Genomic DNA, 57,671 nt, shown 5'->3' on the forward strand with positions numbered 1-57,671 from the left:
TTTAACCCGAATCTGGACATTGAAGGGCTTCTTTTAACGATGTATGATGCTCGTTTACGTCTTTCAAATCAAGTAGTTGAAGAAGTTCAGAAACATTTCAGCGATATGGTTTTCAAAACAATTATCCAACGAAATGTACGCTTGAGCGAAGCTCCGAGCTTTGGTGAAACAATCATCAATTATGATGCAACCAGCAAGGGTGCTACCAACCATATTAATCTGGCACAGGAAATTATTGACAAAAATAAAGTTTAAATCATATAAATGGCTAAAGCATTCAAAAAACAAGCATTAGGAAGAGGTGTTTCGGTTATATTCGGAAATAATCCGGACAATGACATTAACTCAGTAAAGGACAAAGACGCTGAAAAAATAGTAGGTAACATCATTGAACTAGAGCTTGATTTTATAGAAGTTAATCCTTTTCAACCTCGTACTTCTTTTAATGAAGAAGAACTTAAAGGCTTGGCTTCTTCTATTGAAGAATTAGGTGTAATTCAACCTATTACGGTTCGTAAAATCGGGTTTAATAAGTTTCAATTGGTTTCTGGTGAGCGTCGTTTCAGAGCTTCGAAGTTGGCCGGATTGAAAACCATTCCTGCTTACGTTCGTATCGCTGATGATAACGAATCTCTGACAATGGCTTTGGTTGAAAATATCCAACGTCAAGATTTAGACCCAATTGAGATAGCTCTTTCTTATCAACGTTTGATTGAAGAAATTAATCTCACGCAAGACCAAATGAGTAAACGTGTGGGCAAAAAACGTTCTACGATTACTAACTATTTGAGACTTTTAAAGTTAGCTCCTGTAATTCAAACAGGAATTCGTGACGGATTCATTTCTATGGGACACGGACGTGCCATCATTACCATCGAAAATCCTGAACAACAAGTAGATATTTACCAACAAATCGTTTCTCAAAATTTGTCTGTTCGTGAGACGGAAGATTTAGTTCGAAGAATTCAAAACCCTGATTTGGAAACTACTGAAAGTGAAATATCAGAAAACGAAACCTCTAAAAATCAGAGCTTAAAAGCAGGAATTCCTTCGTACATTCAGGAGAATTTGGATAATTTCAGTCACTTTTTTGGTACGAAAGTTTCTGTAAAAGTTGCTAAAAACGGTAAAGGAACATTAACAATTCCTTTTTCTTCAGAAGAAGATTTTAAACGTATTCAAAGTTTGTTGAATAAAAATGTCTAAATCAATTGTTTTCATATTTATAATGTGGCTTAGCTTGTATGTATCGTATGCACAACAGGGAGCTGGTGTACAAGATACATTACAAGCGAAAGCTGTAAAAAGTGAATTTCAAATAATACAACAACCCACTTGGAATACAGACCCTCTTTCCCCTGCAAAGGCAGCATTTTACTCTGCCGTTCTTCCCGGTTTAGGACAAATCTATAACAAAAGTTATTGGAAAGTACCTCTCGTTTACGGAGCTATCGGGACAGGGATTTACTTTTATATCCGAAATACAAAAGAATTCAACCGATACCAAACAGCATATAAAAGACGAATGGCAGGACATACCGATGATGAATTTTACGGGAATAGGAGTGATGGTCAGCCACGTTTAAGCACCGATGGTTTGCGTAGAGCTCAACAATTTTACAGAAGAAATCAGGAACTTTCCTTGTTAATTACAGCGGGCTTGTACGCACTTAACATCATTGAAGCCAATGTAGATGCACATTTAAAGCAATTCAATGTAGATGAGCGTCTTTCTGTTGAACCTTTTTTTCAATCAAACGAGGTAAACGCAAAGCCTATGTTTGGAATAACAATGCAATATCGTTTTTAATACTTTCTTCCTCAAGGATATAAACTTTAAGAGTATTGTATTAAATCCCCATCTAAATGAAATATATTTTACTTATCATCAGCTTTTTTACAATTTCTTTCATTTCTTTGGCTCAAAATAAAGAACCAAAAGTTAAACGCATTGAAATCGTTTATGGAGGTGAATTCACTATTGACAATGCAAAATATCCTGGGGCAACCATTTTTAAGTCGGACGGAAATAAAGTTCAATTTAGGCATCAAGGATTAGATGTATGGTGTAATTTGGCTGTACTTTATGAGGAAAAAAATATTGTAATCGCTCACGGAGATGTACTTGTACAACAAGGAGATACATTACAGATGAATAGCCAATACATCTCCTATGACGGAAATCTGAAAACAGCCGTAGCTAAGGAAAATGTAGTTCTGAAAAACGAAACAATGACCCTTGAAACAGAAGAACTTTTTCTGGACAGAAATACACAAGAAGCTTACTATAATAACTTCGGGAAAATCACTGATGTAGAAAATGAATTGACAAGCCAAACAGGAAAGTACTTCATTACCAAAAAGAAAAATCAATTTACCAATTCCGTAAAGATTGTCAATAAAGATTTTACAGTAGATTCACAAGTGTTGGATTATTATCATCCTACGGGAAATGCTTATTTCTACGGAGCTACAACCATTATCGGGCAGGATTATAAAGTTTACTGTGAACGAGGTTTTTACGATACACGAAAAGAAGAAGGTTACTTTATGAAAAACGCAACTATCGATTATGATTTAAAAACCTTAAAAGGAGATAGTTTGTATTTTGACAAAAAGAAAAACTTTGCTTCCGGAACAAATAATATCGTTGTGATTGACACCATCAACAAAACCATAGTTAAGGGACATTATGGCGAAATTCACAAGGCTAAAGATTCAATGTTTATAACCAAAAAGCCCGTAATTATCTCATTAATTGAAAAAGATTCAATGTATATGCACGGAAAGAAAATACTGGTTACGGGGAAAGAGAAGAACAGAATAATTCGGGTGTTCCCTGATGCTCGTATTTTTAAATCGGATATGCAGGCAAAATGTGATTCCATTCACTCTGACGAATTTAACGGGCTTACGCAACTTATCGGCAAACCTGTGGTTTGGACAGGGGAAAGCCAAATGACAGGAGACAGTATCCACTTGATAGCCAACACAAAAACAGAGCAACTGGATTCACTTAAAGTTTTCAACAATGCGTTAGTGGTTGAAAAAGACACACTGAGTGACGGATACAATCAAGTAAAAGGAAAAGTTTTGTATGGCAAGTTCAAGAAAAATCAGCTCAAGCAAATTGATTTTCTTCAAAATACCGAATCTATCTATTATGTTTACAACGATAAAAAGGAAATGGTAGGCATCAATAAACTGACTTGCAGCCATATTAAACTTCATTTGGACGGGCAGCAACAAGTTGAACAAGTTGTTTTTATCACGCAACCCGTAGGAGATTTGTATCCTGAGGACAAGCTCCACAAAAATGACCGAAAGTTTCGGGAATTTATATGGCGTGGCGATGAACGAATTGCCCGCAAAGAAGAAATTTTTAGCGAGGAAGAAAGAAAATCTCAGCCTGTAAAAATACAAGGACCTAAAGAACCCGAAGAAGTTGATTTGGAAGAAGCCAAACTAAACGCCGAGCAAGACGAAAAAGAAGCTGCCGAACCCCAAAAATAGTTCGGCTGACAGTTATAAAAAAACATACGGCAAACTGAAAAAAGTTTGCCTATAAACTGAAAACACTTTGACGCCAAAGTTAAAATACTTTACGGTCAAAGTGTTTTTGTTTTTACCAAAAAGATCAAACTTAGAAAATTATCATTATAAATTTCTTCCCGTTAGAAAATAAAAAAATATACGTATAAAAAATAATTTATCGATTAGCTTCATCATTAAAAAATACTCTTACACTTTCGGAAATATCAAATAACATAGCAAATAAAACACTAAGGAAATTAATAAATTCAAGGTTAAAAAATTTCACTTTTCGAGTGTAGTAAGTTTGAAAGTTCGCAGTAAAATAAATTATTTTTTAGTGTTAATTTCATATTCTTAAACTTTCAGTGCTTTTGATTTAAGGTAAAAAAGCAAATATCAGAAAGTCATAATCTGTAATTATTAAAGTCTATTTTTATCTTATTTTACTGGTATAAAAATGGCTGAAAAATAGCATTTATAATTAATTGAAAGTCAATAAGCAAAAAAACGTACGTCAGAAAATAAATTTCTTGACGCTAAGAAAAAAATTTCCTGACGTCAAGAAGTTTCTAATCATACGTCAGTAATTTCATAATAGTACGTATCGACATAAAAAATCTCCGTTAAAAACATTCGGATTTTAACGGAGATTTTGTCTTTTTGGTATGTGTATTTCTATTTTTATTGCTCTATGGCTGCTTATCTTTTCTCTAAAAGTACCACATTTTCCACGTGATGCGTCTGCGGAAACATATCTACGGGTTGCACTTTGGTAACCTTATACATTGCGTCCATTAACGCCAAGTCGCGTGCTTGCGTAGCAGAATTACAACTCACATACACCACTTTAGGTGGGGCAATGTTGAGGATTTGCTGTACTACGTCCTTGTGCATTCCGTCGCGGGGCGGGTCGGTGATAATCAGGTCAGGGGTTCCGTTTTCAGCAATAAACGTCTCGTTGAAAACGTTTTTCATATCGCCCACAAAAAAATCAACGTTAGCAATATTATTGTTTCGGGCATTGGCTTTGGCATCTTCAATAGCTTCCGGAACTGCCTCTACGCCAACCACTTTCTTAGCTTTCTTAGCCACGAATTGAGCGATGGTACCCGTTCCGGTATAAAGGTCGTACACCAATTCATTTCCGGTTAGTCCAGCAAAATTGCGGGTTACTTTGTAGAGTTCGTAAGCCTGTTCGGAATTGGTTTGATAGAAGGATTTAGCGTTGATTTTGAACCGCAAACCTTCCATTTCCTCAAAGATGTAATCGCGTCCTTTGTAGCAAATAATTTCTTGGTCGTATATCGAATCGTTTGCTTTTCCGTTGATAATATATTGAAGCGATGTGATTTGCGGAATTTTTTCCGACAGGAAGTCGAGCAACAGTTCCCGTTTGGTTTTATTTTCCGAGAAGAATTGAATGACCACCATAAGCTCACCGGTGGAAGCGGTTCGTATCATCATCGAACGCAACAAACCTGACTGATTACGAGGGCTGTAGAACGGCATTTCGTGTTCCAAGGCGAACTGCTTTACCGCCAAGCGTATGGCATTGGACGGGTCGGCTTGCAAATGGCATTTTTTAACGTCAAGAATTTTATCCCAAGCCCCCGAAATGTGAAAGCCCAGCCCGTTGCGATTGTCAAGATTTTCTGAATCCTTTATTTCTTCGGGCGTGAGCCAACGCGTATCGGAAAAGGAAAATTCCATTTTATTGCGGTAAAAATAGATTTTTTCCGAGCCTAAAATGGGCTGTATTTCAGGGAGTTCTATTTTCCCTAAGCGTTTGAGATTATTTTCCACCTCTTGCTGTTTGTAAAAAAGCTGATGTTCGTAGCTCATATTTTGCCACTTACATCCGCCACAATACCCGAAGTGTTCGCAAACGGGAGCGGTTCGCTTTTCTGATTCCTTATGGATTTTCGTTACAAATCCTTCGTAATAAGCAGTTCTTTTTTTGGTAGTTTGAACATCCACCACGTCACCCGGTACGGCATCTGAAAGGAAAATAACCCTTCCGTCAGGGGCTTTGGCTACGCTTTTGCCTTTCGCACCGGCATCGATGACTTCTATATTTTCAAAAATTAAATTTTTATTTTTTCTTCCCATAATTGCGGGCAAAGATAATTCTTTATTGATAAAGAACAAAATATGCCAATCCAAGCATTAATCATAACCCATATTTTATAATTTGAAACACGGAATTAAGAATTTTTTCAGATATAAAAAAGAACAAAACATCATTCGTGCTGGTTTACAATATCTTAATTATTTTGAATTTTTAAAATCTCTTTTTAAAGAGCAACTTTTTAATTTTTTTCGGTTGATTATTCATTTTTTTTATATTTTTACGAATTCAATATGGTAAACCCACAAAATTAATTTTAGATGAATATAGCAATTGTTTGTTATCCTACCTTTGGCGGAAGTGGGGTAGTGGCAACCGAATTAGGATTGGCTTTAGCTCGGAAAGGGCATCAAGTACATTTTATAACATACAGTTACCCAGTACGTTTGGATTATTTAGAGGTGAATATTCATTTTCACGAGGTACACGTTGAGGAATATCCGTTATTCCATTATCAGCCGTATGAATTGGCACTTTCCAGCAAGATGGTTTCTGTGATAAAAACTTACCAGATAGATGTTTTGCACGTACATTATGCCATTCCGCACGCTTATGCAGGTTATATGGCAAAACAAATGCTAAAAAAAGAAGGGATTGAAATTCCGATGATTACAACCTTGCACGGAACGGATATTACCTTAGTGGGAAATCATCCGAATTACAAACAAGCCGTAACATTTAGCATCAATGAATCGGATGTGGTAACCTCTGTTTCAGAAAGTTTAAAGCAAGATACGTTGCGATTGTTCAATATTGAGAAAGAAATTTTTGTAATCCCGAATTTTATTGATATTGAGAAAGATATACACACAGCTCCGTGCAAACGTTCGATAATGGCACAAAAAAACGAACGAATTATCACCCATATTAGCAATTTCCGTAAGGTAAAACGAATCCCTGATGTGATTGATGTTTTTTACCGAGTGCAACAAAAAATTCCTTCCAAATTGATACTGGCCGGAGATGGCCCTGAAAGAGAATTTGCCGAGAATAAATGCAAACAGTTAGGCATCAAAAATAAAGTACTCTTTTTAGGAAACACGTTAGATGTAGATAGATTATTGTGTGCTTCCGATTTATTTTTATTACCTTCTGAATCAGAGAGTTTCGGGCTTTCTGCTTTGGAGGCAATGGCATCGGGCGTACCTGTAATTTCCTCAAATGCAGGAGGTTTATGTGAAGTAAATGAAAATGGTTTTTCAGGATTTTTAAGTCCTATCGGTGATATTAAAGATATGAGCAAAAATGCTATCTACATTTTGGAAGATGAAAATCGTTTGGCTCAATTCAAAAAACAAGCAAAAATTTCTGCTAAAAGATTTGATGAACGAAAAATTATTCCGATGTACGAGGAACTTTATGAAAAAACTATAAAAAATACATTAAATAAAAATTAACCATTCTAAATTATAAAATTTATGAAAGTATCAGTAGAACTGACATTCAGTCCGTTACAAGATGATTTTGAGCAACCTATCATTCATTTTATTAAAAAGCTACGAGCTTCAGGATTAAAAGTGCTTGAAAATCCGTTAAGTACACAAGTTTATGGTGATTATGATAAAGTAATACATACACTTACCGTTGAAATAAAGGAAGTGATGGAACTCGTTGAACGTGGATTGATGTATGTAAAAATTGTAAAATCAGATAGATACGACTATGAGCCACATTTTTGATTGGTTTTTTGCTCAATACAAAGGTGTTGAAGCACATTTTGTTGTGTTAGAAATCATTGGTGTGTGTTTTGGTCTTTTAAGTGTTTATTTCAGTAAAAAGCGAAACATTTGGGTATATCCCACAGGAATTATCAGTACGGTAATTTTTGTGTATTTACTTTGGGTTAGTCGGCTTTTCGGAGATATGCTTATCAATGCTTATTATACTATTATGAGCATTTATGGTTGGATTCTTTGGGCAAAAAGCAGTAAAGACAACATACATATTGAAGTTTCAAAAACCACTAAACGTGATTGGCTGATTAGCTTAGGATTAGCTGTTTTTAGCTGGTTGTTTGTAACGGGAGTTTACCTCTTAAAACCTTACATAAATAGTGGATTTTCATCTGACGAGATTTCCTTTGATTTTCAACACTTTACTTGGGTAGATTGGACAGATATTTTCACAACCTCCATTTTCTTGGTTGGGATGTGGTTAATGGCTAAACGAAAAATTGAAAATTGGATTTGCTGGATTATCGGAGATGTTATTTCAGTTCCGCTATATTATCATAAAGGGCTTGTATTCAGCTCTTTTCAATATTTTATTTTCACCATAATTGCAATTGCTGCTTATTTTGAATGGAAAAGAAACTTGAACAAATCAAAAGTAAAATAGTTCGTGTGGCTTTTGTAGGACCTGAGTGTACAGGAAAAACAACAATTAGTCAGACCCTTGCTAAAGATTTCCAAACAGAATGGGTGCCTGAATTTATGCGAACGTACCTTCAAAAAAAATGGGACGAAAAACAGGAAACTTGTACTTGGGATGACCTCGAAATCATTGCTTTAGGACAAATTCTATCGGAAAATGAAAGTATTCAAAAAGCAAATAAAATTATTTTTTGTGATACAAATTTGCTTGAATTAATGATTTATTCGTATATTTACTACGGAAAATGTCCTACACAAATTGAGAAATATGCTCTTGAAAATCATTATGATATCGTTTTTTTAACGGATATTGATGTTCCTTGGCAGGCAGATGATTTACGTGATAAACCTAATGAACGCGAATTTATGTTTTCCAAGTTTAAGCAAATACTTGATGAACACAACATCAAATACATAGTAATAACAGGCAACCTTGAAAAACGTTTAAAAACAGTAAAAGAGGTTGTTCATAAAATATTAAAAAACAATGAGTAAACTTACAGCAAAAGACCGGCAATTGTTGGCTAAAAAAGGAATTTCAGAAGAAATGCTCGAAAGCCAATTAGAACTTTTCAAACAAGGTGTTCCTCCGATTGAACTGCAAGCTGCTGCTACTATCGGAAATGGAATTTTATCCTTCTCAAAGGAAGAAACAGCCAAATATGCAGCTATCTATCAAAAGAAAAAGAAAGGTATTTCTATTTTAAAATTTGTTCCTGCCTCGGGAGCTGCAACCCGAATGTTCAAATCTCTTTTCGCTTTCAAGGATAATTTTAATCCAGAAAAAGAATCATTCAAGGCTTACATCAACCGAAAAAGTGACAAAGAAATTGAAACCTTTTTTGAAGGATTGGAAAAATTTGCTTTTTATCCTATTTTAATGGATTACATAGCAAAAAATATTCCCGATTTTCATACTCAAAATGAAGATAATCAAAAACATACAATTGTTTCCATTTTACTTGGTGAAAACGGATTAAACTACGGAAATTTACCAAAAGGATTACTTCCTTTCCATAAACATTCTGAAAAAATAGTTACTCCTTTTGAGGAACATTTCAGAGAATCAGTAATGTATGCTTCAGGTGAAGATATCGCACACTTGCATTTCACTATTACTGAGCAACATACAGGTGCTTTCAACAAGGAATTGAATGAAATTAAAGATAAACTTGAAAAAAGGTATAACATCAAATTTGATGTGAACTTTTCGTATCAAAAACCAAGCACAGACACTGTTTCCGCTACTGAGGACAATGAATATTTCCGCGATGAGAACGAAAACTTGCTTTTCCGTCCGTCAGGTCACGGAGCTTTACTTGATAACCTTAACGAAGTGAATGCTGATATAATCTTTATAAAAAATATTGATAATGTGGTAGTTAAAAAATACACAGATGAAACCGTTTTTTATAAAGAGGCATTGGCAGGAAAATTACTTGAAATTCAGTCAGAAGTTTTTCATATACTGAAACGTATTGAAAATGATAAAGTTAAAAAGAAAGAAGTAAAGAAATTATTGAACTTTTTGAGAGAAATCAATATCTATGTGCCTGATTATCTGTATAAATTCAGAAGACGTTATGCTCTTGAGTTCATTAAAGAACAACTGAACCGCCCAATTCGCGTATGCGGAATGGTTAAAAATGAGGGAGAACCTGGCGGAGGTCCTTTTTGGGTGAAAGATGCCAACGGGAACTTAAGTTTACAGATTATCGAATCTGCACAAGTTGATTTAAATAATCCTCAACAAAAAGAAATTTTCCAGCAATCGACACACTTTAACCCGGTGGATTTAGTTTGTGGGACAAAAAATTTCAAAGGAGAAAAATTTGATTTACAACAGTTTACTGATCCAAAACAAGCTTTCATTACAGGAAAAACATATATGGGAAAACCGCTTAAAGCTTTGGAACGACCAGGGTTATGGAATGGTTCAATGGCAAATTGGATAACTGTTTTTGTTGAAGTCCCATTAATTACTTTCAATCCGGTAAAAACCGTAAACGATTTGCTGAAAAAAACACATCAGTAATTATTTGATTATAAAATGATTTGGGAATTTAAAAGCTGACAAATCTTTCTGAATATGTTCTTTTTTTGAATTTCCAAATCATTTATTTTTTTTTAAAATTTTCCAATTTAATATATGTATCTGAAAAAAATTATACTTACTATTTCTATTATCGGACTAATTATTTTAGGAATTTTTTCTTATTTTGTGTACAACGCTGTTTTAAGCCCAAACACAAGTTTTCAAGAAAATGAGATGGTTATTTATATTCCTACTGGCTCCGATTTTAATGATGTTACGCATAAAATAAGTCCATATCTTTCTGATATAGAAACTTTTAAAAAAGTAGCTGTTCAAAAAAAATATGCTAATAATGTAAAAGCAGGGAAATATGTTATAAAAAAAGGAAGTAATAACAATGACATTATCAACGCTTTAAGAAGTAAAAACATTCCTATTAAAGTAACTTTTAATAACCAAGACAGATTAGAGGATTTGGCGGGACGTATTAGCCAGCAAATTGAAGCGGATAGTGTTTCTCTGCTAAAATCTTTTTTAGATGCATCATTTTTATCTGAAAATCAATTTAATGAGAAAAATGCCATTGGAATGTATTTACCTAATACGTATGAATTTTTTTGGAATACATCAGCAGAACAATTCAGAAATAGAATTTTAAAGGAATACAATCGTTTTTGGACAGAAGAAAGAAAACAAAAGGCTAAAAATCAGAATCTTACTCCAAAACAAGTAGCTGTTTTAGCATCAATAGTACAAAAGGAAACTGCTCAGGTATCAGAGCGGAGTAGGGTAGCGGGTGTTTATCTTAATCGATTGAAATCAAATATGTTACTTCAAGCTGATCCAACTGTAATTTTTGCAATTAAAGAACATACAGGTAATTATGATACAATTATTAAGAGAGTTTTGAATCGAGATTTAGAAATTAATTCTCCATATAATACTTACAAGTATGCGGGATTGCCTCCTGCTCCCATTGCAATGCCTGATGTTTCTTCTATTGAAGCTGTTTTAAATCCTGAAAGGCACGATTTTTTCTACTTTGTTGCAGATATAGAAAAACCTGGTTTTCACAAATTTGCACGAACCTACAATCAACATCTTATTAATAGTAAAGCATATCATCAATGGATAAATTCACAAGGAATCAGAAGGTAAATTTAATATGACATATCCATAACCTTAATTTTTCATAAAATTTTGGTTATTTCATAAAAAATTTAATATCTTTGAGGACTTATTATAACTTTAATTTATGACAAAAAAGAATACAACCTCCAAGCTTTTGCTTAATAACAAGTTAAAAAGCAATGCTTTAGAAGATTACAAAATTGCCCTTATCAGTAGAGAATGCAGTACTTTGGGAAGGGTAGAGGTTCACACAGGAAAAGCTAAATTTGGTATTTTTGGTGATGGAAAGGAACTTCCACAATTGGCTATGGCACGAGCTTTTAAAAATGGAGATTTCCGAAGCGGATACTATCGTGACCAAACTTTTATGATGGCGATAGGTGCCTTTACCGTTGAGAATTTTTTTGCCGGGCTTTATGCACACGCTGACATTCAAGCCGATCCAACGAGTGCTGGAAGGCAAATGGGAGGACATTTTTCAACACACAGTTTAGATGAAAATGGAAATTGGAACAATTTATTGAACCAGAAAAATAGCAGTAGTGACATTTCGTGTACTGCAGGACAAATGCCTCGTTTACTCGGATTGGCACAGGCTTCTAAAATATACAGAGAAGTTCCGGGTGTACAAAATCATAATTTCTCTGATAACGGAAATGAAGTAGCTTGGGGAACTATTGGAAATGCAAGTACCAGTGAAGGACATTTTTTTGAGACAATTAATGCTGCAGGTGTTATGCAAGTGCCAATGGTAATGTGTGTATGGGATGATGATTACGGAATTTCTGTCCCTGCCAAATACCAAACTACAAAAGAAAACATTTCTGAGATTTTAAAAGGATTTCAGCGAGACAAAAATTCCAATAATGGACTTGAAATTTTTGTTGTTAATGGTTGGGATTATCCTGCGTTGATTGATACGTTTGAAAAAGCCGGAACTATTGCACGTACAGAACACGTCCCTGTCCTTATTCACGTACGAGAACTGACACAACCACTTGGTCATTCAACTTCAGGTTCACACGAGCGTTATAAAACTAAAGAACGTCTTGAATGGGAAAAAGAGTTTGACTGTAATCGCAAAATGCGAGAATGGATTTTAAAAAATGAACTGGCAACAGAAGAGGAACTTATTCAATTAGAGCAAGATGTAAAAAAAATAGTTACCAACGGAAGAAAACGAGCTTGGGAAGCTTACATAACTCCTATAAAGAATGAAAAAAATGCATTTATTAGCGTAATTGATGAAATTATCAATCAAGTAAGCAGTAACAAACACGAACTTGAAGCAATTAAAAATCAGTTAGTTAATAATACAACTCCAATTCGTAAAGATATTATAAGTGCCGGACGAAAAATACTTCGACATTTGCGTTATGAAACTCCGCAAGTTACTGCAAAATTACAACAATGGATAAGAAATTATTCATCTGAAAATCAACCTAAATACAGCAAATATCTATACATCGAAAATGAAAGTAATCCTACTTTAGTAAAAGAAGTTCTTCCCGTTTATGATGAAAATTCAAAATTAGTAGATGGTCGTATTGTTTTGCGTGAAAACTTTGATGCTTTGTTTGCCAAACACTCTAATTTACTTATTTTTGGAGAAGATACCGGAAACATTGGTGATGTAAATCAAAGTTTAGAAGGTTTACAGAAAAAGTACGGAGAGTTGCGTATAGCCGATGTAGGAATTCGTGAAGCGACCATCGTAGGACAGGGTATAGGTATGGCAATGAGAGGGTTACGACCTATTGCCGAAATTCAGTATTTGGATTATATACTTTATGGATTGCAAACACTAAGTGATGATTTAGCTTCGTTGCACTATCGTACATTTGGACGACAAATGGCTCCAATGATTGTCAGAACTCGTGGTCATCGTTTGGAAGGAATTTGGCATTCAGGTTCTCCTATGGGTACACTTCTGCATACTCTTAGAGGAGTTTATATTTTAACGCCACGTAATATGACTAAAGCTGCAGGATTTTATAACACTTTGCTGGAAGGAAATCAGCCTGCAGTTGTGATTGAATGTTTAAATGGATATCGCCTTAAAGAAGAGTTGCCAGCAAATCTCGGAGAATTTAAAACACCTATTGGTGTTGTTGAAACTGTAAAAGAAGGAAAAGATATTACTTTGGTTTCCTACGGTTCAACATTACGAATTGTACAACAAGCAGCAGAGGAATTAGAACTATTCGGAATAAGTGCAGAAGTAATTGATGTTCAATCACTTTTACCTCTTGATCTAAATCACGATATTGTAAAAAGTGTTGCTAAAACTAATCGACTGTTAATTATTGATGAAGATGTTTCAGGAGGAGCTTCAGCTTATATTTTACAAAAAGTTTTGGAAGAACAAAATGCCTATCAATATTTAGACAGTGCTCCGCAAACACTTACTGCAAAAGACCATAGAACGGCATATGGTACCGATGGTGATTATTTCTCAAAGCCGAATATTGATGATATTTTTGAAAAAGTCTATGCCATAATGCGAGAAGCAAATCCCTCAAAATTTCCAAACTTTTTGAAATAGAATAGATTAATTTATCAATTCATATTTACAAAACCTCTGTGTAAAAAACTTAACAGAGGTTTTGTTTCTTATTTTTTTAAGTCTTTGAGAAATTTATTTTAAAATTCAACATTTTATTTTACATAATATAAATTATGATACAATTTTAAAATAGTAAAATAAAAAAGATTTAATTTGATGAGATTAAATCTTTTTTATTGTTTTATTTATTTCTATGCTGAATTTCGGCTTGCATTAATATTTCCAAACATTGAACGCATTACCATTTTCTCATAAATACTAATTAATTCTGCATCAGTAATTTCATTTTTAATTTTTTGTAAAGCATACTGTTGAATTGTTAACAATGGTAAAACCATTTTTTCACGTATCTCTATAGATGCTTTTCCACTTTGATGATTTTCCATTAATTCTGAATAACCTGTTAATTTCAATAACATTTTTTTAGTTAATTCAAATTCTTCGTAAATTAATGTCCAAAATGCTCCAAATTCTGCATCATCACGCATATATTCAGTTAATTTGAAATTCGATTTTGTCAAACTCATCATACTATTTTCAAGTAATGTTCTGAAAAACAACGAGTTTTTATACAAATAAATTGCTTTATCGAAATTTCCTTTTTCTTCAAGATGTTTCAACGCAGTTCCCAATCCGTAAAATCCTGGTACATTTTGTTTTAACTGGCTCCAACTTCCCACGAATGGAATAGCTCTTAAATCACTGAAATTCAGTCCTTCTGATTGTGAACGCTTACTCGGACGACTTCCAATATTGGTTTTGGCATAGTATTTCAATGTGCTAACTCGCTCTAAATAAGGAATAAACATCGGGTGATTTTTAAAATCAGTATAACTTTCATAACTAATTTGAGCGAGTTCAGAAATTACTTTTTTATCTTCCTCAGTAAGAACCGTACTTTTATTATCATTGAAAACTTTATTGTTAATTCCTGCACTGAGTAATTGTTCAAGATTGTATTGGGAAGATTCTAAAGTTCCAAAATTAGAACTAATTGTCTGACCCTGAATAGTTAACTGAATTTGTTCTGCCTCAATGGTATTACCTAAAGATGCATAAAATTGGTGAGCTTTTCCTCCACCACGTGCAGGAGGTCCTCCCCTGCCATCAAAAAATATAACTTTAATTCCGTTATTTCGAGCAACTTGGGTCAAATGTTCCTTAGCCCGATAAATACTCCAATTTGCCATCAAATATCCACCATCTTTTGTTCCATCAGAAAAGCCTAACATAATGATTTGAAGATTATTACGTTTTTTTAGATGTTCCTTGTACATTGGATTTGCGTACAATTCTTGCATAACACGCTCAGCAACAGACAAATCATTAATAGTCTCGAAAAGAGGAATAACATCTACACTGGGATTTTCCCAATCACATAAACGAGTCATTGTCAGCACTTCAAGCACATTCAAAGAACTTTGATTATTGCTAATTATGTAACGATTTGCCCCACGTTCACCATTAAGTTTTTGAATTTCTTTCACAGCATAGATGCTCTCAATAGTTTGCTTGGTGAGTTCATCAGAAAAATCCTCAGCATTCAAAATTCCTTTTGCATTTTTCAAACATTTATACTTCTCTGCATCAGATAATTCGCCATAATTTTCAGGAAGAATTTTTCCGTTTAAAGTTTTGGCAATATCTTTTACAACAGAATGATGCACTCGCGAGTCCTGACGAATATCAAGTGTTGCGAAATGAAACCCAAAAATTCGTATCTTATGCAATAAATCTTCAACTTTTTCAACAAACAATGATTGATATTTCTTTACTAAAATCTGTTTAATATTTTTAAGTTTTTCAACAAATTCTTCTAAAGAAATAGAATCATCTTTCTGTAAAAAGCTTAAATTATACAACTTGATTTCCAATTCATTAACTAAAGGTTCTACTTCCGGAAAAGTAAGTCTTCTTTTAATATTGCGTAAATCTTTATAATAATTTCGGATAACAGACCTCCTAAGACGCTCTGCTACCTTGCGTGTGATTTCTGCAGTTACAAAAGGATTTCCGTCACGGTCACCACCCGGCCAAAATCCAAGTTCAATAATTTCGTTATCTATGTTACTGTCTTTAAATATATTATGGTATATATATTTATAAATTGCTCCTACGGAATGGTAAAAAACATTTTCCAAATACCATATCAAATTTACAGCCTCATCATACGGAGTTGGTTTTTCTTTCTTGAAGAAAGGAGTTTTGCCTAATTGAGCTAAAAGATTCTTAATAAGCAATATATCATCTTTTTTGATAGCCTCAGACAAATCGTTTATAATTCCCAAAACGGCTCCGGGATAAAACTGAGTTGGATGAGCTGTAAGCACAGGACGCACTTTAGCATAACGTAAATATGCCTTCAATTGCTCTGTTTTTTCCTGAGATTCAGCCTTTTCTCTAACGTTACGAAGCGTACCAAGTCCGTCCATATTATTCACAATGGCAAAGCTGGCATCTTCAATCGCATCGAATAAAACTACCTGACGTTCAATATATTGAATGAAGCGAAATAGCAAATCATTTTTTTCTTTTTCGGTAGGATTTTCTAAGTATTTACGGAAAAAATTATTAACTATCTCAATTGGAGATAGATTTTCTTCATATCCTTTACTACACATCTCGCTAAAAAGAGGCAATAAAGTTCCTGTTTCCAGCACTTCCCTATAAGGAAGTGTCATCAAAATGCCGTTGTAAATCTGATATTTACTCAGTACATTTTCATTAAATCGTTCTAATTTGGTTTTTCTTGGCATACAAATTTGATTATTTCTTAAACATAAAAAAATCCTCTCCAAAAAACTTTGGGAGGATTCTACTATTTTTTCTTAAAAAATTATAATTCTTTAAAAACAGTACGCATCAATCGTTTTTTATCATTGATGGTTTCCTCTAAAGAAATCATACTTTCTGTGCGTGAGACTCCCTGAATATCATCAATCATATAGATAATTTCTTTTGCGTGTTTTGTATCTTTTGCACGAATTTTACAGAAAATATTATACTTACCTGTTGTTATGTGAGCAACAGTTACATAAGGAATATTAGCTAAACGCTCTAATACAAATTGAGTCTGATGATTTTTTTCAAGGAAAATCCCCACATAAGCTACAAATGTGTATCCAAGCTTCTCATAATCAATGGTTAAAGTTGAGCCCTTAATAATTCCTGATTCCTCCATCTTGCGAACACGAACGTGAACCGTACCAGCAGATATATCCAATTTTTTAGCAATATCAGTAAACGGAGTACGCGTATTCTCTATTAACATGTCCAAAATTTGATGATCAATCTCATCCAATCTAAATCTTCCCATCGTATTTTCTATTAATTACGAATGCAAAGTAAATCATTTTTTCAATATATTCAAAATAAATTCATTTTTTTTTTGTAAAAAATTATATTTATACATATTTTGGTTCGAATTTTTTTAAATCTAATCGTTTTTCTATATCTTTTTTATCTATTTTATTTGTAAAAATTTCTGACAGTTTATACTCCTTATGACCATAATAATTCGTTAAATTTCCTACTTCAGAAATATAAGGTTCAAAATAAATTGTATTATTTTTTAAAATTTCTTTAAATAAAATACCAATATCATTTGTATTTTCATAAAAATCATCTCTTAGCAAAACATCAAAAAACAGTTTTTCATTTTCTGGAATTTCAAAATAAGATTTATATTTAGTTCCAGAAACATCATTATCAGCAATGTACATAAGCCCCTCAATCATAGCCAAGCAAATATATTTTCTGGTTTCCTCACGAAGATAATCTGATTGATAATGCCCCGCTTCAAAGAGAATTGTTGATGTGTTTACATTTGTAAAATAATCACCTGTGCAGTCTATATTAAAACTGTCATCAAAACGTCCTACTTGATTAGGAATATACCTTTGTAATATTTTATTCATTACTGAAATTATCTCCATACTTTTTTTGCGTACATCATTTATGTTCCTACTTTCATTATACGAAGGAGCTAAAAATGACACTGTTGCCGGATTTTTTGTTTTTCCTGCTGAAAAAATGGTTCGTTGGTCGTGCAAATTAAAGCAAAAATCGGGTTTTACTAACTGATATGCTTTTCTGAGACATTTACTTTCAGGTTGAGATAATCTAAATGCATCACGATTCAAATCTACTTCATTAGCATTTACACGTGTGTACATTTCTGCTCCATCAGGATTCAAAATTGGAATAAAAAATAATGAAACTTTATCCAAATAACCACTATTTACTTTTGTAAAATAATTCAACATATCGAATAATGCTTTGGTTGTGGTAGATTCATTTCCGTGCATTTGCGACCACATTAATATTTTCTTATTCCCATTACCTATCTGATATAAATGAATTGGCGTATTATTTACTGACTCGCCTAAAAATATCTTATTTTGAATGCAATAACTTTCTAAAATAGGTAAAATCATAGCAGAAGTTATATATCTCCCTAATAGTTTTTTTTCTTTATATAAATTATATTCCATAAAAATTTAATTTTGTAAATTAGAAGGTTTTTCACAAAAGTCAATCTTTCTATTTAACTCAATTTACTTTTGTTTGATTTGTCAATTTTATTTTTTACATTTGTACTTTCTTGAATTTAAAAATTTAATTACAATGATAAACATTTCTGATTTCACAAAGCGACTCCAAATAGTAATGAATTATTACGGACTGAGTGCCTCTGCTTTTGCTGATTCACTTGATATTCAGCGTTCAAGTATTTCTCACTTACTTTCCGAACGAAATAAACCCAGTCTGGATTTTATTCTAAAGTTAGTATCTAAGTTTCCTGAAGTTGATATATTTTGGATTACACAAGGAAAAGGTAAATTTCCAACAACCTCTTCTGATACAGATAAATCTATAAAGCAATCAGTTCAAACAGATTTATTTAAAGAAAAAAGCTCTCAAAATATAACAAACAACCCTGTAATGACAGAAAAAAAAGAGCCTAAAACTGTAACGCCACAAAATAAAACTGATAAAAAAGTTAAAAAAATTATCTTTTTTTATAATGATAATAGCTTTGAAATATTTGAAAATGAATAAAATTTCATCAAAACATCAGATTAAAACATAGTTTACAAATGTAAATCAAAGCCATTTCTTACGTTTAAAATATAATACCATTAAAATAGATATTAAAATCATTATTCCCCAAACAATAGGATATGCCCATTTATATTGAAGCTCGGGCATAAAATCAAAGTTCATACCATAAACTCCTACGATAAATGTTAAAGGAATAAAAATTGTTGATATTAAAGTGAGTAGCCGCATTATGTTATTCATTTTGTTGCTCATAGCTCCCATATAAGTGTCAGTCAATCCCCAAAGAATATCCCTATAAGTTCCTAAAGTTTCTACGATTTGAATAATATGGTCATGAAGGTCACGAAAATAATGTTTTGTATCATTTGTAATCAAAAAATGATTAACTTTCTCCAATTTACTGGTTATTTCACGTACAGGAACAATTGATTTTTGAAGAAAAATAGCACTTTTCTTCAAGTTTTGTATTTCCATAATCATTCCTTCATCAGGATTATTAATAATTTCGTCTTCTATATCTTCAATTTTACCTCCAATCTTATCCAAAATCACAAAATAATTATCAATCACGGCATCTAAAAGACCAAAAAGAAGATAATCAATCCCCTTTTTATGAATATTATTTATATTCATTGATAATCGTCTGCGTAATGGTTCGAATACATCCTCTCCTTCAGCTTCTTGAAAACTAATAACATAATTCCTCCCTAAAATCAAAGCCAAATGTTCTGAAATAAACTGCTCTTGCTTCCCAAAATATATCATCTTAATGATAATTAACAGATTATTTTCAAGAACTTCACTTTTTGGAAGATGCTCCGTATCAAGGATATCTTCCAAAAGTAAATTGTGTAACTTTGTAAACTCTCCTACTTGCTTTATTTCCTCAATATTATTTAACCCATTGATATTTATCCAAGTACGATTTTCAGCAGAAATTAAACGTAGAGCTTCCTTTACTGAATTTACTTTCTCTGAATGGAAAAACGAATCTCCGTAGGAAATTACATCAATATCAACTGATTTTTCTTTTTCGCCGAAATACAGCAAAGTGCCAGGAGGCAATTCCATCTTATTAATCCGATTTAATTTTCTCCTTTTACGTTTTTGGGAAATATTTTTAGCCATCTTTTAATAACTTAAAAAAACCTCTTCCAAAAGTAAGAATTCTTTTCTGAAATATAAAATTTTATTTTCACGATTAAATTTCAAATTTATAAAATATCTTTGACATTAAAAATTCATTTAAAATACTGATTATATATATTTTATAATATATTTATTAAACTATAAATTTAACTTTATTAACAATTTAATAATGTATGTCATTTTGTCATTTGGTTGTGATATTTAAAATATTTTTTAATATAAATATTTGATTTATAATATTTTATAATAGTGAACTTTTTTAATTTTATGCTATAAACTTTCTTCAATATTATTAGTTAATGTAATTATTTAAGTATATATGTATAAATATATTATTACCAGATAATTATTAAAAAAAATGTGATATTTAGAAAATAAAAAAAGAACTCGAACTATCTCTGTCGTAAAAGAAAATTCGAGTTCTTTAATTGAAATAATTTATCGTATATCTTACATAAAATTTAGTTGATATAGCTTATTTTAAAATTCCCAGTCTCCACGTACTTTCAACACTTGCGTAATAACATCACGAACACAGCCTTCTCCACCCTTTAAATGTGAAATATAGTCAGCGACAGATTTTACTTCAGGAACAGCATCTTGCGGACAGGTTGCCAATCCCGAATGCAACATCGGAGGAATATCAGGCATATCATCACCCATATACAATATTTCTTCTTTTTTTAATCCTTCTTGTTGTTGATATTGTAAAAATGTTTCCAATTTCTTGGCTCTTTTCATAAAAATATCGTTAATCCCTAAATCTTCAAGCCGTTTTTTGGCTCCCTGATTATTTCCACCAGTAATAATACACATCTTATAGCCTTTACTCAATGCTAATTTCATTACAAAACCATCTTTTACACTCATACTTCGTAATAATTCTCCCTCATCTGTAACTAAAACCTGAGCATTTGTCAATACTCCATCTATATCAAATACAAAAGTTGTGATATTTTTTAAAAATTCTTTATAGCTTTTTGCTTCCATATCTTTCTAATATTGAATTTGTTATTGTTTTATAAATTTCTTTTCGATTTCCACTTAAAATAGCTAAATGATTTTCAATAGTTTGGCGGTCATTGCGTCTTGCCGGACCTGTTTGAGCTTCAAAAGGTTCTGTTTTTTGAATTTTTTCAAAGGTTTCAGTCAATAAAGGTTTTAGAATTTCAAAAGGAATTTTATTTTCTTCACATATTTCTTTACTAATTGCAATTAAGTGATTAGTAAAATTATTCATCATTACAGCTGAAATATGCAAAATTTTCCTTTGAAAACTGTTTATTTCGTAAACTTCACTGGTTATGAATTCTGCCAAAAGACGTAAAATTTTCAAATCAGACGAATTTTGAGCCTCTATGCATATCGGAACTTTCTGAAAATCAATTGAAACTTCCTTTGAGAAAGATTGCAACGGATAGAAAACGCCTTTTCTGTTTTTACTGCTTAAGACATCTATATCCGTATTTCCTGAAGTGTGAACAACCAAATTTCCCGAAAAAGGTAGCTTTTCAGATACTTCAAAAATAGCCGAATCCTTTACAGCAATTATACAAATGTCAACAGGTTCTAAAAATGAAACATTTGTAATTTTTTCTACTGCAAATTGCTCAAAATGAGAAGTGAAGCAACTTCTATTACAAAGTTGCTTCACTTGAATTTTATCATTGTTATAAAAAACATTCATTAAGTGAAAAGCTACATTTCCGCCTCCTACTATGCTTAATGATAATTTTTTATTACTTCCTTTCATCAGAATTTTACAATATTTCTATAAATTCCAATTTATAGTGATTCGTGATAATTTTGCATCGTCTTCTATATCATTTTTTGTAATTTCAGAAGAAAGCCCGAAATTATTATTCTTTAAAGCCGATTTATCAAAAGTGAAATAATAATTCTCATCTTTAGGCGTAATCAATATACTTTTAAGTGTTTGTTCAATTTCAAAATCAGGATATTTTTCTTTTACATCCTTGTAAGTACTTGTCAGAGAAATTCCTTTTTCAGTTGCGAAACGTGTGTCCAAAATCAATACACTTTCTACAACTTTTTGATTATCAGAATTAACAACAGGAGTTATTTCTATCAGTTCCTTGCCTCCTTTCTCGAAAATGATGATTCGTTCCATACTCGCATAACGAAGCTCTCCTTCAAAAGTAGTATTGACCAAAGAATCTTTTGCATATATGGAATCCAATTTCTGAATAGGCGTATTTTTTTGCAATACTCCTACCCTGTCTTTGGTTATCAAAAATTTGTTATCTGTTTTGTTACAAGCAATCGTTACAATTAAAATTAGTATTAGTACAATATATTTATTCATTTTTATAATTATTTTTACAGATTATTAAAAAAATTGTTATTTCTTCATTACTTTATTCAAAACTCCAAAAACACCACGAATAAATGTAGCACTTGTGACCATTTTCAATATCGGATTTTGAGCCGTGCTTTGTTTTGTTGCCGTACGTCCGCCTGATTTAGTCTGTTTTGATTGTCTTTCTTGTTCTTTCTGTTGATTTTGTTGAGCCTGAATCTCTGAAATTTTTTTATTTAGTAGCTCATAGGCACTTTCTCTGTCTATTACCTCATTATATTTTCGTACCAATTCGGAACGATTTATAAGAGCATTTATTTCATCATCAGAAAGAATATCCATACGGCTCATAGGTGCTCGTAACATAGTAGCTACCAATGGTGTAGGAATTCCTTTTTCATTCAAAACAGTTACGAAAGCCTCTCCCGTTCCCAAAGATGTTAGTACTTCAGTGGTGTTGTAAAATTCTGACACAGGATAGTTTTCGGCTGTGAGTTTGATGGCTTTTCTGTCCTTGGCTGTAAAGGCTCTGAGGGCGTGCTGTACTTTCATACCGAGTTGCGAAAGAACCGCATCAGGAACATCTGTTGGGTTTTGTGTGCAGAAAATCAGCCCAACCCCTTTGGAACGAATTAATTTTACGATATTTTCCAACTGATTGAGCAGTGTTTTTGATGCTTCATTAAAAATTAAATGAGCTTCATCAATGAAAATCACTAATTTAGGTTTTTGCAAATCACCTTCTTCCGGAAAAGTTGAATAAATTTCAGCTAACAAACTCAGCATAAAGGTTGAAAACATTTTAGGACGGTCTTGAATGTCCGTTAAGCGTATGATATTTACGTATCCCTCTCCTTTGTTATTAGTTCTCAGTAAATCAGTTGGTTCAAAACTTCTTTCACCAAAAAATAATTCTGCTCCTTGATGTTCTAACTCTACTATTTTTCTGAGAATCGCACTTGTAGACGTCTTTGCAATTGCTCCGTATTCTTTTTCGAAATCAGCTTTGCCTTCTTCAGTGGCGAATTGCAAGATTTTCTTCAAATCTTTCAAATCCAACAACGGATAACCGTGATCATCGCAATATTTAAAAATTACCGCCAATACTCCCTCCTGTACATCACTCAAATCCAAAATTCGAGAGAGCAATACCGAACCAAACTCGGAAACCGTAGCTCGCATTCTGACACCTTTTTGCTCCGAAATGGTTAATAATTCCACCGGAAACCCTTGTGAAACATACGGAATACCTATTTTATTATGACGTTCCGTGATAAATGCTTTTTCTTCTCCGGCTTGTGCCAATCCACTCAAATCGCCTTTCAAGTCCATCAAAAGTACGGGAACTCCGCTTTTGGATAAATTTTCGGCAATTACTTGTAAAGTTTTTGTTTTTCCCGTTCCTGTGGCTCCTGCTATCAATCCGTGACGATTTAATGTCTTTAACGGAAGATTAACCAATGTATTTTCAACAGGTTGCCCTTCATATATAGCTCCACCCAATGTAATATATTCGCCCTTACAAGCATATCCGTTGGTTATGATATTTCTGAAAGATTCTATTTTATTCATATTTTGAAATTAAAACAGTAACATTTTTAAGGAAACAAAGGTATGATAAAAAAGTGAAAGTACGTTATATTTATTCAATTTTCCTCACCAAAATTTGTTTACTAACTTCTATTCATATATTTTTGCGTAGCGTATATTTATAAAACCAAATTATATAGAATACAATGAGTAATTTTCCTAAATTTTTGCTGGGAGACAATACGGACTTTCCCGATGCTATTTTTGTAATTCACACCGAATATCCTCGTTTTGTGCTAAATTTAGAAACTGACGAAGTGGAATGGCTGGAAGAATTTGATGAAGAAGACACCAAAGAACTTGAAACCGAAGCCGAAAACCTCATTCAACAGGCAAATGAATTTTACGAGCGAGAAATAGACCGATACGAAGGATAAAATAAAAACCTTCAAAAAAACTTTCTATTCAATTTGTTTGTTATCTTGTTGATTACAAGCATAAGGTAAAATATAAAAATCATACGTTTTGATAATTCGTTATGCTTGAATATATTATAGAAAAAGATAAAGAACTTCTCTTGTTTTTAAATGGTTTAGGTTCTGAAAAGTGGGACGGTTTTTGGCTGTTTGTAAGTCATAAATTTTCCGCTTTGCCTTTGTACGTTTTATTGCTTTTTTTCTGTTTGAAATATTTCAAATGGAAGAAAACAGTCATTATATTGGTATCTATCGCTTTGATGATTCTTGCTACCGACCAGCTTGCAAACCTTTTCAAATACGGCTTTGAACGATTGCGTCCGTGCCACGACCAAAGCTTAATTTCCCAAATGCGTTATGTAATTTGTGGCGGTAAATTTGGTTATTTTTCGGCACACGCAGCCAGCTCAATGGCGGTGGCTACTTTTTTTAGCTCACTTTTCCACAAAAGAATAAAATGGTTGCCCCTTGTATTATTTTGTTGGTCATTTTTAGTGGGATACAGCCGAATTTATTTAGGAGTTCATTTCCCCGGAGATGTTATTACAGGGTTTGTTTTAGGAGGAGTTTTGGGATATCTTTTTTATAAAATTACAAATAATTATTTTTTATTTTCAAAGTGATTTATTCTCATTGAATGGCTCAAAAAAACAGATTATGTATTTGAAATTAAACGAAATAACAGACAAAGAAACTCTTTCCAAATTACTGGAAGACGATAACTTAACAATATTGATTAACAAAGAATTTAATGCTTCTTATTTAGACGTTATTAACGAGAAATGTGCAGATAAAACAATCACGATAAAAGTTTTCTTAAATAAATGTATATCTCCTGATTTTTGGACACGAATTACAAATTGTAAACGATTGTGCATACACGCTTCCTGCGAAATACAATTGAACAGCCTTGATTTTTTAAGCAACTTTAATACGTTGGAATCTTTAGAGTTAACAAGTGATTACACAAATAAAAATCTGTCATTCAACCCCATTGGACATATATGTGACTTAAAAAATTTTACTTTCATCAGCGGGCTATCCAAACAATATTCTTTTCTTAACCAACAAAAAGATTTGAAAAGTTTGTATGTAGGAAGCATTGATTTTGAGTTTGTTACAAATAAAGAAAATCTAACCGACTTGCTCGTACAAAGAACTTTAAAATCAGAACATTTGTTACCCGAAAAGTGCCCGAATCTGGAAAAATTACATCTTTATGGTTGCAGTCGATTGAAAAATCATTCATTCTTAAGCAATTTAGCAAAAATTAAAAATATCAACGTTAGCTACAACAGTTATATTACCGAATTTCCGAAAATTCAGAATCCGGAACTAGTCAAAACCATTGAAATGTTTACCTGTCCAAACTTCTCTTCTATTGATAGCTTGCTCCCTTTTAAAAATCTGGAAAAACTTGTTTTGACAAGCCACGACAAACCCTTGCAAGTTCCCATACAAGATTTTGAAAAACTCACGCAATTGAAGAAACTGAAAACCGTTTATACCGCTTGGGGAAGACGACCTAAAACCGATTTGGATATTATCGCGAAAATTTATAATAAAACCAGATGGATAAACTCCTCTTTGGAATATTAATTTTTTTTAAAGCACTATGAATCAGGATGTACTTTTAAAATATTTAGAAAAATTTATCACAGAAGAACGAAAACAACGATTTTCTGAAATCCTTGAATATCGCACCAATCATTTTACGGTTGCTGTTGAAGATGTTTTCCAGATGCACAATACAAGTGCCGTTATCCGAAGCTGTGAAGTGTTTGGAGTGCAACAAGCCCACCTAATTGAGCAACGTTTCGGGAAACGATTGGATGCCAAAATTGCGATGGGAGCTCAGAAATGGGTGGATACATTCCGATATGATAACACACAAGATTGTATGAATACGCTTCGTGAGAAAGGCTATCAAATTGTGGCTACAACACCTCACAAAGATGCTTACTTTTTGAGCGATTTTGATATTTCCCAAAAAAGTGCTTTCTTTTTTGGAACGGAAAAAGACGGACTATCGGAATTAGTTTTAAATCAAGCTGATACATTCTTGAAAATTCCGATGGTAGGATTTACTGAAAGTTTGAATATTTCGGTTTGTGCTGCTATTATTTTGCAACAACTTACTGAAAAACTCAGAAAATCAGATGTTTCGTGGCAACTTACAGAGGAAGAAAAAATGGCAATCCGCATTGATTGGACAAAAAAATCCATCAGAAGTATAGATGATATTTTAAAACGATTTTATGAAATGAATTCTTAAATACAATAAAAAAAGAGCAAGAATTAAAAAATTCTTGCTCTTTTTTATTCATAAACTCCTGTATTAAAGAGTATTAACATTATTCAAATCCTCGAAAGCTCTTTTAAGACGAGCAATGAAAGTTTTTTCACCTTCTCTCAACCAAACACGAGGGTCATAGTATTTTTTGTTTGGCACATCGGCTCCTTCCGGATTTCCGATTTGGCTCATCAAATAGTCTTTTTTGCTTAATATGTAATCACGAATTCCCTCTGTAAAAGCATATTGCAAATCCGTATCAATGTTCATTTTGATTACACCGTAAGAGATTGCCTCGCGAATTTCTTCAAGAGTAGAACCTGAACCTCCGTGGAAAACAAAATCAACCGTGTTGTGAGGAACGTTATAGTTTTTAGAAATATACTCTTGTGAATTTTTTAAAATTTTAGGAGTAAGTTTCACATTACCAGGTTTATACACTCCGTGAACGTTACCAAAAGCAGCGGCAATGGTAAACTGCGGGCTTATTTTCATAAGTTCTTCATAGGCATAAGCCACTTCCTCCGGTTGTGTGTATAATTTTGATTCGTGTACATCTGAGTTATCAACGCCATCTTCTTCACCACCTGTGATTCCCAATTCAATCTCCAAAGTCATACCCATTTTGCTCATTCTTTGCAGATATTTTTTGCAAATTTCAATGTTTTCTTTAAGTGGCTCTTCCGAAAGGTCAATCATATGTGAGCTGAACAAAGGTTTTCCTGTTTCAGCAAAGTGTTTCTCTGAAGCATCAAGCAAACCATCAATCCAAGGAAGTAATTTTTTTGCACAGTGGTCAGTATGAAGAATTACGCTAACCCCATAAAGTTCAGCTAATTGATGAACGTGTTTCGCTCCCGAAACTGCTCCCGCAATTGCCGCACGTTGATTTTCATTTGAAAGTCCTTTTCCTGCCATAAAGCAAGCTCCCCCGTTTGAAAACTGAATGATGACAGGTGCGTTCATTTCTTTTGCTGTTTCCATTACGGAATTAATTGTGTTTGAACTAACAACATTCACAGCCGGTAAAGCAAATCCTTTTTGTTTGGCGTATTGGAAAATTTCTTGTACTTGTTTCCCAACGGCTACGCCTGGTTTAATATTGTGTGCCATTTGTACTATAAAAAATTTAAAAATTATACTATCTAAAGTTTAAAAAAGTCCTAAGAGTAAGGTTTTGAGCATCTTACATTTAAAACCTTAAAGTTGGTAACAAAAGTACGATTTTTTAATCAGATAGCAAAAATAAAAAATCATTTTTTAAGTAAAATTTCTTATTTAATAATCGAAGACAAGATTTTAAAAAAATAATACAAATTGAACAGCTCTTTTATATTGATTTTTGTAAAATATACATTTCCAATCGATTCATTTTTTGTTAAAGTTAAAATAATTCTTGTAATCTCACTCACTCAATGGATTAATTTTCCTACCTTTGCCCCTTAAAATAAAACTTTATGAAAAACCCTATTTTTAGGCTTTACTTTATTGATGTGATGAGAGCCTTTGCCATTTGTATGATGTTGCAGGGGCATTTTGTAGATGGATTATTAGCAAACGAATATAGAACTTCTGAGTATCCTTTTTACTCTATATGGTTATTTCTCAGAGGATTAACAGCTCCTGTTTTTTTCACTGTTTCTGGTTTCATTTTTATGTATCTTCTGGCAAAAGAAAAAACTGCTGGAAAAACCGGCTGGAATCACGTACGAGTTATCAAAGGAATTCGCAGAGGAATTACACTGATTATCACAGCTTATTTATTAAGATTACATATTTGGAGCTTATTTGCAGGAAAAATATATCCAAATTCCTATATGATTGATGTACTTCATTGTATTGGGTTATCTTTACTTTTTTTAATTGCGATATATTTGTTTTCATATAAAAGAAAACCTTATGTAATGCCTTCAATATTAATTGGTTTTACACTTTTTTCTTTTTTATTGGCTCCTGTTTATCTATCTCAAAATTATGATTTTCTGCCGGTTGCTTTAGCGAATTATTTTACCCAAGCTAATGGCTCGGTATTTACCATTTTCCCTTGGTTTGGCTACGCTTCGTTTGGGGCTTTTATTGGTGTCTTGTTCAGTATGTTCAAAGATAACAAACAAATTTACAGCTATGCAATTACCTTTGCAATTGTATTCGGTTTGATTTTATCTTTCGGTTCTCAGCCTTTCTTTAGTTGGATTTACAACGTAACGGACTCGCAATTGGCTTTTCTAATTTCGGAAAGTACTATTTTCAACAGATTGGGAAATGTACTATTAGTTTTTTCAATATTTATGTTGCTTCGTAATGTAATTATGTCTGTAACAATCCGAACCATCGGGCAAAATACGCTATCTATTTACATCATACATTACATTATTTTATATGGAAGTTTCACAGGATTTGGTTTATATCAATATTTTCACCATAGTTTGAATCCTTATGTTGTAATTCCAGGAGCTTTACTTTTTATTTTAGTAAATCTCTGGTTATCTTTTAAATACAACCAATGGAAGCCTTTCGTTGTTGATAAATACGAAATTATAAAAAACGACATCAAAGAATTCTTAACCGAAGGATATTACCTAACCATTTCGTTTTTTAATAAATTGAAGAGTAAAATATTGAATTTCATATTCGTTTCCAAACGAAATTCATAACACAAAAAAGGGGATTCTTCAGAATCCCTTTTTTTAACTATTTTTGTTTCTTTGTTTTTTCTTTTTTCTTGTAGTCTTTTTTATTGGTGCTGACGGAGCTTCTCCACCTTTGTAATAATACAAACACTTTTCAATGTAAAAATCTCCTTGATTTTGAATCATACCTGCAATGTTGTCATTATACCACATTTCAGCCAAACTCGCTTTCAGATATTTTGAAATTTCATCTTTATTTCTTCTGAAATCTATAAATATTTTTCTTGTTGAGAGGAATTTTGAGAAAGCACTCAACATTTCTTTTGATATTTTATATTTTTTTACAAAATATTCTTCATCTGGTTTTTTATTCGCTTCAGGATGATTATCGAAATATTCAAATAAGAAAAAATTTGTTAATCCGGAATTTAATATTTCGTGTATCATATACATATCGGGTTTCATATCCATCGTTACATAAACATCCGGATAAATCCCGCCACCACCATAAACGACTTTACCTTTAGGTGTTGTAAACTTCAAAGAATCAGCTATTTTTGCATTATCTATTTGAACACTTCTTTTATTTCTAAGATTATAAGGTTTTTGAATTGAACGACCTGTTGGCGTGTAATAACGAGCTGTAGTTAAACGCACTGCCGAACCATCAGGCAAAGGCATTTCACTCTGTACCAACCCTTTACCAAAAGTACGGCGACCAACAATCACCCCTCTGTCATTATCTTGCAATGCTCCGGCAACAATTTCACTTGCTGAGGCAGTTTGCTCATTAACTAAAACAAAAACAGGTTTGTCATCAAACATACCTTCTTCGGTCGAATAAACTTCTTCAATTTCCTTTCGATTATTTTTTGTAAAAACAATCATTTTATCTTTAGTCAGAAATTCGTCTGCAATTTGGATTCCAACGTTAAAAAAGCCACCGGTATTGTCCCTCAAATCCAAAATTAAACTATTAATTTCTCCAAGCTGCTTCAATGCCGATGTGAACTCTTGATGAGTAGTTTCGGCAAAACGATTCATCCTGATATATCCCAAAGTATCGTTAAGTTTATAATAACGGTCAATACTCTTTATCGGAATATATTTTCGTGTTATTGGTACAGTAAAAAGACTGTCTGTCACTTTTCTATATACCATTAAGTTTGTCTGAGAATTTATTTCTCCCCTGAGAATAGTTCTAATCTTATCAGCCGAAAATCCTTTACCAAAGAGAGTATCTTCATTGGCTTTCAAAATACGGTCACCAAGCGAAATTCCCTTCTCAAAAGCATCGCTTCCCTCAATTGGTTTTATGACAGCAATGGAATCTTTATACATATAAAAAGAAACTCCCACACCAACAAATTTTCCGCTCATATTCTCAGTAACTTCCTGAATATCTGATTTTGATATGTATGTAGAATGTGGGTCTAACTTATGAAGAATTCCATTTACGGTAATATCTACGATGCTGTCTGTATCAACCTTATCAACATACTCATCTTCAATATAGTCTATCAACTTACCCAATTTCGCCTTACTCGGACTTTCCTCCGTAATGGTATCAATCGTAACCACAGGAACTGGAACCGGAGGAGGTAACTTTTGCACATAAAAATCGGAAAGAAATTTTCCCACGAGAATTCCTATGGCTAAAACACCTCCTAGTACAATTGGCACTATGTAAGTTTTTACTTTCATCTAAAAACTTTATTCAAATTTATTTTTCTTGTATCCCAAATTCTGAAAAAAATCTAGAATCATAAAAACAAAAACACGACAGCTCATCATTGCAGAAAAGCGGTCGTATTTTTGAATATTTTTACAAACATTTTACTTTTTAAAAGCTTCCAATCCTGATTTCAACCAATTATAATATTCCTCAGTATCAGGCGTATAACCAACCGGATCAACCAAGTTAGTTTCATCGTGATTCATTAAAACATAAAACGGTTGTGAATTGGCTTTATAACGAACCGTTTGGAACTCACTCCACTTTTGCCCAATATATTTTAACTTTTTTCCTGGTTTAATTTGAGATTCAACAACCTCGCTTTCAGGAAGCAATCGCTTATCGTCCACATAAAGAGAGACAAGTACAACCTCGTTTTTCAAAATTTCAAGAACGTGAGGCTCTGTCCACACATTTTCTTCCATTTTTCGGCAATTGACACACGTTTTTCCTGTGAAATCTATCAAAACAGGTTTATTCACTTTTTTAGCATAAGCAAGTCCCTTATCGTAATCATCAAACGTAATGATATCGTGAGGAGCAAAGAAATGAGCTCCTTCGGGAAGAGCAGCCTCCTGCGTGTTTGTTACACCTTTTTTGTAGCCTACACCATAAGGTGACTCGCTATAATGTTGTGGTGGAGGAAAAGCACTAATCAAATTTAGAGGAGCTCCCCAAAGCCCCGGAATCATATAAATGGTAAATGTCAATGACAATAATCCTAAACTTAATCTTCCTACCGAAATTTTTTCGATTGGTGAATCGTGAGGCAAACGAATTTTCCCAAATAAATAGAACGCCAATGTTCCAAAAACAGCAACCCAAACAGCAATAAACATCTCTCTTTCAAACCAATGTCCTGTTACTGCCAAGTCTGCATTTGAAAGGAATTTGAAAGCCAAAGCCAATTCTAAAAATCCTAAAACAACTTTAACCGTGTTTAACCATCCTCCTGACTTGGGCAAAGAATTCAACCATCCGGGGAAAGCTGCAAAAAGAGCAAAAGGCAATGCAATAGCCAATGAAAAACCAAACATTCCTATAATCGGAGCAACTCCTCCTTTTTGAGCAGCTTCCACAAGCAATGTCCCTACAATAGGTCCCGTACAAGAGAAAGAAACTACCGCTAAAGCCAAAGCCATAAAGAAAATACCTACAAATCCACTACGATCAGCCTGAGCATCTATTTTTGTACTCCAAGAGCTTGGCAAAGTAAGCTCAAAGGCTCCTAAAAATGAAGCAGCAAAGAATATCAAAATAATAAAAAACACCAAATTGAACACAACGCTACTCGCCAAAGCATTCAACGCATCTGCTCCAAAAATTCCTGTTACAACAACACCCAATAATACGTAAATTACGATGATTGATATACCATAAATAATTGCATTTTTAATCCCTTTTGCTTTTGATTTACTTTGTTTTGTAAAATAACTCACCGTCATTGGTATCATCGGGAAAACGCAAGGTGTTAGCAATGCTGCAAATCCTGAAAGAAATGAAATAATGAAAATACTCCATAACCCTTTATTTCCAACTCCTTGATTAGCATCACTTTTATCAGCTTTTTTTTCTACTTTTTTTGCAGATTCTAACTCATTTACACTTGTAGGAATTGCCGATTGCATTTGAGTATTTTCCCCTGAAGTTGCCAAACCAGCTTGTTGTCCTGAATTTTCTGCAGGTGTTGCAGTAGCATCTCCATTTGAGAAAACAAACTCCAAATCCACTGTATCAGGAGGAAGACAGTTCGCATCATCACAAACCATAAATTCAACACTTCCTGTTGCAGTTGTTAATTTTTTTGTGGTTTTTATACGTTGTTTGAATACTGCTTTTTCATAGAAAAAACCTATTTCCATATCAAAAACAGCATCGTGTTTAACCACCGTTCCTTGTTCCTCTGTTTTTCCTACAAGCTGAAAATCAGAACCTGATTTATACTCAAAAGTAGTAGGAACCGGACCATTAGGCGGAATGCTCTGTGAATATAACTTCCATCCTTTTTGAATTGTAGCTGTTGAAATCAAATAGAATTCATTATCGCCTACCTTTTCAACTTTGGTTTCCCACTTCACAGGATCATATACTTGAGCATTCAATGCAACAAATATAAATGAAAATAAAAGAGTTAAAATTTTTCTCATAGATTATTTTTTATTGTGAAGCGACAAAGGTAACAAAAAATAATTAATATTTTTACTCTTAATATTTATTTTTTTACCGATATCTTTTAACCTTTTCAAAGGTTTGTTTTTCCTGATAAAATCTTTTACTTTTGCAAGGAAACGAGAATAAATTACTTCTATGACGAAAATAAATCCTAAAAAATATCGTGTTAAGGAAAAGATTAATCTCTCAGAATTAGCCACTTATGAAGACTTCTCAATGAATGAAGAAAATTTAAAAACTGAGCTTAAAGAGGTTAGCAAGAAACTCGCTGATTTTCAAGATGTACTTTACGCCCACAACAGATACAGCGTTTTGGTTTGCATACAAGGAATGGACACTTCCGGAAAAGATAGTTTAATCAGAGAGGTTTTCAAAGGTTTTAACACTCAAGGTATTGAGGTTCATAGTTTTAAATCTCCTTCTCAAAAAGAACTCGAGCACGACTATTTGTGGAGACATTACATCGCTTTGCCTGAACGTGGTAAATTCGGGATTTTTAATCGTACGCATTATGAAAATGTAACCGTAACTCGAGTGCATTCGGAGTATATTTTGAATGAAAACCTTCCAAAAATAACAAAAATTGAAGATATTGATGAAAAATTTTGGAAAAAACGATTCAAACAAATAAGAAAATTTGAAAAAAATATTTCTGAAAACGGAACAATCATCTTTAAGTTTTTTCTGAATATTTCAAAAGAAGAACAAAGGCGAAGATTGCTGGAACGTTTAAATAATCCTTCTAAAAATTGGAAATTTTCAATAAGCGATTTAAATGAACGAAAACTCTGGGCGGAATATCAAAAATATTATGAAGAAGCAATTAACGAAACATATTCAAAATCAGCTCCTTGGTATATAATTCCTGCAGATAATAAAAAAGCTGCACGATTGTTAGTTGCAAAAATTCTATGGAATACGCTAAAAAAATACGAAAACATAAAATATCCTGAATTAAGTAATGAAATAAATCTCGCAGAATATAAAGAACAATTATCAAACGATTGATTATAAAATATTTATCAGTTTATGAAAAACAAATTTATCATCATTCTTACTTGCATTTTTTGCAGTGTTTTTAGCAGAATGAATGCTCAAAATGAGAAAGATTCGTTATTTTTACGAAACATCTACAATCAAGCCTTGACAGAAGGAAAAGCTTATGATTGGTTACATCATATTTGTTATAACGTTGGTGCCAGGCTTTCAGGTTCTTACGGTGAAAAAAAGATGATTCGATTTCTGGAAACAGAACTCAACAATTTAAACACAAAAGTAACCCTTCAGCCTGTGATGGTTCCGCATTGGGCAAGAGGAATTTCAGAATATGCTTATATTGAGACAAGTAAGGATAAAATTACGACAGTTCCCATCTTAGCCTTGGGCGGTTCCGTTGTAACTCCGGCTTCCGGAATTAAAGCAGAAGTTGTGGAGTTTAAAAGCTTAGAAGAGCTCGAAAAAGCTGATATTAATAAGGTGGTTGGAAAAATAGCTTTCATCAATGGTGCTTTACCTAATAACTTTATCGATGTTTCGGATGCGTACGGAGTTCGTGGGGCTCAGCGATATTCCGGAGCAAGAATTGCCGTCAATAAAGGAGCCGTAGCTGTGATTGTTCGCTCTTTAACCCACAAATTAGATGATTCTCCACACACAGGAGCTATGTCCTACGAAGATTTACCCAAAAGCAGACGTATTCCGGCAGCTGCCATCAGTACGAACGGAGCAAATCTGCTTAGTAGTTTATTGAGTTTGAATCCTGATTTGAAATTCTTTTTCAGACAAAGTTGCAAGATTTTCAACGATGTGCAATCAAACAACGTAATTGCTGAAATCAAAGGCTCTGATTTTCCTGATGAAATTATTTCGGTCGGAGCTCATCTCGATTCGTGGGATGTGGGACAAGGAGCTCACGACGATGGTGCCGGAGTGGCTCAATGCTTGGAAATCATTCGTATATTTAAAGCATTGAATTACAATCCAAAACGAACAATTCGCATTGTATTTTTTACCAATGAAGAAAATGGTGCAAAAGGAGCAATCAAATATGCAGAAGAATCAAAAAAGAAAAAAGAAAATCAAATTTTTGCATTAGAATCAGATGCTGGTGGATTTACTCCTCTGGGTTTCAGCTTACAAGGAAACGAAAAAAAAATACAAAAAATAAAGTCGTGGAAAAATTTATTCAAACCTTATCAAGTTTACTATTTTGAGAAAGGTTTTCCGGGACTTGACATTAATTTTTTACAAACTGAAAATAATGTTTTGGCAGGCTTGTATGTAAATTCACAACGTTATTTTGATTATCATCACTCTGAAAATGATATTTTTGAAGCTGTAAATAAACGAGAATTAGAACTTGGTGCTGCTGCTATGGCAAGTCTGGTTTATTTGGTGGATAAATACGGGCTATAATCATTATTTTTGATGTAAGCTCCTTTTTCTGAAGTTGTATGAAACAAAATTCCAAGTTCATCGCATTTTGATTGCCATTTTTTAACCATATTTGGAAAATTGCTTCCATCTGCAATTACTTTTTTAGGATTGATTTCTAACAACATACGCTCAAAATTAATTTTCGGAGATTGAGTAATGATTATCTCGTCTATTTTTATATTTTTACTTTTTGGATAAACCCCCAAACTATCCAAACAGAGGATTGTATTTCCCTGAAATTGAATTATATGGGGAATTTCCCTCACACGAATGTCGGAAATTCCTAAAATTTTGGCATAATTATCAATTGTTCGATTCTCTTTTAAGCTATCTTTTTGAAAAACAATCAGTTGTTTTCCTTTTCTGACAGAAATTAGGCTTTTTTTATATAAATGAAAAACAGTCAGATTTTCTATCTTCTCAACTTGATACTTATTATAGAATAATACAACTTGAAAAACCAAAATAGAAGACAATAAAGCTACTGTTCGTTTAAAATCTTGCTTATTTATCCAAAAAATTAAACACAAAACTATTAATAATGAAAAAATCAGCAACTTATCATCAAAATATATATTCCGAACGATTAATTCTTCTTGTGAAGCGATAATTTTTGTGAAAAAATTCATCAAAGAAATGATTTTTTCCAACAAAAACACTAAAAAAGAAGGTAAAATATTGAAAAAACCAAGTATCAAAGCTAAAAAACCTAAAACAAGAATGGGAGACAAAAGAGGAACAAGTAGCAAATTGGAAACAAAAAACAAAAAAGGAAATTGATGAAAATAATATAAACTTATTGGTAAAATAACAAATTGAGCCGAAATACCAACAAGGAATAACGACCAAATATTTTTTAAAAGTTTCGTTTTAGGTCGCCAGCATTTCTCCATCCAAGGATAAAATATCAAAATAGAAAAAACAGCTAAGTAACTTAACTGAAAACCAACTTCATACAAATAATTTGGATTAATCAATAATAATAAAAGCATCGAAAACATCAGAGCATCAAAACGTCCCTGCTGCTTGCTTAACATTAAGGATATTCCGATAAAACTAAACATTGTAACAGCACGCAGCACCGAAGGCGACAGACCTGCCAAAAAGGCAAAACTCCATAAAAAGAACAATAATAAAACAAAACGCAACTTTTTCCAAATTCCAAAATTCGGTAACTTTTTTAATAAAAACAGTAAAATTGCTGTGATAATCCCAATATGAAGACCCGAAATGGCTAAAATATGCACAGCCCCAGCATCAATATAATTCTGATATGTGTTTTCGTCCAATTCTTTGCGGTTTCCTAAAAGTAACGTTTTCAGCAAAGAAGCTGTTTCTTTTGAAAAATTTAAGTCAAGAATCGAAAACATTTTTACCCGCATTTTTTCAGAAAATCCTCGTATTGAATTATTTTTCAATTCATTATGAATTATATACGAAACTACATTTGCTCGCCAAAACACCTCTTGACGTTGCATATAATTTTTATAATCAAATTGATGCGGATTTTTAGGAGCCGGAATTGAAGTCAGTTTTGCAGAGATAGTCAGAAACTCATCTCTCTGGAAATCAGCTTTATTCAATGACTCTTTGGGAAAGAAAACGAGCAACTTCCCTCCTACTTCTTGATTATCAGCTGAAATTAATTTTGCTTTATAGGTGGTTCCGAAATCAGATTCTGAAATTTTTTCTATAATTGCAGTTTGTAGCAAATAATACTTATTTTCATTCAGTAAATTCGTGTAATGATTTGATTTTAAGGTAGGATTATGCAATGTTGCAATTAAAATCCCAGTAAAAACAGAAGTTACCGAAGTATGAAAAGTAAAAAACTTTCTGAATTTTATATTTCTAAAGGAAAGAAACGAATGTACTGATAATGTTGTTATTGCAATAAAACAAAGAGCCAAAGTAACTTGTAAACTCACACAGAAAAAGCCCGAAATTGCAATTCCTATTACAATTCCTGAAAGTATGGTTAATATTGCTGTATTTACAAATCTCACATAAGAACTCTTTTTGCTTTTCGATATGCTTTTGACCAATAGCCTTCACTCAACGATGAAATAATCACACCTCTTGATGTTGATGAATGTATGAATTTTATTTCATTTCCTGTTTCCACTACAATTCCAACGTGGGAAATTCTTTTATTTTTTCCTGTTACAAAAAACAGTAAATCACCTATTTGTACATTTTTTAAATCTACATTTTTCCCTTGATTTGCCATTTCGTGGGAAGAACGATGCAAAGAAATATCCAACGGTTGGAAAGAGGCAGATACAAATCCCGAGCAATCAAATCCTTTGCGGGTAGTTCCACCATATTTGTAAGGCGAACCCAAGTAGGACAATGCTGTATCAAGCACCAATTGCTGTTGTTCGCTTGTTGTGTGAACCGATGTATTTTCCTTTTTTGTACTAACGGAAGTTGTTTTTTCTACTACCTCTTTTTCAGCTTTTTCCTGATGATTTTTCCCTGTTTTTTTCCTCAACTTGACGTGAGATACTTCCTTATTTTTGGAAATATCCTCCCTTTTTTCCATTTTGGCAGTACGTTTCCTTGTACTATAACGTTCTGCACAAGATGTAAAAAATATGGTCGAAATAATTAATATTATTGTAAAAAATCTCATTATCAAAAGCTAAAAATGGGGTAAAATATAAAAACTGAAAGAGCAAAACTTGAAAAACTAATCTTTGCCCTTTCAGCTTATTACTTTAAAACTAAATAAGTGATTTTATTGATATTACCAAGTTATCTCCTTCTGGATTGACATCAAAATAGATGTTATCTCCCTCTTTGATGTGTGATGAAACAATCTCTTCAGCCAAAAGGTCTTCAACATATTTCTGAATTGCTCGTTTTAAAGGTCTTGCTCCATATTGTTTATCGTAACCTTTTTCTGCGATGAAATCCCTTGCCTTTTCGCTTAGTTCAATTGAATATCCTAAATCTTTGATTCGAGAATATAACTTATTAAGCTCAATATCAATTATTTTAACTATATCTTCTTTACTTAGCGGATTAAATGTAATCACATCATCAATACGGTTCAGAAACTCAGGAGCAAATACTTTTTTAAGTGCATTTTCAATAACCGACTTTTCGTGAGCGTCTGATTGCGCCATTTTGGCAGAAGTACCAAAACCAATTCCTTGTCCAAAATCTTTTATTTGTCTGGCTCCGATGTTAGATGTCATAATAATGATACAATTTCTGAAATCGACTTTACGTCCTAAACTATCAGTTAAAAAACCGTCGTCAAACACTTGTAACAACATATTAAATATGTCCGGATGTGCTTTTTCTATTTCATCAAGCAAAATAACAGAATACGGTTTACGACGCACTTTTTCAGTAAGTTGCCCGCCTTCTTCATAGCCCACATATCCCGGAGGAGCTCCAATAAGCCGTGTGGTTGAGAATTTTTCCATATATTCGCTCATATCAATACGAATCATCGTTTCTTCCGAATCGAACAACTCCCGAGCTAAAACTTTTGCCAATTGAGTTTTTCCTACTCCGGTTTGTCCTAAGAAAATAAATGAACCTATCGGCTTATTAGGGTCCTTCAATCCTGTACGATTGCGTTTGATTGCTTTTATAACTTTCTCAACAGCAACATCTTGACCTATAATTTTTCCTTTTATGGTATCAGAAAGTGTTGAAAGTTTGTTCATTTCTGTTTGAGCGATTCTGTTCACGGGAATGCCACTCATCATTGAAACTACATCTGCGATATGTTCTTCCGTTACTGTATCTCTGTGCAATTTAACATCTTCCTCCCACTTTCTGTGAAGTTCTGCCAAAGTCTGCTCTATTTTCTTCTCGTCATCGCGTAAACGAGCTGCCTCCTCAAACTGCTGACGCGAAACAGCATCACCTTTTGATTTTACAACACGCTCTAATTCAGCTTCTAATTCCAAAATTTTCTTCGGAACTTTCATTTGAGTTATATGTATGCGCGAACCAGCCTCATCTAATGCGTCTAAAGCTTTATCCGGAAGAAAACGATCTGTCAAATAACGGCTTGTTAATTTTACACAAGCTTCAATCGCTCCGTCAGTATAGCTGACACTATGATGATCTTCATACTTTTTCTTTATATTATGAAGAATTTCAATAGTTTCATCAATTGATGTCGGCTCTACAATAACTTTTTGGAAGCGTCGTTCTAAAGCTCCGTCTTTTTCAATAGACTGGCGATATTCATCTAAGGTAGTGGCTCCAATACATTGAATTTCTCCTCTTGCCAAAGCAGGTTTAAACATATTTGAAGCATCTAAACTACCGGTAGCTCCACCTGCCCCTACAATTGTATGAATTTCATCAATGAACAGAATAATATCATCATTTTTTTCTAATTCATTCATTATCGCCTTCATACGTTCCTCGAACTGACCGCGATATTTAGTTCCTGCAACAAGTGAAGCCAAATCAAGAGTAATTACACGTTTATTATACAAAACACGTGATACTTTTTTCTGAATGATTCGCAATGCAAGTCCTTCAGCAATAGCACTTTTTCCAACTCCCGGCTCTCCTATAAGCAATGGGTTATTTTTCTTTCTACGACTTAGAATTTGAGAAACTCGCTCAATTTCTTTGTCTCTTCCTATTACCGGATCTAATTTTCCTTGTTCTGCCAGTGAAGTTAAATCCCGACCGAAATTATCCAGAACAGTTAATTTGCGTGTTCCTTTTTGAGTATTACTTGATTCGGAAGACTGACTTTTGCCACGCTCATAAGTGCTTCCCTCTTCTCTTTCTTCTTCATCAAATTCATTTGTAGGGTTGAAAAACTTATCATCACCAATTGGCTGAAATTTCGATTTAACCAATTCATAATCAACTCCAAGTTTATTAAAAACCTTAGTTGTTGGGTCGTTTTCATTCCGCAAAATACTCAGTAAGAGATGTCCTGTGTTAATCACATCATTTTGAGCTCGTTTCGCCTCCAAATATGTAGCCTGCATCGCTCTCTCTGCCTGAACGGTAAAATGAATGGCATTATGACTCGGCGGATTAAGTCCACGAGATGAAGTCAATGCGTGAATGTTCTGTCTTAATCTATCCATATCCGTTTTCAGACTAATCAAAACCTCAAAAGCCTTCCCTTCGCCTTCGTGAAGCATCGCTAATATGAAATGTTCTGTCCCTACCGTTGACTGTCCCAAACGGATAGCTTCATCTTTACTGTACGTAAAAATTCTTTTAACTCTTGGAGAAAAATTGTCACTCATAAGATAAATATGTTCTAAGAATGTGTTGTATGTAACAAAAATTATTCCTTTTACAATAACCTGAAATTTTGTCACTTAAAACAAAACTTCTTTCATCGGGTAAAGATAAATAAAATATCTGAAAGTCAAAAATTAAGATATTTCTATTCTTAAAAAACGTTTTTTAAAGATAAATCTTGAAGCTAAAAAGGCAGAAAATCTTTAGAAAATTCTCTGCCCTTACAAATTATACTTTTAAAATTCTTTATATGTGAATTACTTCGCCATAAGCAGCAGCAACAGCTTCCATAACTGCCTCACTCATAGTTGGATGCGGATGCACAGCTTTAAGTACTTCGTGACCGGTAGTTTCAAGTTTGCGAGCAACAACAGCCTCTGCAATCATATCCGTAACTCCTGCTCCAATCATATGACAACCAAGCCATTCACCATATTTAGCATCGAAAATTACTTTTACAAAACCGTCAGCATTACCACCGGCTTTGGCTTTTCCTGATGCCGAGAATGGGAATTTTCCAACCTTGATTTCGTAACCTTTTTCTTTGGCTTGCTTTTCTGTAAGCCCCACCGAAGCAATTTCGGGTGTACAATAAGTACAACCAGGAATATTTCCGTAATCAAGAGGTTCTACGTGCAATCCTTTGATTTTCTCTACGCAAAGAATTCCTTCCGCAGAAGCTACGTGAGCCAACGCCTGACCCGGAACCACATCTCCGATAGCATAATAGCCAGGAACGTTTGTTTGATAAAACTTATCTACTAAAATTTTATCACGGTCAGTGGCAATACCAACTTCCTCTAAACCAATATTTTCTATATTCGTTTTGATTCCTACAGCAGATAAAACAACATCAGCCTCCAAAACTTCCTCTCCTTTAGATGTTTTAACGAAAGCCTTTACCCCTTTGCCTGAAGTATCTACTTTTGTAACCTCGGCAGAAGTCATAATCTTGATGCCCAATTTTTTGAAACTACGTTCTAATTGTTTTGAAACTTCCTCATCTTCAACAGGAACGATGTTTGGCATAAACTCCACAATAACAACCTCTGTTCCCATTGATTTATAAAAGTACGCAAACTCAATCCCGATAGCTCCACTTCCCACTACAATCATTTTTTTAGGTTGCTCAGGCAAAGTAAGTGCTTGACGATAACCAATTACTTTTTTACCATCTTGCGGAAGAGCTGGCAATTCACGTGAACGAGCCCCAGTAGCAATAATAATGTGATCAGCTGAGTACTCCGTTACTTTGCCGTCTTTATCCGTAACCTCTACTTTCTTGCCAGGTTTTACTTTCCCGAAGCCATCGATTACATCAATTTTATTTTTTTTCATCAAAAACTGAACACCTTTGCTCATTCCGTCAGCAACATCACGACTTCTTTTCACAACTGCAGAAAAATCTTTGTCAAATTCCTTTACAGAAAGACCATAATCTGAAGCGTGTTTCAAGTATTCAAATACCTGAGCTGATTTCAAAAGTGCTTTTGTAGGGATACAGCCCCAATTTAAACACACTCCACCCAGATTTTCTTTTTCAACTACTGCTGTTTTAAAGCCTAATTGAGAAGCACGAATGGCAGTTACATAACCACCTGGCCCACTTCCCAACACAATAATATCGTATTTACTCATCTTATATAATTTTATTTGTCAGTTTTATTCAGGCTACGAAAGTACGTAATTTTATTTTAATTTTTAGTCCTTTTGGAGTTTTTTCAAATTCAATAATCTGCAAAAAATTAAAAATCAATCTTTTGAATTATAGTTTTCTTACAAATCTTAAACCCCAATTTTTTCACTTATTTTGTATCTCTCCTCCTTATTTTTGGTTCTCAAAATAATTTCACCCAAAAATCCTGCGATGAAAAATTGAGTACCAATAACCATTGTTGTCAAAGCAATGTAAAACTCAGGTCGGCTGGCTATCAATCGGTTATGTGGATTAATAAATAACTTATCTATTCCTAAATAGGCAGAAAAAACAAAACCAATGAAGAACATCAATACCCCTAACGCTCCAAAAAAGTGCATTGGTCTCTTTCCGAAATGAGATATGAAACTGATTGTTATCAAATCCAGAAAGCCATTAATAAATCGGTTCATTCCAAACTTGGTTTGCCCATATTTTCGGGCTTGATGTTGAACTATTTTTTCGGTAATTTTCTTATAACCAGCATTTTTCGCTAAAACAGGAATATAACGATGCATCTCTCCTGAAACGTCTATATTTTTAACTACTTCTTTTTTATAGGCTTTCAATCCGCAATTAAAGTCGTGAAGACGCAAGCCTGAAGTTTTGCGAGCCGCCCAATTAAATAACTTTGATGGCAAATTTTTTGCTATTTTTGAATCATAACGTTTTTTCTTCCAGCCTGAAACCAAATCATATCCATCTGTTGCTATCATTCGGTATAACGCAGGAATTTCATCAGGACTATCCTGTAAATCAGCATCCATCGTTATGATTACATCTCCTTCTGCTTGTGCAAAACCAATATGCAGAGCTTGTGATTTACCATAATTTCTGAAAAATCGTATTCCCAAAACGCAACTATCTTTTTGTGATAACTCCTTGATTATCTTCCAAGAATCATCGGTACTTCCATCATCTACAAAAATTATTTGGTAGGTAAATTTATATTCTCTCATTACCTGAACTATCCAATTATGAAGTTCAGTTAATGATTCTTCCTCATTTAAAAGGGGGATTACTATTGATATTTGCATTTGCCTTAAAGTGCGTAAAAATTTAATTTACAGTTAGTTTACAAAATAATTCTACATCAAATTCTGATTCCTGCAGGAAGCAATTCCTTATATTCTTTATTTCTTCTGAAAAAAGCAGTAGCTTCAGCACAAATTGGCACTATCCGAAGCTTTTTGGAAGAAATTTCTTCAAGAACAGCCTTAATGAATTCATCTGTAAATTCTTTTTCAGCCACTTCCGGAATGTGTACTTTTGTGAAGAAAATCTTTCTTTCCTGCAAGGAATACTCCACAAATGCAATTTCACCATTTACTTTTGTCTGAAATTGACGTAAAAACTCACTGTTTGTTATTTCAACCATATCAGTATCAAATATTAACAGCTTAAAAATAAGGCTATTCTTGTTACCACTTTTATATTTAATAAAAAGGTTGTATCTTTACCCTAAGTTTTATATCTGTTACTTCGGCACAAAATTACGAAATAATTCATTAATTTTCAATTTTTAAATGATAAATACTAAAACTCATATTTACCTAATGCCAGGGATGGCTGCAAGCCCTAAAATTTTTGATTTTTTAAAATTTCCTGACAATTACGAGGTTCATCTTTTGGATTGGATTCCTCCTCTGAAAGAAGAATCTTTGTCGGAATATGCCTTGCGTTTATCAGAAAACATCAAACACGAAAAACCTGTTCTTTTAGGAGTTTCTTTCGGTGGAATTATCGTACAAGAAATCGCAAAGCATATTGATTATAAGAAAATTATCGTAGTGTCAAGCGTAAAAAGCAAACACGAACTCCCTAAAAAAATGCTTTTGGCTCGATATACAAATTTATACAAATTGCTCCCCGTGAGCCTAATTAATTCTTTTGAATTTTGGAAGCAATTTTCATTTATAGATTCCATAACAAAACGTATTGAACTTTACGAAAAATATATTGGTATGCGTTCTCCTTTTTATTTAGAATGGTCTATTGATAAAATTGTAAATTGGGAACAAGAAACTCCCTTGCCAAATACCGTTCATATACAAGGAAGTAAGGATAAAATTTTTCCGGTGAAATATATTTCTGATGCAATAATTGTTGAAAAAGGCACACATATTATGATTATTAATCGGCATAAATGGTTCAATGAAAATTTACCCGAAATAATCGAAAAATAAAAAATTGTTTATTAGCAATTTAAACATTAAGAATTCCTTAAAATTTTGCTAAAATCAAAAATTGTGTTACCTTCGCACAGAATATATAAAAATCCGATTTCATTAACGGATTCAGTAATTTTGATTTTTTAGATTTTATTTATCAATGAAGAAAATATTATTTTTAGTTTCAGCTTTAACACTTTTAAGTTGCTCAGAAACAGATGATAAAAACACAATGATTATCGAAGGAAACATTGAAGGACTTAAAAAAGGAAAGATTTACCTACAACAATACAACGGCGAAAAGTTAATCAATCTGGATTCAGTTGAGGCAAAAGGCGATGGTAAATTTACCTTCACAAGAACGCTTGAAACTCCTGAAGTTTTTTACATTTATCTTGATTTGGACAAAAAAGAAGGAACTGACTTTGGTGACCGACTTCGCTTTTTTGGTGAACCTACAACAATCAAAATCAATAGCAAGCATAATATGTTTGATATTCACGCAAAGATTGAAGGTTCTGAATCACAAAAGCTTCTTGAGGAATACAATCGAAATATACGAAAATTCAGCAATCGAAATTTAGAGCTTTTAGAGCAACAACTCAACGCCATAAAAGAACTCAATCAGAAAAAAGCTGATTCCATTAATCAACTTTCAGAGAGAAATACGCTTCGTCGTTATCTTTACACACTGAATTTTGCCATTACACATCCAAATTCCTATGTATCTCCTTACGTTGCTTTAACCGATGCACCCGATGCAAACGTCAAATTTTTGGATTCCATACACAAAGTACTATCTCCGGAAGTGGCTTCTTCCAAATATGGTAAGGAACTAAAAAAACACATTGAGGAAGTTAAAAAAGAAAATTAAAAATTCAACCTCTAATGAAAAAGAAGATTGTAGCACTTACAGGAGCGGGCATTAGTGCCGAAAGTGGTATAAAAACATTTCGTGATTCAGACGGATTGTGGGAAGGACACGATGTAATGAAAGTTGCCTCTCCTGAAGGTTTTGCTAAAAATCCCAGTCTTGTTTTGGATTTTTACAACCAACGCAGGCGACAACTTAAAGAAGTACACCCCAACTTAGCTCATATTATTTTATCAGAATTACAATCTGATTATGAAGTGGTTATAGTTACTCAAAATGTAGACGATTTACACGAAAGGGCGGGAAGCAAAAACATAATTCATCTTCACGGAGAATTGTTAAAATCAAGAGGAATTGATAATGAGGAGCTTATTTTTGATTGTTTTGAGGATATTCATTTAGGAGATTTATCTCCTTCTGGAGTACAATTGCGTCCACATATTGTGTGGTTTGGTGAGTCCGTACCTATGATTCCTAAAAGCATAAAAGAAGTAGAATCTGCTGATATTCTTTTGATTATAGGAACGTCTTTACAAGTATATCCAGCAGCAGGACTTATGGATTATGCTCAATATAATACTCCTATATATTATGTGGATTTAAATCCTCAGATTCGGAGTAGAGGAAATTTAACAGTAATTAAAGAAAAAGCGTCTGTTGGTATGCAAAAAGTAGCTAATTTATTGAGAAAACATCAATAAATCTTCATCGATGGTGATAAGGTTCATTTTTTAATATTGTAAAAGCCCGATAGATTTGCTCCACAAAAAACAAACGTATCATTTGGTGGGAAAATGTTAACTTTGAGAGAGATAGCTTTCCATTAGCCCTTGCATACACTTCTTCTGAAAAACCGTAAGGTCCTCCTATGACAAACACAAGTTGCCTGATTCCTGAATTCATTTGTTTTTGCAGAAATTCCGAAAAACCAATCGAAGTATATTCTTTCCCTCGTTCATCTAACAAAATCAAATGATGGGAACTTTCTATGTTCTTCAAAATCAGTTCTCCTTCTTTTATTTTTTGTTGTTCCTCACTTAACGATTTACTGTTTTTCACATCTAAAATGATTTGCAATTGGAAATTCACATAATGCGAAAGTCTCTTTTCATAATCTGTTATAAGTTGCTGTAATGCAGAATTATCCGTTTTACCTATGGCTATTAATTTGATATTCATTCTCTCAAAAAATAAAATTTAGGGACTGATATTCTGAAAAACAAAACATCAATCCCTAAAAAAATTAATTAATTTCAATTAAAAGAAGAATCTTTCTTTTTCTCCTTTTTCGTTTAATAATTCCAATGAATTTCTTGAATTTGATGACAAGTTTGACATTATTTCCTTCAATTCATCAACATCTTTTATTGATTTTCCATTCACAGAAAGCAACACTTTTCCTACTACTCCAATATTGTTATATTCATAAAACTGAGAAGCTCCCGTGATTTTTACCCCAGATTTGGTTTTGAATTTTTTGTAATCATTGTCCGATAAATTTTTCACCTCCAATCCAAGGGCATTGACAACATATGTAGTGTTTTTCTTAAGTGTAATGTTTGTTGTTTTTTCTTTTCCTTCACGTACATACAAAACCTTTAAAGCATCTCCAGGACGTTTGGAAGCAATATATCCGCTAAGGTCAGAATATTTGTGAATTCGCACATTATCAATTTGTTTGATAACATCTCCTTTTTTGATTCCAGCAGAAGCAGCTCCTGAATCATCATCAACTGAATCAACATAAAAACCTTCAGTTTCTTTTATTTTGAGTTTTTCTGCGTAGCTTGAGTTTAGTTCTGTACCTCTTACACCCAAAATTCCTTTTTGAACGTTTCCAAACTCAATCAAATCTTCAACAACCTTCTTAGCTATATTACTGGGTACAGCGAAAGAATAACCAACGTAAGTACCTGTTGTTGAAGTTATTGCTGTGTTTATTCCTATTAAATCTCCTTTTAAATTTACTAAAGCTCCACCGCTGTTTCCTCGATTTACTGCGGCATCTGTTTGAATGAATGACTCCACCTTATCGCTTGAACGTTCGCTGATATTACGAGCTTTTGCACTGATAATCCCCGCAGTTACAGTCGAATTCAAATTAAACGGATTTCCAACAGCAAGCACCCACTCACCTATTTGTGTATTATCTGAATCAGCAAAAGTTAAGAAAGGTAGTTGTTCTTCCACATCAATCTTAAGTAAAGCGATATCCGATGAAACATCTGTTCCTACAAGTTTAGCTGCGTATGTTTTGTTATTATTTAAAGTCACTTCCAAACTTGTGGCACCAGCAATCACGTGATTATTCGTAACTATGTAACCGTCAGGTGTTATGATAACTCCTGAACCTGTACCAATCTCAGTCTGTCCCTGTCCTCCTCCATTTCCATAGAGCAAATCAAAAATGGACATTGCTCCTCCTTGTACTTTTGCCACGTTTTTAATGTGAACAACACTATTTACCGTTTTGTTTGCCGCTTCAACAAAACTGTTTTCATTTAATTCAAATTTTGTTCCTGCGGTATAATTTGTCTGAACAAAATTTGGTTTTTCCATTCCGGCAACAATTGCCTGATTTGCTTCTTTTTTGTCAAAAAATAATTTGTATCCTCCTAATGTCAGCATTCCTCCTAAAAAAGCTGCCGAAACTGCACTTACATAATTTTTCATATTGTTTTTCTTGAAATAGTTATACTTAATATATTTTTTTAACATACTCTTTTTACAATCATCAATAATTATGCCAAAAAAAGAGGAAATTTACCTTATGAAAAGAATATCTGAAAAATATTTTTTTGAGTATTTATAGAATGATTTTATAATTCAGAAAAATCTATTTCTCTAAGGATTCAATAATTGCTTTTTTCATCTGTGTATGAACATAATCTTTCACTTCTGCGTATGAAATATCATACTTTCTGTCAATATTTTTCATTTCTTCAGGAAAAGGCATCAATATTTTGTCATAATAGGCATTTAAACGCTCTTTTGTTGGAAGTTGAAAGTCCAATTTAAGTTGAAAACGACGAAGTAAAGCAAAATCTATGAAATCAATATGATTTGTAGCACAAATAAGCATTCCATCTTGGGGAAAATAGTCAAAAAGCTGAATGATTGTATTGACCAAACGACGCATTTCTCCTACATCACGTTCATCATCGGTTCGAGTTTTCCCTATTTGGTCAAATTCATCTAAAAATAAAACTGCTTTTTCTCTTTGAGCTTTATCAAAAACTGCTTTCAAATTTTTAGACGTCTCCCCTATTCTTGAATTTACCAAATTACTCAGATTCAACACAAAAGAAGGTTTATTCAGTACTTTTGCGATTGCCTTAGCCGTTGTAGTTTTTCCACACCCCGAAGCCCCGTGAAATAAAATTTTATTATCGGGATACAGCCCGTATTTTGAAAGCTCCGCAAAATACTTATGTTCATTAATAACCTGATTTAAAGCCTTCTTGTTTTCTTCAGATAAAAAAATCTCTTCAAAAGGAATAGATTCTCTATCTTGAATTACAAAATCTGTTGTAATCATAAAATTCTATTTGTAGTAATTTTTTCAATTTGGTTAGCCTAACAGCACATCTAATGACATCATTATAACAAACCCGATGAGAAACCCAATTGTGGATACATCCGTATTCTTATTCTGTTGTGATTCAGGGATTACCTCTTCAACAACCACATAAATCATCGCTCCGGCTGCGAAAGACAAGGCATAAGGCAAAATTGGTGTGAAAAACAACACAGCAACTGCCCCCAAAACTCCCGCAATAGGCTCAACCACAGCGGATAACTGTCCGTAAAAAAAACTCTTCCTTCGGCTTAATCCCATAGCACGCAAAGGCATTGAAACTGCAATACCTTCAGGAAAATTTTGCAACCCAATTCCAATTGCTAAAATTACTGCTCCTGCAATGGAAGCCTCAGGAACCCCAGCTGCAACACCACCAAAAAGAACGCCTACTGCCAAACCTTCGGGAATATTGTGCAAGGTTATCGCTAAAATCAGCAAAGTGGTTTTCCTCAATCTTGATTTTACTCCCTCTGTTTGTTTAAAATTTGCGTGAAAGTGAGGTAGCAATTTATCCAAAATAAAAAGAAAAAGAGCTCCTAATAAAAAACCTAAAATAGCTGGTGCCACTTTATAAAACCCTTCTCCCTCAGTCATTTCCATAGAAGGAATTAGCAAACTCCAAACACTTGCCGCTACCATCACTCCTCCTGTAAACCCGAGCATTCCGTCAAGAAAAGTTTTATTCATTTCCTTGAAAAAGAAAACCACAGCAGCTCCCAAAGCCGTTACAAACCACGTAAATAATGTTGCATAAAGTGCTGCAATCACGGGGTCAATAGTCTCTAAATAAGCAATTACCGATTCAATCATACACTAAAATCTAAAATTATTGAGTGCAAAAGTAATAATTTTATTTTAGATTAATCTAAAAATATTTTTATATCAAGTCAATATTATTTAGATTCATTTTACAAATCTTTATTTATTCAAGTAATAATCATACATTGCCTCCTGTGACCTAACTTTAAGATTGTCATTGCTTCGGTAAGCATTGTCTTGTTTCTCTGAAATAATTCTTGCTTTTACATTATCCGACCAACCGATTTCAAACGTATCAATCAACTCTTTTTTGATATCAGGGTCATAAATTGGACAGCCCACTTCTACACGATAGGAAATATTTCTTGTCATAAAATCGGCAGAGGAAATGTAAACCTTTGGATTTCCGTTATTTCCGAAAATGAATAATCGAGGATGCTCCAAAAACTTATCCACAATACTAATAACTTCAATATTTTCACTCATTCCTTCTATTCCCGGAATCAAACAACAAATGCCACGCACTATCATTTGAATTTTAACTCCTGCTCTGCTGGCTTCGTATAGTTTGTCTATCATTTTGTAGCTTGTTAAGCTATTCATTTTCAATTTTATATACGCTTCTTTACCCGCCTTGACATTTTCTATTTCCTTGTCAATGAGTTTCGTCAACATTTTTTTTGTATAATGAGGCGAAACTATCAAATGTTTGTAACGCTGAATTACATAACTCGTTTCCAAAAAGTTAAATACTTTATTTACTTCTTTTAAAATATCCTGATTCGCGGTAAATAAGGTGTAATCTGTATAGATTTTCGCAGTTGATTCATTAAAATTTCCTGTGCTGACAAAACCGTAACGCTTAATTTCCTTACCTTCTTCACGCTCAATAACACATATTTTACTATGTACTTTTAGTCCGCGAACGCCAAAGATGAGTTTCACACCTTCTGCTTTTAAAAGCTCCGCATATTTTATATTTGATTCCTCATCAAAACGTGCCTGAAGCTCAATTTGTACTGTTACTTTTTTTCCGTTTTTTACAGCATTTATCAGAGAATTAACTACTTGTGAATTTTTCGCCAAACGGTAAATTGTAATTTTAACTGCTTTTACTTTTGGGTCTAACGCTGCTTCACGCAAAAACCAAACAATATTTGAAAATGTGTGATAAGGTGTAAATTGTAAATAATCTTTTTCAGCTATTTTTTGAAGAAGACTTCCTCCTGTGGCAAGCCCCTTAACCGGAAGTGGTTGAATAGGTTCATAAGTTAAATCGTGACGCCCCATACTCGGAAAATTCATATAATCACGGCGATTATGGTATCTTCCACCCGGTATAATGCTATCTGTTTCAACAATTTCCATTTTTTCAAACAAAAATTGTAATGTATCTTTTCCTATTTCCTTGTCGTATACCAATCGTACAGGTTCTCCGCTACGTCTGCCTTCCACACTTGACGATATTTTCTCTACAAAACTTTTACTCAAATCATCATCAATATCAAGTTCCGCATCACGAGTAATCTTTATCATATGAGCAGTAAGAGACTCATAATCAAATATATTAAAAATACGATGCATACAAAATCGAATAATGTCATCTATCATTATGATATAGTGCTTATTTCCGATTTGAGGAAGCTCTACGAATCTGTCCAAAGTCGTAGGAAGCTCAATAAGAGCATATTGTATTTTCTCTTTATAAGCTTTTGATGAGAAAAACTTTTTCACTCCTTTTGTTTTTGTTTCCTCTTTAAGCGTCATTTTTATTGCCAAATACGCCACATCATCTTTGAGTTGCGGAAAAGCTTCCAAATCATTTAAAATAATCGTAAATAATGCAGGACGAACTTTTGTTAAAAAATATGTATTTACAAATTGCTCGTGCTCAGGGAGTAACGTTTTTTCGTTTACAATGAAAATATTTTCTTTTTCAAGTTCTTTTGTTACAGAATTAATTATACGAAGGCTTTCTTCCTGTAATTCAATCACTTCCTTTGTTATTTCCTCAAGTAACTCCTTAGCGTGTACACCAAGTTCATCGTGTGCGTGGTCATTCATCGCCACACGCTTCACGGTTGCGTAACGAACCTTAAAAAATTCGTCCAAATTGTTTGAAAAAATACCGGCAAAACGTAATCTTTCCAACAACGGAACATTTTTGTCTGCTGCTTCTTGAAGAACTCGAGCATTGAATCTCAACCAACTAAGCTCCCTATTGATATATTTATTTTTATCTTTTGCCATTTTTAATTTCTTTAGAAAAATCCGTGTAAAGATATAATTTTTTTTTATAAGAACAAAAAACAAAATATAGAATATAATATCGTACAATCCTCTGAAAATGTGATAATAACAATTGATATATTAAACAAATGCAAAACATTGATTTTTTTATTTTTAATTTAAGAAGAAAAATTTTTCTCTAAATAATTTTGATTTTCCCTAAATAAAGCATTTAAAGTTGATTTTTTTGAAAAAATATTTGCTTTTTATCTATATAGATTGTAATATTGCACCAACTTTTCAGTTCCTTCTATTAAAAACATTCTCTAAACATTTCTTAATAAAGGAAAATATCTATCTCAATGACATTCTAAAAACTGAAAAAAAATCATCATTTTTTTATTTTAATAACAAAAAATTACCAATGTTTGACATTACTGATTTAAAATCTATGAAGCTTCCTGAATTACAGGAAATAGCTCAGGAGATGAAGGTTCCTAAATTTCGTAGCTTTAACAAAAGCGATTTAATTTATCAAATACTTGATTTTCAAGCATCAAACCCTCCATTACCTAAAAAACAACAAAACGAAAAGGAAGCTCCTGAAAAAAAGGCAAATCCTACAAAAACTCAAAATAGAAAGAAGCGTACAACCCCTAAAGTAGCTTCTGAAAATAACAAGACCGAACAAGTTGAACAACCTGAAAAAGAAACTATTATTACTGAAGAAAGAAAACAGGAACCTACCAAAAACCAAACTGTAAAAAAGGAAAATACTCCTATCGCAGCCAAAGAAAATAAAAAAACAGAAACCAAAGAAGTTTCCTCACAAGATTCCAACGAAGGAAACAAAGAATCGAAGCAATTCAAAAAACAACAAAACCTCCAGAAAAAAAACAACCAACAAAACACTCAAAATCAGCAAAACACATCAAACAATAAATCTAATTTCAATAAAAACGGAAATGGGAATAACCAAAACCATTCAAATAGCAATCACTCTGAAAACTTTGATAAGGAGAAAAAAAATCGCTATCGTTCCCCGGAGTTTGAATTCGACGGAATTGTAGAGTGTGAAGGAGTTTTGGACATAATGCAAGATGGTTATGGTTTTCTTCGTTCTTCTGATTATAACTATTTAGCCTCACCTGATGATATTTATGTTTCACAATCTCAAATACGCCTTTTCGGGTTGCAAACAGGTGATACTGTGCTAGGTGCGGTTCGTCCTCCAAAAGAAGGAGAAAAATATTTTCCATTACTTAAAGTCCTGAAAATAAATGGTCTTGACCCTCAAATCGTACGTGATCGTGTTTCATTTGAACATTTAACGCCTCTTTTCCCTGATGAAAAATTCAAATTGGCAGAAAAAGGAAGCACCATTTCTACTCGAATTATTGACTTGTTTTCTCCTATAGGAAAAGGGCAACGCGGAATGATTGTTGCTCAACCCAAAACAGGTAAAACAATGTTGCTCAAAGACATAGCAAATGCTATTTCCAAAAATCATCCTGAGGTTTATTTAATGGTTCTGCTTATTGATGAGCGTCCTGAAGAAGTAACTGATATGCAACGAAGTGTGAAAGGCGAAATCATAGCTTCTACTTTTGATAAAGAGGCTTCGGAACACGTACGAATTGCCAATATCGTATTGGAAAAAGCCAAACGACTTGTTGAATGCGGACACGATGTGGTAATTCTTCTGGATTCTATCACACGATTGGCAAGAGCTTACAATACCGTTCAACCTGCTTCAGGTAAGGTACTTACGGGAGGAGTTGATGCCAATGCACTTCACAAGCCCAAACGATTTTTCGGTGCAGCTCGGAATATCGAAAATGGAGGTTCTCTTTCAATTATAGCGACAGCTCTCACAGAAACCGGTTCGAAAATGGACGAAGTTATCTTTGAAGAATTCAAAGGAACAGGAAATATGGAGCTACAATTGGACAGACGCATTGCAAACCGCCGTATTTTCCCTGCCATTGACCTTGTTTCTTCTTCAACACGCCGTGATGATTTATTACTTGATGAAAAAACATTACAACGCACTTGGATTTTGCGTAAATACTTAGCCGATATGAATCCTGTGGAAGCTATGGAATTTATGGAAAACCAAATGAAGCAAACACAAAATAATGAGGAGTTTCTCATTACAATGAATAATTAATTTTTTTCACAATACGAAAAAAGCTATTTCTTCACAGAAATAGCTTTTTTATTTTCAAAATAGATGAAATTTAATTCTCCTCAACCATATCTAATTCCACACGGAGATTATTTATGATAAATTCCTGACGGTCGGGAGTGTTTTTACCCATATAAAACTCTAAAAGTTGGTCTGTATGGATAGCTTTATCCATCATTACAGGGTCTAAACGCATATCTTCACCAATAAAATGCTTAAATTCATCAGGTGAAATTTCCCCTAATCCTTTAAATCGAGTGATTTCAGGTTTTCCTTTTAGTTTTTTGATTGCATTTTGCTTTTCCTCTTCGCTATAACAATAAATTGTTTGTTGCTTATCGCGTACTCGAAAGAGAGGCGTTTGCAAAATATATACGTGTCCTTCTTTTATCAATTCCGGAAAAAATTGCAGAAAGAAAGTAATTAAAAGCAAACGAATGTGCATTCCGTCCACATCGGCATCCGTTGCAATGACGATATTATTGTATCGCAAATCAGAAATGGATTCTTCTATATTTAATGCAGCCTGCAATAAATTGAACTCTTCATTTTCGTAAACAATTTTTTTCGTCATTCCAAAAGTGTTGAGCGGCTTTCCTTTAAGGCTGAATACGGCTTGCGTTTCCACATCACGCGACTTGGTAATAGAACCTGAAGCCGAATCTCCCTCAGTTATAAAAAGAGTCGTTTCCAAATTTCTTTCTTTTTTGGTATCTGTTAAGTGAATGCGACAATCACGAAGTTTTTTGTTATGTAAACTCACTTTTTTTGCCGTTTCCCTTGATGATTTTCTAATTCCTACTAATTCCTTACGTTCGCGCTCCGCTTGTTCTATTTTCTTTTTTATCTCATCAGCTATTGCTAAGTTCTTGTGCAAGAAATCATCTAGATGTTTACCAATAAATTCGTTTATGTACGAACGCAACGAAGGCATACCTTCTCCCATTTCAGTGGAACTCAGTTTAATTTTTGTCTGACTCTCAAACATAGGCTCCATGACTTTAACGGATATTCCACCAATAATCGACTTACGAATATCCGCAGCATCATACGATTTATTAAAAAAATCCCGAATAGTTTTTACATAAGCTTCTCTGAAGGCCTGCAAATGTGTACCACCTTGAGTTGTATTTTGACCGTTTGCAAAAGAGTAATATTCTTCGTTGTATTGTGTTCGACTGTGGGTTATAGCAACTTCAATATCAAGTCCTTTGAAATAAACTATAGGATAAAGAAAATCTTCTTCATTATTATTTTCTTTTAACAAATCTTTTAACCCATTTTCAGAATAATATTTCTCACCGTTATAATGTATTGTAAGTCCGGCATTTAGATAAACATAGTTCTTTAACATCCGTTCGATGTATTCATTCCGGAACTTGTAATTTTTAAAAATACTTTCATCTGGGACAAAAATTACTTGAGTTCCCCTTCGTTTAGAAGATTCTTCAATGGGTGATTCGTCCTTTAAAACACCTCTTTCAAATGTGGCAGACTTTGACTTATTATCTCGTATGGATTCTACCCTAAAGTAAGCCGACAAAGCATTCACTACTTTTGTACCCACACCATTTAATCCCACCGACTTTTTAAATGCTTGAGAATTATACTTTCCGCCAGTATTCATTATTGAAACTGCATCGACCATCTTTCCTAAAGGAATTCCTCGTCCGTAATCTCGTACCTCTACCCTATTTTCAGTAATCTTTACTTCAATGGATTTTCCTGCCCCCATAACAAATTCATCGATGCTGTTATCCAAAATCTCTTTCAAAAGAAAGTAAATACCGTCGTCAGGAGAAGAGCCATCTCCCAATTTTCCGATATACATACCCTGTCGCATCCGGATATGTTCATGCCAGTCCAAAGACTCAATGTCGTCCTCAGTATATTGTTGTATATTTTCCATAGTTTTAACTTTTTGAAATCCGTGCGAAGATACTAATTTTTTAAACAGAAGAAATATCCTCTACTGAAAAATTTATTTATTTTCAACCTGTTTTTTTATATCTAATAAAGTCTTAAAAATCTTTCCGTCAGACACTTGAACTCCTTGACGAATTAAATCAAATATTTCTAATTTACGGTCTTCTGCTAATTTCTTTTTTCCTGTATAAAGCTGAACTTTATCAGAATGTATGTTGTTTTCAAGCCATTGAAATCCGTTTGGAGTTGTTAAATCAACAGTATTGATTGAAATTAAAACAGAAATCATTTGAGCATCATTCTCTCGAAAATAGAAACAATTAATTGATTTACTGTCAATCCTTTCCAAAAACTTAACCTTTTCCAAACTCTTTTCCCAAACCAAATCACTAAAAATATCAATTTCTTCCTCTGCTACGTGTGGTTTTTCTCTTTTTATGGTTTCCCATTCATCGGAAGTAATTTGTTGTGAAGCCAAAAAACGAGCAAAATCGTGATGGAGTTCTTCTAATTGTTCTTTGGTTAAACGTATGTATTTCATCTATTTACAAAAAATCAAAAGTTGAGAGTTAAAATGTTTTCACGCTCTAATTCTCAACTGTTAAACCTATTTTTCTTAAGTAAGAACGAAAGAAGAATTAATCTTCCAAAGATAATTTTTTCAAAACATCAACAGCTTCATCATATTGATTTTCAAAAACATAAACTTCCACCTGCATTGGAATTTCACTTGCAAATCCTGCCAACCTTCCCGATTCCGTGCGGTCTTTTATAATTGGCTCAATTCCAATTTCTTTCAAAGCCAACCGTATGAGATTAGCTTGAATTGAAGAACCTTCGAATATTTTCTTTAATTCCGGCATATTAATTTGTTTTTATTTATTTCAGAAAAGTCCATAAAGCAAGCCATCAACCTTGTTTATTATTTCGCCCAAATCCTCAGGATTATCCACGAAGTTAATGTCATCCACATCAATAATCAATAGCTTTCCTTTATCGTAATTTTTAATCCATTGTTCATAACGTTCATTTAAACGATTAAGATAATCTATTGATATAGAGCTTTCATAGTCCCTGCCTCGCTTATGAATTTGCTTCACCAAGTTTGAAATTGTGCTTCGCAAATAAATGAGTAAATCGGGCGGTTGTACCAACTTTTCCATCAGAAAGAAAAGCGATTTGTAATTTTGGAAGTCTCTCCCGCTCATAAGCCCCATTTCGTGCAAATTAGGTGCAAAAATGTGAGCATCTTCGTAAATTGTTCGGTCTTGTATTATATTGTTTCCTCTTTCACGAAAATCTAAAACTTGACGGAAGCGGCTATTTAAGAAGTAAATCTGCAGATTAAAACTCCAACGTTCCATTTGATGATAAAAGTCATCAAGATACGGATTATCTACAACATCCTCATAATGAGCTTCCCAGTTATAATG

50 protein-coding genes (2 of these 50 cut by a window edge) are annotated in these 57,671 nt (G+C 33.3%); 23 read left to right on the top strand and 27 right to left on the bottom strand.

Annotated features, from left to right (window positions below; translation table 11 throughout):
* The 4 genes in view from GN105_RS10965 to GN105_RS10980 are tightly spaced (at most 56 nt apart) and all read left to right on the top strand, a layout consistent with a single transcriptional unit that may run on beyond the window.
* Positions 1-255 carry the end of a ParA family protein gene (locus GN105_RS10965; RefSeq protein WP_095894589.1) on the top strand. 513 nt of this gene lie to the left of the window's left edge, so only the last 255 of its 768 coding nucleotides appear in the window; its start codon lies beyond the left edge, outside the window; its stop codon occupies positions 253-255.
* A 9-nt stretch (positions 256-264) separates the two neighbouring features.
* Positions 265-1,206 carry a ParB/RepB/Spo0J family partition protein gene (locus GN105_RS10970; protein WP_155285445.1) on the top strand — a complete coding sequence of 314 codons (942 nt, stop codon included), beginning with the start codon at positions 265-267 and terminating at the stop codon, positions 1,204-1,206.
* Entirely contained in the window at positions 1,199-1,810 is a 612-nt protein-coding gene (locus GN105_RS10975) for a DUF5683 domain-containing protein (RefSeq protein WP_155285446.1), read from the top strand. The genes GN105_RS10970 and GN105_RS10975 overlap by 8 nt, the downstream gene beginning before the upstream one ends.
* Before the next feature lie 56 nt (positions 1,811-1,866).
* Complete coding sequence (locus GN105_RS10980; RefSeq protein WP_155285447.1) at positions 1,867-3,513, top strand: OstA-like protein; 1,647 nt, start codon at positions 1,867-1,869, stop codon at positions 3,511-3,513.
* 720 nt (positions 3,514-4,233) lie between these two features.
* On the opposite strand, the gene rlmD is transcribed toward GN105_RS10980, so the two are convergent.
* Positions 4,234-5,643 (bottom strand): 23S rRNA (uracil(1939)-C(5))-methyltransferase RlmD, encoded by a 1,410-nt coding sequence (gene rlmD / locus GN105_RS10985; protein ID WP_155285448.1) that lies wholly within the window; start codon positions 5,641-5,643, stop codon positions 4,234-4,236.
* A 279-nt stretch (positions 5,644-5,922) separates the two neighbouring features.
* Here rlmD and bshA point away from each other — a divergent pair, with 279 nt between their 5' ends.
* From bshA to GN105_RS11020, 7 genes are all read left to right on the top strand, one after another.
* Positions 5,923-7,059, top strand: a complete 1,137-nt coding sequence (gene bshA / locus GN105_RS10990; RefSeq protein ID WP_155285449.1) for an N-acetyl-alpha-D-glucosaminyl L-malate synthase BshA — start codon at positions 5,923-5,925, stop codon at positions 7,057-7,059.
* A 21-nt stretch (positions 7,060-7,080) separates the two neighbouring features.
* On the top strand, positions 7,081-7,341 hold the full coding sequence (locus GN105_RS10995; protein WP_155285450.1) for a hypothetical protein: 261 nt from the start codon (positions 7,081-7,083) through the stop codon (positions 7,339-7,341).
* Complete coding sequence (pnuC, locus tag GN105_RS11000; protein ID WP_155285451.1) at positions 7,325-7,999, top strand: nicotinamide riboside transporter PnuC; 675 nt, start codon at positions 7,325-7,327, stop codon at positions 7,997-7,999. Before GN105_RS10995 ends, pnuC begins: the two co-directional genes overlap by 17 nt.
* The gene (locus GN105_RS11005) at positions 7,963-8,529 is read left to right on the top strand and encodes an AAA family ATPase (RefSeq protein WP_155285452.1); all 567 of its coding nucleotides are present in this window, start codon (positions 7,963-7,965) and stop codon (positions 8,527-8,529) included. The genes pnuC and GN105_RS11005 overlap by 37 nt, the downstream gene beginning before the upstream one ends.
* Entirely contained in the window at positions 8,522-10,069 is a 1,548-nt protein-coding gene (locus GN105_RS11010) for a DUF4301 family protein (protein ID WP_155285453.1), read from the top strand. Before GN105_RS11005 ends, GN105_RS11010 begins: the two co-directional genes overlap by 8 nt.
* Before the next feature lie 114 nt (positions 10,070-10,183).
* Complete coding sequence (mltG, locus tag GN105_RS11015) at positions 10,184-11,227, top strand: endolytic transglycosylase MltG (protein ID WP_155285454.1); 1,044 nt, start codon at positions 10,184-10,186, stop codon at positions 11,225-11,227.
* 97 nt (positions 11,228-11,324) lie between these two features.
* Positions 11,325-13,745: an alpha-ketoacid dehydrogenase subunit alpha/beta gene (locus tag GN105_RS11020; protein WP_155285455.1), complete on the top strand. Its 2,421-nt coding sequence runs from the start codon at positions 11,325-11,327 to the stop codon at positions 13,743-13,745.
* A 212-nt stretch (positions 13,746-13,957) separates the two neighbouring features.
* Here GN105_RS11020 and GN105_RS11025 read toward each other — a convergent pair whose 3' ends face one another.
* The 3 genes from GN105_RS11025 to GN105_RS11035 form a co-directional block, all read right to left on the bottom strand.
* Positions 13,958-16,522 carry a phosphoenolpyruvate carboxylase gene (locus GN105_RS11025; protein WP_155285456.1) on the bottom strand — a complete coding sequence of 855 codons (2,565 nt, stop codon included), beginning with the start codon at positions 16,520-16,522 and terminating at the stop codon, positions 13,958-13,960.
* Positions 16,523-16,602: 80 nt separating this feature from the next.
* The gene (locus GN105_RS11030; RefSeq protein ID WP_095894602.1) at positions 16,603-17,082 is read right to left on the bottom strand and encodes an Lrp/AsnC family transcriptional regulator; all 480 of its coding nucleotides are present in this window, start codon (positions 17,080-17,082) and stop codon (positions 16,603-16,605) included.
* A gap of 88 nt (positions 17,083-17,170) precedes the next feature.
* Positions 17,171-18,259, bottom strand: a complete 1,089-nt coding sequence (locus GN105_RS11035; RefSeq protein ID WP_227977365.1) for a M14 family zinc carboxypeptidase — start codon at positions 18,257-18,259, stop codon at positions 17,171-17,173.
* Between the two features lie 133 nt (positions 18,260-18,392).
* Between GN105_RS11035 and GN105_RS11040 the strand changes: the two genes are divergently transcribed.
* The gene (locus GN105_RS11040; protein WP_155285457.1) at positions 18,393-18,827 is read left to right on the top strand and encodes a helix-turn-helix domain-containing protein; all 435 of its coding nucleotides are present in this window, start codon (positions 18,393-18,395) and stop codon (positions 18,825-18,827) included.
* A 45-nt stretch (positions 18,828-18,872) separates the two neighbouring features.
* Here the strand turns inward: GN105_RS11040 and corA are convergent, their stop codons facing one another.
* The 5 genes from corA to GN105_RS11065 all read right to left on the bottom strand — a co-directional run bounded on the left by corA (position 18,873) and on the right by GN105_RS11065 (position 23,871).
* Positions 18,873-19,958 (bottom strand): magnesium/cobalt transporter CorA, encoded by a 1,086-nt coding sequence (gene corA / locus GN105_RS11045; RefSeq protein WP_155285458.1) that lies wholly within the window; start codon positions 19,956-19,958, stop codon positions 18,873-18,875.
* 501 nt (positions 19,959-20,459) lie between these two features.
* A complete protein-coding gene (locus tag GN105_RS11050; protein WP_155285459.1) occupies positions 20,460-20,969 on the bottom strand; it encodes a KdsC family phosphatase in 510 nt (169 codons plus the stop codon).
* Entirely contained in the window at positions 20,950-21,732 is a 783-nt protein-coding gene (locus GN105_RS11055; RefSeq protein WP_155285460.1) for a Rossmann-like and DUF2520 domain-containing protein, read from the bottom strand. Before GN105_RS11055 ends, GN105_RS11050 begins: the two co-directional genes overlap by 20 nt.
* An 18-nt stretch (positions 21,733-21,750) precedes the next feature.
* A complete protein-coding gene (locus GN105_RS11060; protein ID WP_155285461.1) occupies positions 21,751-22,305 on the bottom strand; it encodes a hypothetical protein in 555 nt (184 codons plus the stop codon).
* A 36-nt stretch (positions 22,306-22,341) separates the two neighbouring features.
* Complete coding sequence (locus GN105_RS11065) at positions 22,342-23,871, bottom strand: helicase HerA-like domain-containing protein (RefSeq protein ID WP_155285462.1); 1,530 nt, start codon at positions 23,869-23,871, stop codon at positions 22,342-22,344.
* Between the two features lie 164 nt (positions 23,872-24,035).
* Here GN105_RS11065 and GN105_RS11070 point away from each other — a divergent pair, with 164 nt between their 5' ends.
* The 4 genes from GN105_RS11070 to GN105_RS11085 all read left to right on the top strand — a co-directional run bounded on the left by GN105_RS11070 (position 24,036) and on the right by GN105_RS11085 (position 26,580).
* Entirely contained in the window at positions 24,036-24,266 is a 231-nt protein-coding gene (locus GN105_RS11070; protein WP_018279119.1) for a DUF8828 family protein, read from the top strand.
* 101 nt (positions 24,267-24,367) lie between these two features.
* Positions 24,368-24,928: a phosphatase PAP2 family protein gene (locus GN105_RS11075; protein ID WP_155285463.1), complete on the top strand. Its 561-nt coding sequence runs from the start codon at positions 24,368-24,370 to the stop codon at positions 24,926-24,928.
* 34 nt (positions 24,929-24,962) lie between these two features.
* A complete protein-coding gene (locus GN105_RS11080; RefSeq protein WP_155285464.1) occupies positions 24,963-25,904 on the top strand; it encodes a hypothetical protein in 942 nt (313 codons plus the stop codon).
* Positions 25,905-25,920: 16 nt separating this feature from the next.
* Positions 25,921-26,580, top strand: coding sequence for a TrmH family RNA methyltransferase (locus tag GN105_RS11085; RefSeq protein WP_155285465.1), 660 nt, complete (start codon positions 25,921-25,923; stop codon positions 26,578-26,580).
* A gap of 63 nt (positions 26,581-26,643) precedes the next feature.
* Here GN105_RS11085 and fbaA read toward each other — a convergent pair whose 3' ends face one another.
* A complete protein-coding gene (fbaA, locus tag GN105_RS11090; RefSeq protein WP_155285466.1) occupies positions 26,644-27,711 on the bottom strand; it encodes a class II fructose-bisphosphate aldolase in 1,068 nt (355 codons plus the stop codon).
* Between the two features lie 344 nt (positions 27,712-28,055).
* On the opposite strand from fbaA, the gene GN105_RS11095 reads away from it, so the two are divergent.
* Positions 28,056-29,252, top strand: coding sequence for a heparan-alpha-glucosaminide N-acetyltransferase domain-containing protein (locus GN105_RS11095; protein WP_155285467.1), 1,197 nt, complete (start codon positions 28,056-28,058; stop codon positions 29,250-29,252).
* Positions 29,253-29,285: 33 nt separating this feature from the next.
* On the opposite strand, the gene GN105_RS11100 is transcribed toward GN105_RS11095, so the two are convergent.
* On the bottom strand, positions 29,286-30,932 hold the full coding sequence (locus GN105_RS11100) for a S41 family peptidase (RefSeq protein WP_155285468.1): 1,647 nt from the start codon (positions 30,930-30,932) through the stop codon (positions 29,286-29,288).
* A gap of 132 nt (positions 30,933-31,064) precedes the next feature.
* Positions 31,065-33,110: a protein-disulfide reductase DsbD family protein gene (locus GN105_RS11105; RefSeq protein ID WP_155285469.1), complete on the bottom strand. Its 2,046-nt coding sequence runs from the start codon at positions 33,108-33,110 to the stop codon at positions 31,065-31,067.
* A gap of 160 nt (positions 33,111-33,270) precedes the next feature.
* Between GN105_RS11105 and GN105_RS11110 the strand changes: the two genes are divergently transcribed.
* Positions 33,271-34,143: a PPK2 family polyphosphate kinase gene (locus GN105_RS11110; protein WP_155285470.1), complete on the top strand. Its 873-nt coding sequence runs from the start codon at positions 33,271-33,273 to the stop codon at positions 34,141-34,143.
* 21 nt (positions 34,144-34,164) lie between these two features.
* A complete protein-coding gene (locus tag GN105_RS11115; protein ID WP_155285471.1) occupies positions 34,165-35,550 on the top strand; it encodes a M20/M25/M40 family metallo-hydrolase in 1,386 nt (461 codons plus the stop codon).
* Here GN105_RS11115 and GN105_RS11120 read toward each other — a convergent pair.
* From GN105_RS11120 to GN105_RS11145, 6 genes are all read right to left on the bottom strand, one after another.
* A complete protein-coding gene (locus GN105_RS11120; RefSeq protein ID WP_155285472.1) occupies positions 35,523-37,577 on the bottom strand; it encodes a ComEC/Rec2 family competence protein in 2,055 nt (684 codons plus the stop codon). The genes GN105_RS11115 and GN105_RS11120 overlap by 28 nt on opposite strands.
* Positions 37,574-38,116: a C40 family peptidase gene (locus GN105_RS11125; RefSeq protein ID WP_306452388.1), complete on the bottom strand. Its 543-nt coding sequence runs from the start codon at positions 38,114-38,116 to the stop codon at positions 37,574-37,576. Before GN105_RS11125 ends, GN105_RS11120 begins: the two co-directional genes overlap by 4 nt.
* Before the next feature lie 181 nt (positions 38,117-38,297).
* Positions 38,298-40,817, bottom strand: a complete 2,520-nt coding sequence (locus GN105_RS11130; RefSeq protein ID WP_155285474.1) for an ATP-dependent Clp protease ATP-binding subunit — start codon at positions 40,815-40,817, stop codon at positions 38,298-38,300.
* A 244-nt stretch (positions 40,818-41,061) separates the two neighbouring features.
* A complete protein-coding gene (lpdA, locus tag GN105_RS11135) occupies positions 41,062-42,453 on the bottom strand; it encodes a dihydrolipoyl dehydrogenase (RefSeq protein ID WP_155285475.1) in 1,392 nt (463 codons plus the stop codon).
* Between the two features lie 147 nt (positions 42,454-42,600).
* The gene (locus GN105_RS11140; RefSeq protein ID WP_155285476.1) at positions 42,601-43,548 is read right to left on the bottom strand and encodes a glycosyltransferase family 2 protein; all 948 of its coding nucleotides are present in this window, start codon (positions 43,546-43,548) and stop codon (positions 42,601-42,603) included.
* A 56-nt stretch (positions 43,549-43,604) separates the two neighbouring features.
* The gene (locus tag GN105_RS11145) at positions 43,605-43,889 is read right to left on the bottom strand and encodes a GNAT family N-acetyltransferase (protein ID WP_155285477.1); all 285 of its coding nucleotides are present in this window, start codon (positions 43,887-43,889) and stop codon (positions 43,605-43,607) included.
* Positions 43,890-44,037: 148 nt separating this feature from the next.
* Between GN105_RS11145 and GN105_RS11150 the strand changes: the two genes are divergently transcribed.
* The 3 genes from GN105_RS11150 (at position 44,038) to GN105_RS11160 (ending at position 46,257) form a co-directional block, all read left to right on the top strand.
* Entirely contained in the window at positions 44,038-44,697 is a 660-nt protein-coding gene (locus GN105_RS11150; protein WP_173015003.1) for an alpha/beta fold hydrolase, read from the top strand.
* Between the two features lie 145 nt (positions 44,698-44,842).
* Positions 44,843-45,556, top strand: a complete 714-nt coding sequence (locus GN105_RS11155) for a DUF4369 domain-containing protein (protein ID WP_155285478.1) — start codon at positions 44,843-44,845, stop codon at positions 45,554-45,556.
* Positions 45,557-45,570: 14 nt separating this feature from the next.
* Entirely contained in the window at positions 45,571-46,257 is a 687-nt protein-coding gene (locus GN105_RS11160) for an SIR2 family NAD-dependent protein deacylase (RefSeq protein ID WP_155285479.1), read from the top strand.
* A gap of 4 nt (positions 46,258-46,261) precedes the next feature.
* On the opposite strand, the gene rlmH is transcribed toward GN105_RS11160, so the two are convergent.
* From rlmH to ppk1, 5 genes are all read right to left on the bottom strand, one after another.
* A complete protein-coding gene (rlmH, locus tag GN105_RS11165) occupies positions 46,262-46,735 on the bottom strand; it encodes a 23S rRNA (pseudouridine(1915)-N(3))-methyltransferase RlmH (RefSeq protein ID WP_155285480.1) in 474 nt (157 codons plus the stop codon).
* Between the two features lie 78 nt (positions 46,736-46,813).
* A complete protein-coding gene (locus GN105_RS11170; protein WP_155285481.1) occupies positions 46,814-48,229 on the bottom strand; it encodes a S1C family serine protease in 1,416 nt (471 codons plus the stop codon).
* A gap of 163 nt (positions 48,230-48,392) precedes the next feature.
* Positions 48,393-49,094: an AAA family ATPase gene (locus tag GN105_RS11175; protein ID WP_155285482.1), complete on the bottom strand. Its 702-nt coding sequence runs from the start codon at positions 49,092-49,094 to the stop codon at positions 48,393-48,395.
* 33 nt (positions 49,095-49,127) lie between these two features.
* On the bottom strand, positions 49,128-49,946 hold the full coding sequence (locus GN105_RS11180; RefSeq protein ID WP_155285483.1) for a ZIP family metal transporter: 819 nt from the start codon (positions 49,944-49,946) through the stop codon (positions 49,128-49,130).
* Between the two features lie 108 nt (positions 49,947-50,054).
* Positions 50,055-52,145 carry a polyphosphate kinase 1 gene (gene ppk1 / locus GN105_RS11185; protein WP_155285484.1) on the bottom strand — a complete coding sequence of 697 codons (2,091 nt, stop codon included), beginning with the start codon at positions 52,143-52,145 and terminating at the stop codon, positions 50,055-50,057.
* A 403-nt stretch (positions 52,146-52,548) separates the two neighbouring features.
* Here ppk1 and rho point away from each other — a divergent pair, with 403 nt between their 5' ends.
* On the top strand, positions 52,549-54,294 hold the full coding sequence (rho, locus tag GN105_RS11190; protein WP_155285485.1) for a transcription termination factor Rho: 1,746 nt from the start codon (positions 52,549-52,551) through the stop codon (positions 54,292-54,294).
* Positions 54,295-54,364: 70 nt separating this feature from the next.
* Here rho and GN105_RS11195 read toward each other — a convergent pair whose 3' ends face one another.
* The 4 genes from GN105_RS11195 to GN105_RS11210 form a co-directional block, all read right to left on the bottom strand.
* Complete coding sequence (locus GN105_RS11195; RefSeq protein ID WP_155285486.1) at positions 54,365-56,221, bottom strand: DNA topoisomerase IV subunit B; 1,857 nt, start codon at positions 56,219-56,221, stop codon at positions 54,365-54,367.
* Positions 56,222-56,293: 72 nt separating this feature from the next.
* Positions 56,294-56,779: a DUF6495 family protein gene (locus GN105_RS11200; protein WP_155285487.1), complete on the bottom strand. Its 486-nt coding sequence runs from the start codon at positions 56,777-56,779 to the stop codon at positions 56,294-56,296.
* A gap of 97 nt (positions 56,780-56,876) precedes the next feature.
* Positions 56,877-57,101: a putative signal transducing protein gene (locus GN105_RS11205; RefSeq protein WP_155285488.1), complete on the bottom strand. Its 225-nt coding sequence runs from the start codon at positions 57,099-57,101 to the stop codon at positions 56,877-56,879.
* A 21-nt stretch (positions 57,102-57,122) separates the two neighbouring features.
* Positions 57,123-57,671, bottom strand: partial view of a deoxynucleoside kinase gene (locus GN105_RS11210; protein ID WP_155285489.1) — the 3' portion only. The gene runs 66 nt beyond the window's last position; only the last 549 of its 615 coding nucleotides appear in the window; its start codon lies beyond the right edge, outside the window — the gene reads right to left on this strand; its stop codon occupies positions 57,123-57,125.

The organism is Capnocytophaga felis, from assembly GCF_009684755.1.
GTDB lineage: Bacteria > Bacteroidota > Bacteroidia > Flavobacteriales > Flavobacteriaceae > Capnocytophaga > Capnocytophaga felis.

What these genes read in the sequence shown, in the direction of transcription:
- GN105_RS10970 (WP_155285445.1), top strand. Translation starts at nt 265, where the DNA reads ATGGCTAAAGCATTCAAAAAACAAGCATTAGGAAGAGGTGTTTCGGTT.
- GN105_RS10975 (WP_155285446.1), top strand. Translation starts at nt 1,199, where the DNA reads ATGTCTAAATCAATTGTTTTCATATTTATAATGTGGCTTAGCTTGTAT.
- GN105_RS10980 (WP_155285447.1), top strand. Translation starts at nt 1,867, where the DNA reads ATGAAATATATTTTACTTATCATCAGCTTTTTTACAATTTCTTTCATT.
- rlmD (WP_155285448.1), bottom strand. Translation starts at nt 5,643, where the DNA reads ATGGGAAGAAAAAATAAAAATTTAATTTTTGAAAATATAGAAGTCATC.
- bshA (WP_155285449.1), top strand. Translation starts at nt 5,923, where the DNA reads ATGAATATAGCAATTGTTTGTTATCCTACCTTTGGCGGAAGTGGGGTA.
- GN105_RS10995 (WP_155285450.1), top strand. Translation starts at nt 7,081, where the DNA reads ATGAAAGTATCAGTAGAACTGACATTCAGTCCGTTACAAGATGATTTT.
- pnuC (WP_155285451.1), top strand. Translation starts at nt 7,325, where the DNA reads ATGAGCCACATTTTTGATTGGTTTTTTGCTCAATACAAAGGTGTTGAA.
- GN105_RS11005 (WP_155285452.1), top strand. Translation starts at nt 7,963, where the DNA reads ATGGAAAAGAAACTTGAACAAATCAAAAGTAAAATAGTTCGTGTGGCT.
- GN105_RS11010 (WP_155285453.1), top strand. Translation starts at nt 8,522, where the DNA reads ATGAGTAAACTTACAGCAAAAGACCGGCAATTGTTGGCTAAAAAAGGA.
- mltG (WP_155285454.1), top strand. Translation starts at nt 10,184, where the DNA reads ATGTATCTGAAAAAAATTATACTTACTATTTCTATTATCGGACTAATT.
- GN105_RS11020 (WP_155285455.1), top strand. Translation starts at nt 11,325, where the DNA reads ATGACAAAAAAGAATACAACCTCCAAGCTTTTGCTTAATAACAAGTTA.
- GN105_RS11025 (WP_155285456.1), bottom strand. Translation starts at nt 16,522, where the DNA reads ATGCCAAGAAAAACCAAATTAGAACGATTTAATGAAAATGTACTGAGT.
- GN105_RS11030 (WP_095894602.1), bottom strand. Translation starts at nt 17,082, where the DNA reads ATGGGAAGATTTAGATTGGATGAGATTGATCATCAAATTTTGGACATG.
- GN105_RS11035 (WP_227977365.1), bottom strand. Translation starts at nt 18,259, where the DNA reads ATGGAATATAATTTATATAAAGAAAAAAAACTATTAGGGAGATATATA.
- GN105_RS11040 (WP_155285457.1), top strand. Translation starts at nt 18,393, where the DNA reads ATGATAAACATTTCTGATTTCACAAAGCGACTCCAAATAGTAATGAAT.
- corA (WP_155285458.1), bottom strand. Translation starts at nt 19,958, where the DNA reads ATGGCTAAAAATATTTCCCAAAAACGTAAAAGGAGAAAATTAAATCGG.
- GN105_RS11050 (WP_155285459.1), bottom strand. Translation starts at nt 20,969, where the DNA reads ATGGAAGCAAAAAGCTATAAAGAATTTTTAAAAAATATCACAACTTTT.
- GN105_RS11055 (WP_155285460.1), bottom strand. Translation starts at nt 21,732, where the DNA reads ATGAAAGGAAGTAATAAAAAATTATCATTAAGCATAGTAGGAGGCGGA.
- GN105_RS11060 (WP_155285461.1), bottom strand. Translation starts at nt 22,305, where the DNA reads ATGAATAAATATATTGTACTAATACTAATTTTAATTGTAACGATTGCT.
- GN105_RS11065 (WP_155285462.1), bottom strand. Translation starts at nt 23,871, where the DNA reads ATGAATAAAATAGAATCTTTCAGAAATATCATAACCAACGGATATGCT.
- GN105_RS11070 (WP_018279119.1), top strand. Translation starts at nt 24,036, where the DNA reads ATGAGTAATTTTCCTAAATTTTTGCTGGGAGACAATACGGACTTTCCC.
- GN105_RS11075 (WP_155285463.1), top strand. Translation starts at nt 24,368, where the DNA reads ATGCTTGAATATATTATAGAAAAAGATAAAGAACTTCTCTTGTTTTTA.
- GN105_RS11080 (WP_155285464.1), top strand. Translation starts at nt 24,963, where the DNA reads ATGTATTTGAAATTAAACGAAATAACAGACAAAGAAACTCTTTCCAAA.
- GN105_RS11085 (WP_155285465.1), top strand. Translation starts at nt 25,921, where the DNA reads ATGAATCAGGATGTACTTTTAAAATATTTAGAAAAATTTATCACAGAA.
- fbaA (WP_155285466.1), bottom strand. Translation starts at nt 27,711, where the DNA reads ATGGCACACAATATTAAACCAGGCGTAGCCGTTGGGAAACAAGTACAA.
- GN105_RS11095 (WP_155285467.1), top strand. Translation starts at nt 28,056, where the DNA reads ATGAAAAACCCTATTTTTAGGCTTTACTTTATTGATGTGATGAGAGCC.
- GN105_RS11100 (WP_155285468.1), bottom strand. Translation starts at nt 30,932, where the DNA reads ATGAAAGTAAAAACTTACATAGTGCCAATTGTACTAGGAGGTGTTTTA.
- GN105_RS11105 (WP_155285469.1), bottom strand. Translation starts at nt 33,110, where the DNA reads ATGAGAAAAATTTTAACTCTTTTATTTTCATTTATATTTGTTGCATTG.
- GN105_RS11110 (WP_155285470.1), top strand. Translation starts at nt 33,271, where the DNA reads ATGACGAAAATAAATCCTAAAAAATATCGTGTTAAGGAAAAGATTAAT.
- GN105_RS11115 (WP_155285471.1), top strand. Translation starts at nt 34,165, where the DNA reads ATGAAAAACAAATTTATCATCATTCTTACTTGCATTTTTTGCAGTGTT.
- GN105_RS11125 (WP_306452388.1), bottom strand. Translation starts at nt 38,116, where the DNA reads ATGGAAAAAAGGGAGGATATTTCCAAAAATAAGGAAGTATCTCACGTC.
- GN105_RS11130 (WP_155285474.1), bottom strand. Translation starts at nt 40,817, where the DNA reads ATGAGTGACAATTTTTCTCCAAGAGTTAAAAGAATTTTTACGTACAGT.
- lpdA (WP_155285475.1), bottom strand. Translation starts at nt 42,453, where the DNA reads ATGAGTAAATACGATATTATTGTGTTGGGAAGTGGGCCAGGTGGTTAT.
- GN105_RS11140 (WP_155285476.1), bottom strand. Translation starts at nt 43,548, where the DNA reads ATGCAAATATCAATAGTAATCCCCCTTTTAAATGAGGAAGAATCATTA.
- GN105_RS11145 (WP_155285477.1), bottom strand. Translation starts at nt 43,889, where the DNA reads ATGGTTGAAATAACAAACAGTGAGTTTTTACGTCAATTTCAGACAAAA.
- GN105_RS11150 (WP_173015003.1), top strand. Translation starts at nt 44,038, where the DNA reads ATGATAAATACTAAAACTCATATTTACCTAATGCCAGGGATGGCTGCA.
- GN105_RS11155 (WP_155285478.1), top strand. Translation starts at nt 44,843, where the DNA reads ATGAAGAAAATATTATTTTTAGTTTCAGCTTTAACACTTTTAAGTTGC.
- GN105_RS11160 (WP_155285479.1), top strand. Translation starts at nt 45,571, where the DNA reads ATGAAAAAGAAGATTGTAGCACTTACAGGAGCGGGCATTAGTGCCGAA.
- rlmH (WP_155285480.1), bottom strand. Translation starts at nt 46,735, where the DNA reads ATGAATATCAAATTAATAGCCATAGGTAAAACGGATAATTCTGCATTA.
- GN105_RS11170 (WP_155285481.1), bottom strand. Translation starts at nt 48,229, where the DNA reads ATGAAAAATTATGTAAGTGCAGTTTCGGCAGCTTTTTTAGGAGGAATG.
- GN105_RS11175 (WP_155285482.1), bottom strand. Translation starts at nt 49,094, where the DNA reads ATGATTACAACAGATTTTGTAATTCAAGATAGAGAATCTATTCCTTTT.
- GN105_RS11180 (WP_155285483.1), bottom strand. Translation starts at nt 49,946, where the DNA reads ATGATTGAATCGGTAATTGCTTATTTAGAGACTATTGACCCCGTGATT.
- ppk1 (WP_155285484.1), bottom strand. Translation starts at nt 52,145, where the DNA reads ATGGCAAAAGATAAAAATAAATATATCAATAGGGAGCTTAGTTGGTTG.
- rho (WP_155285485.1), top strand. Translation starts at nt 52,549, where the DNA reads ATGTTTGACATTACTGATTTAAAATCTATGAAGCTTCCTGAATTACAG.
- GN105_RS11195 (WP_155285486.1), bottom strand. Translation starts at nt 56,221, where the DNA reads ATGGAAAATATACAACAATATACTGAGGACGACATTGAGTCTTTGGAC.
- GN105_RS11200 (WP_155285487.1), bottom strand. Translation starts at nt 56,779, where the DNA reads ATGAAATACATACGTTTAACCAAAGAACAATTAGAAGAACTCCATCAC.
- GN105_RS11205 (WP_155285488.1), bottom strand. Translation starts at nt 57,101, where the DNA reads ATGCCGGAATTAAAGAAAATATTCGAAGGTTCTTCAATTCAAGCTAAT.